Genomic DNA, 57,671 nt, shown 5'->3' with positions numbered 1-57,671 from the left:
TTCAACGGATTGTAGGCCTGATAAGACGCGTCAAGCGGCGCATCAGGCATTTGGGCACGGCTGCCGGATGCGGCGTGAACGCCTTATCCAGCCTACAAAACCAGCATTTTCAACGGACTTGTAGGCCTGATAAGACGCGTCATGAACTGAACCCCAAAACCTGGACAGTTTCAGTTAACCGGCTTTTTGATACTCAGTCCGGTATTCTACCGGGCTGAGTCCCCCAAGACTGAGTTTTATTCTTTTTTGATTCCAGTAAGTTATGTATTCGTTAACGGCATTTTCCAGCTCTTCTACACTTCTGTAGTCCCGGCGATAGTACATTTCTTCTTTCAGGTGACCAAAGAAATTCTCCATTACCGCATTATCAAGGCAGTTGCCCTTGCGCGACATGCTCTGCACTAACCCTTTGTCTGCCAGGGCAGACTGATAACTTTTTATCCGGTAATGCCACCCTTGATCACTGTGGAGCAGCGGTTTTTCTCCTTCTGCAAGGCTTTCCAGCCCCTTATTTAACATGCGCTTCACCAGCTCCTCTGTAGGCCTGCAGGCAGTTTCCCACGCCACGATTTCCCCGTTAAACAAATCAAGTATCGGGGACAGGTACAGTTTTTGTCCGCCAGCCCTGAATTCGGTGATATCTGTCACCCATTTCTCACAGGGAGCTTCCGCTTTGAACTGCCGCTGAAGGATATTTTCTGCAGCGAGTCCCATATTTCCCCGGTAAGACCGGTATTTCTTCAGGCGCACAGGAGACTTCAGGCCGAGCTGTTGCATCAGTTTTCGCACTGTTTTGCCACTGAACTTAAGACCTCTTTTCTGAAGCTCACAATGGATCCGCCGGTACCCATAACATCCCCGGTGTTCATGGAAGATGGAGGCTATGAGCTGTTTCACATCAGCATACTTGTCCTTAGCCTTCTGCAGTGACAGCTGGTAGTACAGCGTGCTTCTGGCCAGCCCTGCAGCCTTTAACAGGTCAGACTGGCAGTGTCCGCACCTCAGGCTCCGGATGACTTTCGTTTTTTCTCCAGCTCCTGGCGCTTTTTTTCCAGGAGATGCTCCTGCATGGCTTTCAGATATGCATTTTCTGCGCGAAGATAACGCAGCTCATTCTTCATCTCTTCCGGCGTCATGTTTGCCTCGTTTTCATGGGTATCATCAGAACGGGTCATGCTTTTCTCCTTCCTGCGCATGATAAAGGCCTCATTACCAGATTTGCGGTAGCCTTTTATCCAGTTTTTAACCGTGTTGTGGCTGGGAATGTTAAACCGGGCAGCTACCCGGGGTAGAGACTCAGAATGCCCGAGAGCATAAAGAACCACGCAAAGTTTATCTTCAGGAGAATAGCTACGCTTGTGTCTGCAATCCAGTGCCCGAGGACCGTGAAGAAGAAAAAGATTAATCCAGTGTGAGAGGCTGGTGTGAGAAAGTTGAAAGAGTTTTGCCGTAGAAATGATGCCTGCATGACCAGCCAGGTAATGATTTACAGCGGCAAGTTTTACTTCAAATGAATGTTTCATAAACTGCACCTTCAGATGTCAGATTATGTCCAACATTTGGGGTGCAGTTCAGTCAAGCGTCGCATCAGGCATTTTGGCTCAAAAGTATCAAGCCAGTGCTTTAGTTATCTTCTCGTACAGATCGCCAGAGAGATTTTCCAGCCCTTTCAACTGCTCCAGCGCCGCGCGCATTTTCTCCTGACGTTTAGCATCGTAACGTTTCAGGCGAATCAGCGGCTCAATCAGGCGTGAAGCCACCTGCGGGTTACGGCTGTTGAGGTCGGTAAGCATTTCCACCAGGAACTGGTAACCGCTGCCATCTTCGGCATGGAACGCTGCCGGGTTGCTGCCCGCAAACGCACCAATCAACGAACGAATACGGTTCGGGTTGCTCATGGTAAATGAGCGATGCTGCAACAGGCCACGCACCGTCTCCAGCACATTCGCCGCCGGGCTGGTGGCTTGCAGGATAAACCATTTATCCATCACCAGACCATCCTGATGCCACTTGTCGTCGTACTCCTGCATCAGCGCGTCACGGCAAGGCAGCTGTGCAGCAACCGCTGCAGAAAGCGCTGCCAGCGCATCGGTCATATTGTTTGCTTCATGGTATTGCTTGCTCACCAGCACGTCAGCCAGATGCGTTTCACCAAAAGCAAGGAAGCGCAGGCAGGCATTACGCAGAGTGCGTTTTGCAATATCTTCATGCTCAACACGGTACTCGCTCTGGTAATTCGCGTTGTAAATAGCCAGTAGCTCATCCGCCAGTTCAGTCGCCAGAGTACGAGTGAGTGCTTCGCGTACTTCAGCAATAGCAATCGGGTCGATGATATCGAACAGTTCTGCCATTTCATTGACGGAAGGCAGCGTCAGGATTTCTGCCGCCAGTGCCGGATCAATCTTCTCATCAAGCAGTACCGCGCGGAAAGCATCAGCCACATGCACCGGCAGAGACAGCGGCTGACCTTGCTGATGACGCGCGACGTTCAGCTTGATGTAGGTTGCCAGCAGGCTTTGCGCCGCATCCCAGCGGGAGAAATCATTACGCGCATGACGCATCAGGAAGGTCAGTTGCTGATCGCTCCACTTATATTCCAGTTTCACTGGCGCAGAGAATTCGCACAGCAGCGCAGGCACCGGCTGAAAGTAGACATTATCAAAGACAAAGGTCTGTTCCGCCTGGGTGACGTTCAGCACCGAATTCACCGGATGACCGCCTTTTTGCAACGGGATCACTTTGCCTTCGTTGTCATACAGTTCGATGGCAAACGGAATATGCAGCGGCTGTTTTTCTGCCTGATCCGGCGTAGCAGGCGTACGCTGGCTGATGGTCAGGGTGTACTGCTCAGTTTCCGGATTATAGTCGTCTTTGACGGTCACAACCGGCGTACCGGACTGGCTGTACCAACGGCGGAAATGAGAGAGATCGACATTCGACGCATCTTCCATCGCCTGCACAAAGTCGTCGCAGGTTGCCGCGCTGCCATCATGGCGCTCGAAATAGAGCTGCATCCCTTTCTGGAAGTTTTCTTCGCCCAGCAGGGTGTGGATCATGCGAATCACTTCCGCGCCCTTCTCGTAAACGGTCAGGGTGTAGAAGTTGTTCATCTCAATGACCATATCCGGGCGGATCGGGTGCGCCATCGGGCTGGCGTCTTCCGCAAACTGCAATCCGCGCATGGTGCGCACGTTGTTGATACGGTTTACCGCGCGGGAACCAAGGTCAGAGCTGAATTCCTGATCGCGGAACACGGTTAAACCTTCTTTCAGGCTGAGCTGGAACCAGTCGCGGCAGGTCACTCGGTTACCGGTCCAGTTATGGAAATATTCATGGCCGATAACACGCTCAATATCGAGGTAATCTTTATCGGTGGCGGTGTCGGTACGGGCCAGCACATATTTGGAGTTAAAGATATTCAGACCTTTATTCTCCATTGCGCCCATATTGAAGAAATCCACCGCGACGATCATATAGATGTCGAGGTCATACTCCAGGCCGAAGCGTTCTTCATCCCATTTCATGGAGTTTTTCAGCGAGGTCATCGCCCACGGCGCGCGGTCGAGGTTGCCGCGATCGACGTACAGCTCCAGCGCCACTTCGCGACCAGAACGCGTGGTGAAGGTGTCGCGCAGCACGTCGAAGTCGCCTGCAACCAGCGCAAACAGGTAGCACGGTTTCGGGAACGGGTCCTGCCACTGTACCCAGTGACGTCCGTTTTCCAGTTCGCCTTGCGCAACGCGGTTACCGTTGGAAAGCAGGAAGGGATATTTGGTTTTATCGGCAATAATTTTGGTGGTAAAACGCGCCAGTACGTCCGGGCGGTCAAGATAATACGTAATATGGCGGAAACCTTCGGCTTCACACTGAGTGCAAAGCGCATCGCCTGACTGATAAAGCCCTTCCAGCGCGGTATTCGTCGCCGGGCTAATTTCATTAACGATCTTAAGCGTAAAACGCTCCGGCAAATTACTGATGACCAGTGCGCCCTCTTCTTCTTTCCAGGCGGTCCACGGCTCATCATTAATATGAACAGAAACCAGTTTAAGATCTTCGCCATCAAGACGAAGCGGAGCATCTGATGCACCATGACGGACAGCCTGGCTGACCGCGGTAACGACCGTCTTTTGCGCGTCCAGGTCAAAGGTCAAGTCAATATCAGTAATCTGGTAATCCGGCGCACGATAATCGTGACGGTATTTGGCTTGTGGCTGTTGAGTCATAAATAACCTTTAGCATCTTTGATAGAGTCTGGTGTTCAGTCTATTCCTGTTGCGTAAATCGCGCTATGCAGAATCTTCATCTTTTCAGGTACAAACGCCTTTATTGCTACATTTTTATAACATACACCGCGTAATGCCATCGACCAGAAAGGTGGCATATGGTGTGATCGGGGTTCAATAAATTGCGAAACAAGGTATACTCCAGCAGTTCCTGAAGATGTTTATTGTACTAAACGCTCCTGTACGAGGACGCTACTGCGCACCTATGACACAATTCGCTTCTCCTGTTCTGCACTCGTTGCTGGATACAGATGCTTATAAGTTGCATATGCAGCAAGCCGTGTTTCATCACTATTACGATGTGCATGTCGCGGCGGAGTTTCGTTGCCGAGGTGACGATCTGCTGGGTATTTATGCCGATGCTATTCGTGAACAGGTTCAGGCGATGCAGCACCTGCGCCTGCAGGATGATGAATATCAATGGCTCTCAGCCCTGCCTTTCTTTAAGGCCGACTATCTTAACTGGCTACGCGAGTTCCGCTTTAACCCGGAACAAGTCACCGTGTCCAACGATAATGGCAAGCTGGATATTCGTTTAAGCGGCCCGTGGCGTGAAGTCATCCTCTGGGAAGTTCCTTTGCTGGCGGTTATCAGTGAAATGGTACATCGCTATCGCTCACCGCAGGCCGACGTTGCGCAAGCCCTCGACACGCTGGAAAGCAAATTAGCCGATTTCTCGGCATTAACCGCCGGTCTTGATATGTCGCGCTTCCATCTGATGGATTTTGGCACCCGCCGACGTTTTTCTCGTGAAGTACAAGAAACCATCGTGAAACGTCTGCAACAGGAATCCTGGTTCGTGGGCACCAGCAACTACGATCTGGCGCGTCGGCTTTCCCTCACGCCAATGGGAACACAAGCACACGAATGGTTCCAGGCGCATCAGCAAATCAGTCCGGATCTTGCCAACAGCCAGCGAGCTGCACTTGCTGCCTGGCTGGAAGAATATCCCGACCAACTTGGCATTGCATTAACCGACTGCATCACTATGGATGCTTTCCTGCGTGATTTCGGTGTCGAGTTCGCCAGTCGCTATCAGGGCCTGCGTCATGACTCCGGCGACCCGGTTGAATGGGGTGAAAAAGCCATTGCACATTATGAGAAGCTGGGAATTGATCCACAGAGTAAAACGCTGGTTTTCTCTGACAATCTGGATTTACGCAAAGCGGTTGAGCTATACCGCCACTTCTCTTCCCGCGTGCAATTAAGTTTTGGTATTGGGACTCGCCTGACCTGCGATATCCCCCAGGTAAAACCCCTGAATATTGTCATTAAGTTGGTAGAGTGTAACGGTAAACCGGTGGCGAAACTTTCTGACAGCCCTGGCAAAACTATCTGCCACGATAAAGCGTTTGTTCGGGCGCTGCGCAAAGCGTTCGACCTTCCGCATATTAAAAAAGCCAGTTAATATCATCAGGGAGCTAATCGGCTCCCTTTTTTTACCTTTAATTCCGAAATCTTTCGCTGCATTTGCGAATTCTGCTTGTCTGATTGCAGATGCCAGGTAACATAGGTATCCCCCCATTTACGGGTGGACAAGTGTTTATTTTTTCCGACTATTAACAGAGAGAATATTATGAGCGTTGTGCCTGTAGCCGACGTACTCCAGGGCCGCGTAGCCGTTGACAGCGAAGTCACCGTGCGCGGATGGGTACGTACCCGCCGAGATTCAAAAGCTGGCATCTCCTTCCTCGCCGTTTATGACGGTTCCTGCTTTGATCCTGTACAGGCTGTCATCAATAATTCTCTGCCCAATTACAATGAAGACGTCCTGCGTCTGACCACCGGTTGCTCGGTCATTGTGACGGGTAAAGTCGTGGCATCGCCGGGCCAGGGGCAACAATTTGAAATTCAGGCCAGCAAGGTTGAAGTTGCTGGTTGGGTTGAAGATCCAGACACTTACCCGATGGCGGCAAAACGCCACAGCATTGAGTATCTGCGTGAAGTCGCTCACCTGCGTCCGCGCACAAACCTGATTGGTGCCGTCGCGCGCGTTCGCCATACGCTGGCGCAGGCGCTGCATCGCTTCTTTAACGAGCAGGGATTCTTCTGGGTTTCAACGCCACTGATTACTGCGTCTGATACCGAAGGGGCTGGCGAAATGTTCCGCGTTTCTACGCTGGATCTGGAAAACCTGCCGCGTAACGATCAGGGCAAAGTGGATTTCGACAAAGACTTCTTTGGTAAAGAGTCTTTCCTGACCGTATCTGGCCAGTTGAACGGCGAAACCTACGCTTGCGCATTGTCCAAAATTTATACCTTCGGCCCGACTTTCCGTGCTGAAAACTCCAACACCAGCCGTCACCTGGCGGAATTCTGGATGCTGGAGCCGGAAGTGGCGTTTGCTAACCTGAACGATATCGCGGGTCTGGCTGAAGCCATGCTGAAATATGTCTTCAAAGCGGTTCTCGAAGAACGCGCTGACGACATGAAATTCTTCGCTGAACGCGTAGATAAAGATGCCGTTTCACGTCTGGAACGCTTCATTGAAGCCGATTTTGCGCAGGTGGATTACACCGACGCAGTGACTATTCTCGAAAACTGCGGCAGGAAGTTTGAAAACCCAGTTTACTGGGGCGTTGATCTCTCTTCTGAGCATGAGCGTTATCTGGCGGAAGAACACTTTAAAGCACCGGTAGTGGTTAAAAACTATCCGAAAGATATTAAAGCGTTCTATATGCGCCTTAACGAAGACGGTAAAACCGTTGCGGCTATGGACGTTCTGGCTCCGGGCATCGGTGAGATCATTGGTGGCTCCCAGCGTGAAGAACGTCTGGACGTGCTGGACGAGCGTATGCTGGAAATGGGCCTGAATAAAGAAGATTACTGGTGGTATCGCGATCTGCGTCGCTACGGTACTGTTCCGCATTCCGGTTTCGGTCTTGGTTTTGAACGCCTGATTGCTTACGTAACTGGTGTGCAAAACGTGCGTGATGTGATTCCGTTCCCACGTACTCCGCGTAACGCCAGCTTCTAATTTAGCGTCTTCAAGAGCCAGCACCCGCTGGCTCTTTTTTTATCCTTTCTGTCAAGTTATCTGTTTGTTAAGTCAAGCAATCTATTTGCAACCCCGCCATAACGATCATCCTGTTACGGAATATTACATTGCAACATTTACGCACAAAAAATAACCCGCATTCTTATTGCGGATTAGTTTTTTCTTAGCTGATAGCACAATTTTCATACTATTTTTTGGCATTCTGGATGTCTGAAAGAGGATTTTGTGCCAGGTCGATAAAGTTTCCATCAGAAACAAAATTTCCGTTTAGTTAATTTAAATATAAGGAAATCATATAAATAGATAAAAATTGCTGTAAATATCATCACGCCTCTATGGAAATATGACGGTGTTCACAAAGTTCCTTAATTTTTACTTTTAGTTACATATTTTTTCTTTTTGAAACCAAATCTTTATCTTTGTAGCACTTTCACGGTAGCGAAACGTTAGTTTGAATGGAAAGATGCCTGCAGACACATAAAGACACCAAACTCTCATCAATAGTTCCGTAAATTTTTATTGACAGAACTTATTGACGGCAGTGGCAGGTGTCATAAAAAAAACCATGAGGGTAATAAATAATGATGAAGCGCAATATTCTGGCAGTGATCGTCCCTGCTCTGTTAGTAGCAGGTACTGCAAACGCTGCAGAAATCTATAACAAAGATGGCAACAAAGTAGATCTGTACGGTAAAGCTGTCGGTCTGCATTATTTCTCCAAGGGTAACGGTGAAAACAGTTACGGTGGCAATGGCGACATGACCTATGCCCGTCTTGGTTTTAAAGGGGAAACTCAAATCAATTCCGATCTGACCGGTTATGGTCAGTGGGAATATAACTTCCAGGGTAACAACTCTGAAGGCGCTGACGCTCAAACTGGTAACAAAACGCGTCTGGCATTCGCGGGTCTTAAATACGCTGACGTTGGTTCTTTCGATTACGGCCGTAACTACGGTGTGGTTTATGACGCACTGGGTTACACCGATATGCTGCCAGAATTTGGTGGTGATACTGCATACAGCGATGACTTCTTCGTTGGTCGTGTTGGCGGCGTTGCTACCTATCGTAACTCCAACTTCTTTGGTCTGGTTGATGGCCTGAACTTCGCTGTTCAGTACCTGGGTAAAAACGAGCGTGACACTGCACGCCGCTCTAACGGCGACGGTGTTGGCGGTTCTATCAGCTACGAATACGAAGGCTTTGGTATCGTTGGTGCTTATGGCGCCGCTGACCGTACCAACCTGCAAGAAGCTCAACCTCTTGGCAACGGTAAAAAAGCTGAACAGTGGGCTACTGGTCTGAAGTATGACGCGAACAACATCTACCTGGCAGCGAACTACGGTGAAACCCGTAACGCTACGCCGATCACTAATAAATTTACAAACATCAGCGGCTTCGCCAACAAAACGCAAGACGTTCTGTTAGTTGCGCAATACCAGTTCGATTTCGGTCTGCGTCCGTCCATCGCTTACACCAAATCTAAAGCGAAAGACGTAGAAGGTATCGGTGATGTTGATCTGGTGAACTACTTTGAAGTGGGCGCAACCTACTACTTCAACAAAAACATGTCCACCTATGTTGACTACATCATCAACCAGATCGATTCTGACAACAAACTGGGCGTAGGTTCTGACGACACCGTAGCTGTGGGTATCGTTTACCAGTTCTAATAGCACACCTCTTTGTTAAATGCCGAAAAAACAGGACTTTGGTCCTGTTTTTTTTATGCCTTCCAGAGCAATCTCACGTCTTGCAAAAACAGCCTGCGTTTTCATCAGTAATAGTTGGAATTTTGTAAATCTCCCGTTACCCTGATAGCGGACTTCCCTTCTGTAACCATAATGGAACCTCGTCATGTTTGAGAACATTACCGCCGCTCCTGCCGACCCGATTCTGGGCCTGGCCGATCTGTTTCGTGCCGATGAACGTCCCGGCAAAATTAACCTCGGGATTGGTGTCTATAAAGATGAGACGGGCAAAACCCCGGTACTGACCAGCGTGAAAAAAGCTGAACAGTATCTGCTCGAAAATGAAACCACCAAAAATTACCTCGGCATTGACGGCATCCCTGAATTTGGTCGCTGCACTCAGGAACTGCTGTTTGGTAAAGGTAGCGCCCTGATCAATGACAAACGTGCTCGCACGGCACAGACTCCGGGTGGCACTGGCGCACTACGCGTGGCTGCCGATTTCCTGGCAAAAAATACCAGCGTTAAGCGTGTGTGGGTGAGCAACCCAAGCTGGCCGAACCATAAGAGCGTCTTTAACTCTGCAGGTCTGGAAGTTCGTGAATACGCTTATTATGATGCGGAAAATCACACCCTTGACTTCGATGCACTGATTAACAGCCTGAACGAAGCTCAGGCTGGCGACGTAGTGCTGTTCCATGGCTGCTGCCATAACCCAACCGGTATCGACCCTACGCTGGAACAATGGCAGACACTGGCACAACTTTCCGTTGAGAAAGGCTGGTTACCGCTGTTTGACTTCGCTTACCAGGGGTTTGCCCGTGGTCTGGAAGAAGATGCTGAAGGACTGCGCGCTTTCGCGGCTATGCATAAAGAGCTGATTGTTGCCAGTTCCTACTCTAAAAACTTTGGCCTGTACAACGAGCGTGTTGGCGCTTGTACTCTGGTTGCTGCTGACAGTGAAACCGTTGATCGCGCATTCAGCCAAATGAAAGCGGCGATTCGCGCTAACTACTCTAACCCACCAGCACACGGCGCTTCTGTTGTTGCCACCATCCTGAGCAACGATGCGTTACGTGCGATTTGGGAACAAGAGCTGACTGATATGCGCCAGCGTATTCAGCGTATGCGTCAGTTGTTCGTCAATACGCTGCAGGAAAAAGGCGCAAACCGCGACTTCAGCTTTATCATCAAACAGAACGGCATGTTCTCCTTCAGTGGTCTGACAAAAGAACAAGTGCTGCGTCTGCGCGAAGAGTTTGGCGTGTATGCTGTTGCTTCTGGTCGTGTGAACGTAGCCGGGATGACACCAGATAACATGGCTCCGCTGTGCGAAGCGATTGTGGCAGTGCTGTAAGCGTTAAAAACAATGAAGCCCGCTTAAAAAGCGGGCTTTTTTATGCGCCTTTACCAGACGGGCATTTCGTCTTGCAGGAAGGGATTATGCAGACGCTCATAACCAAGTGTGGATAATGGTCCGTGACCCGGAATAAATGTCACGTCATCCCCCAGTGGCAGCAACTTATCTTTGATTGAAGAAATCAGTTGATTATGATCGCCACGCGGGAAGTCACTGCGCCCTACTCCGCCTTTGAAAATAACGTCGCCAGAAATCAGCAGCTTTGCCCGATCATCAAAAAACACGACATGACCCGGCGTATGCCCAGGGCAATGTAACACCTGTAAAGCCACATTCCCTATGCTGATGGTATCGCCTTCGTTCAGCCAACGATCCGGCGTCAGCGGCTGGCACTCTTCCAGACCAAACATACGACTTTGCGCAGGCAAGCCTTGCAGCCAGAACTCATCTTCTTTTTCCGGGCCAAAAACCGGCACGCCGTAATGTTGCGCCAGTTCCGCCGCTGCACCAACGTGGTCCAGATGACCATGCGTCAGCAGGATCTGCATCAGTGTCAGGCCGCTGGCGTCAACTTCCTGTTTGATTTTTTCCGCATCGCCGCCAGGATCGACCAGTGCGGCCAAGCGGGTTTGTTCACACCAGATCAATGAACAGTTCTGGGAGAATGCGGTGACCGGAATAATACGATAGTTCATACTGCCCCTGTTTCGTTAAGCAATTGCTACCAGTGCCGTGCTGGCCCGGTATCAATATGCACAAAGTTACTACGTGGGTAATATCCTACACCACCTGCGCGCATAGATAACGCGGCTTTGCGAATATTGCTTAACGCGATACCTTCAATATGGAAATCCATCGCCTGCCCTTTCGTGTGATAGCTTTTCTTCGCTACTCCACGGCTGCGGGCGCGTAGTTCATTGTTGGTATCAATGGAACGATAACCGGAAATGAGTTGCACCGGTTTGCGGGTACCTAATAACCCTTGCAGGCGATACAACTGATCGAATAATCCTGGGTCGATGGACTTTATTTTGTTCGCGCGGTAATCGCGGAAAAAATGGTTAAGTTTTGCCAATTCTTCCTGAATATAGCCTCTGCCATCGAAAAACTCCGCTTTGATTGACTCTCCGGTATGAAGATTATTGAGTGTCAAAATGCGCGGGCGTGGGGTAGAGAGTGTTGCAAACGCAGGAGTCGGCAGGATGGCGGCACCGAGTGCAACGCCACCAAGCGCCAGCAGTTTGCGGCGATTAGCGTCGAATTTGTCCATGATAATCAAGTCTACAGGTCAATGTTATCGTTTATATGCACTTCTGGCGCACAAGAGGCACCTTAACCGCCCGTAAAGCAGACGTCAAGATGACTCAACCCCAGCAGTGACGGGGGCTGCAGAGAATCGCCCCCGATCATGCTAATTATTACGACAACTGATTTCCCCGAACTGCTTCATTTACCTGATTAATTGTTCCGCTTTCGATACGATTTGCGAGCTGGATCGCGCAGGTAGATCATAATTGTAAATATCTGTACGATACTGGGTACGACCATCTGCACCAACAAAGGCCGTCAGGTAGTAGAGATTCACCGGAATCGACTGCCGAATATTGACGTAACGCGTATCGCCTTGCTTCAGCGCATCAGAAATACGTTTGTCATTCCATCCTGCATCCTGCAACAGCATATTCGCCAGATCGGAAGCTTTATTCACTCGTACACAGCCTGAGCTCAATGCGCGTGTATCACGCTTGAACAGATTGTGGTTCGGCGTGTCATGCAAATAAATGGCCTCTGAACTCGGCATATTGAATTTATAGCGCCCCAGCGAGTTCCGTGGGCCTGGAGCCTGCTGGAAGCGGAACGGTAAATTCGAGGCCGTGATTGTAGACCAGTCAACCTGCCATGGGTCAATCGCTTCTCTGCTGTTCCAGCCGCGCATCACCGTATAGCCATGGCTTTCGAGGTATCCCGGATCGTTGCGCACTTTCGGCAGAATATCTTTGCGTGCCAGAGTTGGTGGTACGTTCCACGGCGGGTTTACCACTACGTTGTTAAGTGCACTGCTCATCATCGGCGTTTTGCGATCGGGGCGACCGACAATGACTCGCGAATCCAGTACCTGATTGCCGTTCTGATAGTAGACCAGCGAATAGGCTGGAATGTTAACCATGATCCCGGTAGAAAGCTCTGTTGGCAGCAAGCGCAATCGCTGGATGTTGAGTGCCAACACGCCAGCACGCTGGGCGGGCGTTACGTTTAACCAGTCACGCGTTGCCGGGCCAATAGCGCCATCTGCTCCCAATCCTTGCCATGCCTGAAAACGTTTAACGGCTTCCACCAGTTCATTATCGTAGGCGGCACGAACGGCAGGCGCAGGTTTACTACGAGACGTCGTTTGCTTGTCCATCGGCTTAGTTTCTGCTGTTTCAACAGTAACAGCGGATGGGCTGACTACCGTGTCAGTTGGCGTGTCATCGCCAGGTAGAGTAATTTTCGGCCCCCCGTCCAACATGCCTGTGCGTTGCAATATTTCGCGCAACGCCGCTACGTCGTTACTCCACTGCCCTGGGCGCAACGTTGCTTTACCGGTCAGTTGAGGCCACGGTTTGGTGTCACTGAGTAAGGCCAGTAACGATTCATGCATCGCCGCATATTGCGGATGCTGCGGTGCCAGTCCTGCAACAAACGTCGGCAATTGACCTTTATCCAGCGCCAGCTGCCATTGGTTAATCACCGAAAGCGGCGGCGTTGCAAGCGCATAAGGTTTACTGCTATATAGCCAGCGAGTGCCTTTGACCGGAATATTTGCAATGAAATGGAGATAGCCCATCATCGCATCAGAGAGCACGACGTCGCGTGCCATCCCGTTAACACCAGGATCGGTCAGTAACTCTACCCATTTATTAAACTGCGGCTGGAAACCGGCAATCGCCACCTCTGCCAGCTGTTGCTGGAAGGCTTTAACAGCATCACGGTTTTCCCACATGGGTTGCATATCGCGTGCGGCATACAACAGTTGAAGCTGGTTAAGATAAACCGGCTTGTAACCTGCGGGTAATTGAGATTCGATTTGCGTGCGGGCTTTTTCTGCCGCACCTTCAGGCAATGGCTGGATCCCCGCCATTATTGCCGTGGCTTGCGCCTGCGGCAGTGCCTCGCCCTGTTCACTGACAGCCACCGGGCTGTCGCCAGGGATTACTTCAGGCTCATCGGCCTGCGCATTGAACAGTGGAGCGAATGTTACGGCCAGGCACAAACTGATTGCCGACAGCCGACGACCACACATCATATTAAGCAACATCCCTTGCCCCCTGTTTTTATCATACTCTGAATAGCCAGGCTGTTATTTTACGACTTGCCTGTACAACGCCAATACTCACGAAAGTATGACGAGCAAGCCTGTTACTCATCAGGCTTATCTTCAGTATATAAACGCCGATACGTTTTTACATAACCTAATGTAAAGAAGTTTAAAGAAAAGCGCGCCGTAATGTGCCACTTTTTTAGTGCAGAAACGGAGTTTTCGGAAAAAGAAAAGGCGGCATTGCTGCCGCCTTCATTTTAACTCGCCTGGGAAGGCGCTTCGTCACTTCCTGGAAGCGTTTCAGGGAGTTGCGGCGCAAATCCTCGCAGGCCGACGACGTGAACGTGTTCGGTATTCTGGAAGACTTTACGTACCAGTTTATAGGTGGTGCCTTTTTCCGGACTGATATTTTCCGGCGCTGCGATGATGAGCTGCATTTGCAAACGTTCACACAATTCAAACAGCGTGGCGATAGAACGGGCGTCCAGTCGCGCGGCTTCATCGAGGAACAGCAGGCGGCAAGGAGAGATATCTTTACCGCGCAGGCGGCGAGATTCATCTTCCCAGCTTTGTACCACCATCACCAGAATCGACATACCGGTACCAATCGCCTCACCGGTCGACAATGCACCAGACTCTGCGCGCAGCCAACCATCAGAACCACGGTTAACCTCAACTTCCATTTCCAGATAGTTGCGGTAATCCAGCAGTTCTTCGCCAATGGTCTGCGGCGTGCGCTGCCCCATATCAATCTGCGGATTAAGACGTTGATACAATTTCGCCAGCGCTTCCGAGAAGGTCAGACGGTTGCTGTTAAACAGATCCTGATGCTGCTCGTGCTGTTCAGAGAGCACATCCAGCAGCATGGCGTGCGTTTCACGCACGTTCACGTTCAGACGTACGCTGTTCACCTGACCAAACGATACGTTCTGCAAACCCTGGTTGAGCATACGGATACGGTTCTGTTCGCGCTGAATGGTTTTGCGAATAATGTTCGCCACGCTGCGGGAACTGATCGCCAGTTTCTGTTCACGGGAGGTTAACTCTTCGGTCAGACGGCTAAGTTCGATCTCCATCTGTTCGATAGCTTCCACCGGATCATCGGTACGAATAATATCCTGACGAATACGTTCACGCAGATGCTGATAAACCGCCACGAAGAACTGAATTTTACGTTCCGGACGTTTTGGATCTTCCGACATGCGCAGCACATCGCGCAGATGTTCGTTATCTGCCACTGCCAGACGCAGCGCACCTAACGCCTTATCCGACATGGAACGCAAATCATCAGCGGAGAGATAAGCCAGCTCACGACGGTGTAAGCGGCGCTCAACGCCGTTATCTTTCACCATGCGCATGACTGCACACCAGCCCGCTTTCGCGGTCACTACCTGCTCGCGCATCTCAAAGTAATCCCGCTCCAGCTTGCGCAGTTTGCGGGTCAGGTTGTCCATCTCTGCTTCGCAGAAGGTAAGCGCTTTTTCCAGTTGATTGCGGCGTGAACGGTTATTGCTCAGTTGCGCGTGCAGCTCGTCACGGCGAATACGCGCCCGCTCTTCTGCCCCGCTATCAGCTCGCACGCCGATATCCTGCAATTCACGTTGCAGATCATTGAGTAGCTCTTTTTTGGTGTCGTAAGAACTTTTCAGCGAAGCCAGCACCTGGTTGTACTGACTCAACTGCGCTGCGTGTCCGCGCAACGCTTCACGCGCGCGGGTACGCTCCGCTTCCGCCTGTTCCAGACGTTCACGCAGTTTTTCGTTGAGATCGCTGTTACCGCTAAGCATTTCTGCAGAGTCAGAGTAGCTAAAGTGCGCACGACGCTGCACCACTTCCGTCAGGGCAAACGCCTGCTGACGGGCATCGCGCTGCATCTGCTGAGAGTACGCGTAATCTTCTTTTAACTGTTCGAACTGTTCCGGGTCACTCTGCAATACCGAAACGATCGGTTCCAGTTTCGCCAGTTGATTACCGAACTGCTGAACAAAACGCGCGGCTTCCTGGGCTTCATCCAGACGTTCGCGGATTTCATCGACGCGATCTGCCAGGCTGTCATCAGCCAACAGGTTGAGACGCGGCAGAATGCGGTTCAGCGCCGTAACGCCCTCTTTCGCCTGCTCAAATTGAATACGCTGCTGCTGGTTATCATTTTCATGATTACTCAGCGCCCGCTCCAGTTCGACGCGACGGCTGTTCAGTTGACGGATTTCTGCTTCCGGGTCAGACTCAAACGCCACCGCCAGATGACTACCGATAAAGCGGCTGAACGCCTGATGCAGACGCTGGGTTTTCTGTACATCAAAGGAGAGCGTGGCGAAGCGTTCGGAAAGCACTTCACGCTCGGCATGGAGGCTTTCGATGCGGCTTTCGCGCGCCGCGCGTCCAAACAGCGGCACTTCCGGGAAACGTGAATAACGCCACTGACGATCGGCGATTTTCACCACTACCGCTTTTTCCAGCTCATCAACGCTGAACACGCTGTCATCGAATGACTGCGGATCCCCTTCGATCAGATAGAGATCTTCCGGGCAATCGGTCAAGCCTTCCAGGTGTTCGGTTACCTGTGACAGATCTGGCACCACAATGGCGTGGCGTGACGGGCCATACAGCGCCGAGAAGTACGGCGCATCTTCCAGGCTAACGTCGTCATAAATTTCTGACAGCAGCACGCCGCCAAAACGCTCCGCCAGCGCATTCAAACGCTGGTCTTCAGAACCACCTGGCTGGCTTAAACGTTCGATCTCTTCATCGACGGCGTTTTTGCGCGCGCCTACTTCATCGCGTTCAACAATCGCCTCGCGCTCACGCTCCAGCAACTGTTGCAGATATTCGGTGACGTCCTGGCTGGAGGAGAACTCTTCGCCGCACTGTTCGCTCAACTGGTTGAGACTGTTTTGCGCAGCCAGCCAAACCGGCGCACGCTGCATCAAACTCTGAATGCGAGACTGCAGCTGTTCCTGCTCCTGACGCAGTGCCATACGCTCTTCGCGGGCGTTAGACACGCTATCGGAAAGAGAGGCAATGCGCGCTTCCAGCTCCTGATGCAGAGCTTCCAGTTCATCAATATCAAAATTCTTGCCCTGACGTTTGCAGAAATCTGCCAGCAGGCGTTCGGCTTCTTGCTGCTCGCGCAGACGCTGTTCCAGTTCGCTTAAGCGCATCCGCAACGGTTGAACCTGCTCTGCCAGGTGACGCTGATCGACCCCTTCGCGCAGCAGTTCGCGAGCGACATCCCACGCCTCGTTACGCGCCAGCGGGCCGTTGATTGCCACCACCAGCTGATAAGCCTGCTCAAACTGGCTGTGCGCGGTTTGCGCCATGCTCATTTTCTGCTCAAGAGAGAGCATTTTTTCAGTCGCTTCCAGCTCTTTCGCCTGGAAGGTTTCCAGCCATTCGGCGGCGCTGTCGGCGGTTAAGTCCGGCAGATGGCACAGTTCTTTGGCACGATTAAGCGCAGCAACCGCCTGGTTATACTGGATCGCGCGCGTTTGCTGGACGTCCAGCGCCTGCTGATAGTCAGCAAGCTGGCTTTTCAGCTCGTCCACTTCCAGTTCGGCAGCTTCCGCACGAGCCTCGTTCTCTTCCTGGCGTTCGATGGCTTCTGCCACCACTTCGTTTTGCTCTTCCAGACGGATCTGCAGCTCATCGAGATCCGCTTCGTAACGTTCGATCTTCTCCTGCTGACGCAGTGCGGTTTGCACCAGGTTCAGGTGATCGCTGGCCGCCTGATAATCTGCTTCCAGATCGCCTTCGGCACCGTTGTGCTCTGCCAGCTCACGCGCCATATCGACGTGTTTGTACTGCTCAGCCGCCAGTTGCTGACGCGAAGTGTGTAGCTCGCGACGAAATTCCAGGGCTTTGTCGAGATGGACACGGCGCTCGTTGGCGTGACGCATGTAGTCCGCCGCCACGTAGTTGGTGGCTTCGCTGATCAGATGCTTAAACAGGTCACGGTCCGACTGGGTGACACGAATCGCTTCCAGCGTCATGCGGTTTTCGCGCAGCGCCGCTTCCATGTCCTGGAACGCTTTCCGCACGCCGCTGTTTTCCGGCAACAGGTAGTCGCGCAGAGAGCGCGTAATGGCGCTGGAGATCCCGCCGTACAGCGAAGCTTCGATCAGACGATAGAATTTGCTACGGTCAGACGCTGAGCGCAGACGACGCGCGATGATGCCCAGATCGAACATCAGCGAGTGGTAATCGGTAATGGAGTTGAACTGCTTAAACTGCACGCCTTCCATCGCCTCGAGCTTGTCTTTCAGCTCGTTCAGCGGCAGTACACGCGCCTGGCGTTCGTTGAGGGTTTCGGTCACCAGCTGCGTCGGCAGCACCGACATCGGCAGGCCCTGAATGGCAAACGGTTTGATATCGACTTTACGATCGCGTCCGGCAACCTGTTGCAGACGCACACCGACCACCACACGCTGGTGGCGCGAGTTAATGGTGTCGAGCATCGAATAACAGACACCCGCTTTCAGCTTACCGTGCAGACCTTTATCGCGCGAACCGCTGGTGGCCCCGGCTTCCGTGGTGTTACGGAAATGCAGCAGGGTCAGGTCGGGGATCAGCGCCGTAACGAACGCCGCCATTGTGGTGGATTTACCCGCCCCGTTACCGCCGGAGAGCGTCGTAACCAGCTCATCGAGGTCAAAAGTTCGGGCAAAAAAGCCGTTCCAGTTAATCAGCGTCAGTGAGCGAAATTTACCGCGTTCAATCATTATTCTTCCTCTCCGCTATCTGGCTGACTCTCTTCGGTTTCATCGTTGAGTTGCAGATGATTTTCAATCGGCATTGCTTCGCCATCACGAATCAGGCGACGCTGTGCTTCACGGGGATCGTCGCCAGCACGCACATCGGCTCCGAAGCGGAACACCGATTCGGTAATGCGGAACTTGCTGCTGTCGTGGCCCATAAACCACACCATACCCAAACGACGCAGACGGTTGAGCGAAGAACGTACTTTTTCCTGCAACTTCTGGCGGTCAACGTCTGAACCGGTTGAACGGTTGTTCACCAGTTTCAGCAGTTTCGCTTCATCGGCCAGGGTGAGCAGTTCGTCGTACAGTTCCTGCTGGGTGAAAATCCCCTCGTTCGCCAGCCGTTCCGGGCTGAGATAGAGATAACAGAGGATTTTCCCGACCATCATATCCAGTTCCGACAAGACGGAACGCGGGATAAGAGTGGTGGAACGTGGGCGTAAATAGAAGAACCCTTCCGGTGCACGAATAAGCTCAACGTTATAACGCGCGTAAAACTCTTCCAGATATTCCTGAAAATCCATCAGGAATGCATGATTATCCAGTTCGTCGAGGCCAATATGGCGGCCTGAACGTAAGGCGCTGTCCAGCGCCGGAAATAACGGATTCGCCAGCGCCTGCGCCAGCTTAACCGGCATCACTTGTTCAATATTTGTCGATGACATGCGCCTGTACCTTGGCTCCGTAATCATTAATCGGCTGCCATTTCGCTGGCAGTCCGGTGAAATCTGCTTGCGCTACGCCAAGACGTACCGCCTGATCAATAACAATGCGCGCAACGTCAAAGTGACGTGCACGCGGATACTGTGACAGATATTCGCGTACCACCAGACCAAGATCCAGCGGCACTTGTCTGGTTTTGTACACGGCAAGTTGTTCTTCAATGATCGCCGCCAGCTGTTCGCGGATCTCGTTAAACTCTTCGTACTCCAGATCCTCAGGAAGTTCTCCTGTCACTTCTTCATCGCGCAGAGCCATCTCTTCGTCACGCATATCCAGCAGACGATCGGCATTGGCATAAGTTAGCGCCCACGGCTCATCAAAATAGGTTTGTACCGACTGACGTAACCGCTGAGCAAAGACGCGGTTTTTATCCATATCGATCGCAGTACGAATAAATTTGTGTACGTGGCGGTCGTAGCCAATCCACAAATCGATGGATTGCTGGCCCCAGCTGATAATACGGTCAAGTTTGCTCTGCAGATCGAATACCAGACGATCGACAAAATGCAGATCGTCATGGGTCATCGTCGCATCCTGAATGCGTAACAGGTTGGCCTGCAATTTATCGCCTGCCGCTTCCAGCGTATCCTGCAATTCACGCAGCGTGCCGGAAGTTTCTGAAAGCAACAATTCACAGCTGGAAATCGCCGCCCGCCAGTCTTTGTTCAACAACTGGGCGATATCATCCTTCACCTGCTGCTGCTGTTCATCCATCAGACGTTGCGTCAGGTCGATACTGTCGAAAATTTCTGCTACCGAATATTTCAGTGGCGCATAAACATTACGGTGCCAGTGAAATTCATCACCGCCCTCTTCGGCGGCATCTGCTGCGCGTTTGAGCTCACCCGCCACAATCGACAATTGCATAGAAAGGCGCAGCGTAGAAAACTCGCGCTGACGAATGTAATAGTCAGTGATGCCAATGCCGAGCGGCGTCAGACGGTAAATTGCGTTCCCTTCCGCCTGCTCGCTGGTAAAGCGGTTCAGCAGACGTTGACGCACCATGTCGTTGATCGCGTTGTTGGCGCGCACGCCGATGGTTTCGCTGGTTTGCTCAAACGCATCACTCACATGGCGGAATGCATCCACCAGCTCGCCTTCACTCATCTCACCATCCAGACGCTCGCCGTTCAGCGTGGCAACCGCCAGCAGAAAAGAGAGTCGGTCTACCGGCAGCGAGATGGAGAAGTCATTTTTTCTGGCCCAGGCAACCAGTTCGGGGACTGTCTGGGAAAATTCACTCATACTTTATCCTTGCTCTGCGGTTTGCGCGCGGTGACATGAATATAACGCCCCAGGGTAATATACGGTTCCTGACGGCAATAACGCGTTTCTAATTCAAGTAATGCTTCATAGCAGTCGCGCTGCTGGTGCTTCTCGCGCAGATAATCATGAAACACGCGAACGCCTGTCTTACCCATAATTTGCCAACCAGCTTCTTCCAGCCACAGATAAACCTGCGCCGGGTCGCGTGGATAATCTGGCGAAAGCGTCCGTTTTTTCTTTTTCGGCATTCCCGCCTGCACGTAATCAAAATTCCCGGCGACCATGTTATGCATCAGCAAGCCGTGCGCATTGTAGAACATTAACGACAACACACCGCCTGGACGCAACACTGACCACAGGGTCTGTAATACGCTGCGGGGATCGGCCACCCACTCGAGCACCGCATGGAACAATATCAGATCAACGGGCGTTTCCAAATGCGAAGCAACATCCTGAGCGGCGCAATGTATAAATTGCATGTTGTCGCTCACACCTTTTGCTTCTGCCGCCTGTTTTGCGCGGTCGATCATCTGCGCAGAAAGATCGCATAAAATGACCTGATGCCCGCGCTCAGCCATTTTGATTGCGGTCTGCCCTTCTCCACCGCCAGCATCCAGCACACGCAGTTTTTGCGGGCCCATTTCCGCCAGCACGCGATCGAGATCCTGCCACAGAATAGCCTGTCGAAGCTGCCCTTTGGTGGTGCCGTAAATGTTACGGGAAAACTTTTCCGCAATATCATCAAAATTGCGATCCTGCATTGCTTTCTCCACCGGTTGGCTAAGACGTTTTCTGATAAAGACGCTATTTTGTCACAGCCACGGCGAGAATGAACCCGTCTGGTGTAATATCGCTGGCGATCCCTTGCTATATGGTTAAAAAAGGAACCAGAAAGGATGCTTTTTACACTGAAAAAAGTGATTGGCAATATGTTGCTGCCACTTCCGCTGATGTTGTTGATTATTGGCGCTGGCCTGGCGCTGCTGTGGTTTAGCCGTTTTCAAAAAACCGGGAAGATTTTTATTAGCATTGGGTGGCTGGCGCTCTTGTTATTGAGTTTGCAACCGGTAGCCGACCGCCTGCTGCGTCCCATCGAAAGCACCTATCCGACATGGAATAATTCGCAAAAAGTGGACTATATCGTGGTGCTCGGAGGTGGTTATACCTGGAACCCGCAGTGGGCACCAAGCTCGAATTTAATCAATAACAGTCTGCCCCGCCTGAATGAAGGTATTCGCTTATGGCGCGAAAATCCGGGATCAAAACTGATCTTCACGGGAGGCGTAGCAAAAACCAATACGGTGAGTACAGCGGAAGTAGGTGCCCGAGTTGCGCAATCGCTGGGCGTGCCGCGCGAGCAAATTATCACCCTGGATTTGCCAAAAGATACCGAAGAAGAAGCTGCGGCAGTGAAACAGGCGATTGGTGACGCCCCTTTCCTGCTGGTGACCTCCGCATCACATCTGCCGCGGGCGATGATCTTTTTTCAGCAGGAAGGGCTAAATCCGCTGCCAGCCCCGGCGAATCAGTTGGCCATCGACTCGCCGCTTAATCCGTGGGAACGGGCAATCCCTTCTCCGGTTTGGTTGATGCATAGCGATCGTGTTGGCTATGAAACGCTTGGCCGCATCTGGCAGTGGCTAAAAGGTTCGTCAGGCGAGCCACGGCAAGAGTGATTTTGATGCCAGATCGAAGTTGCGCCGACTAAATCGTCCGGTATTAACCAGTTGCGCAACTTCATCCCATAACACATACAACCAACGCCGCCAGATGAACGACTCCGCCACTGGCGCGCGTTGCAGGTAACTCCAGAGCAAATCTTCCGCCAGAGAATTATCCATTAGTCGGAACAGTTCATATTCTCGCGGTGCCCAAAGCATTAGTCCCGGCCCGACCATCGCCAGTAACTGATCGCTGCGCGAATCTTTCAGCATGCTGCGTAAACAGAAGTTACCGTGAATCAGCACACAATTGTCGTTAAAGCCTTCAAATAATGCCGGGAGACATTCGCGAGTACGAAACAGGATCCGCTTATCCTGCATCGTTAGACCGGTGTTATTGAACTGATTGAGCGTGGTCCATAGCACTTCAACATGTTGCCGGTACCATGAGGGCCAGAAATTTTCCTGAGTATTGTCGACCGCGCCGACGCAACCGCGACTGTCCTGACGGTGCCAGGCCAGTAAGGCTTCAACGATTTGATCTTTAAGCTGTTCCCAGCGTTCTGGTGTTCGGGCTGGTGCCTCCACCGAAACACCACGCATCCGCTCCAGTAGCAGGACATCGGGGCCAGGGTGTTCTTCATGCGTCATCACACCATAAATAATCGGCATACGGACAGTCCCACTTCTTGCCAGCATGGTGGTTTTCCATGCCAGTTGTCGGGCTTTTCCGGGCGTACTAAAGCTTCTTGCCATTAACGGCATTGGGTTTCCCTGGCTGTCATACAAAGCCCACAACGCCGTATCCGCTTTTTCATTGACGCACTCAATACGACTGAGTTTTTCGCCCAGTAAATGGCTTAATTCGGCACGCAGCTGTTCCATTCAGATTACCCTCATAAAAGCTACTGCTTTCATAATGAGCGCCAATATAAAAGATGTCACCTGAATGAGATCAATTGTTGAAAAGAAAAATTGAGGAAAATCGTAACGGTACGACACTCCTCCCAAAATTGGCTGGAGTGTCGTGAAGTGAAATTAGCGCATTTCAGCGCGAACGCGCTCGAGATCTTCAGGGGTATCCACACCTGTGCCAGGAACTTCCTGGGCGACAGCAACATGGATTTTTTCGCCGTACCACAGAACACGAAGCTGCTCTAACATTTCGATGTGTTCTAACGGACTTGGCTGCCAGTTGACGTAACGACGGATAAAGCCTGCACGGTAGCCATAAATACCAAGATGACGCAGGAAGTTATCGCCAACGGTTTCAAGGCCTTTTGCAAAACGATCACGATCCCAAGGAATGGTGGCGCGAGAGAAGTACAGTGCATACCCTTCAGCGTCGAGGACCACTTTCACCGCATTCGGGTTAAACGCTTCCTCCGCATTGTGGATTGGCACCGCCAGAGTCGCCATACCCACCTGACGCTGGGCGAGATTATCAGCAACCTGACGAATGATTGTCGCAGGGATCATCGGTTCATCCCCCTGCACATTAACGATCACCGTGTCGTCGCTGAATGCGCATTTTTCGACAACTTCCGCCAGACGTTCTGTTCCTGACTGATGATCGGCGCGCGTCATACATACTTCACCGCCAGCGGCTTCAACAGCGCGAGCAACATCCTCATGATCGGTTGCCACGATGATGCGCTCGGCACCTGATTCGCGCGCGCGTTCAAGAACATGAACAATCATGGGTTTGCCGTTAATATCAACCAATGGTTTACCGGGCAGACGCGTGGACGCGTAGCGCGCGGGAATAATGACCACAAAACTCATGATTTACTCTCATCAGCAGTCAGCACGCGGGCTTCCGTTTCCAGCAACACTGGAATGCCATCGCGCAGCGGGAAAGCCAGGTTGTCCAGTTTGCAAATAAGTTCTTGTTTTTCCTGGTTATACCAAAGTTTTCCGTTGCAAACCGGGCAGGCAATGATTTCAAGCAGACGATGATCCATAGTTCCTCCAGATGGATCGGGTTATGAATGCATAAATCTTATCATAATCATTTATGCGACGGGGTCTATTTCCCAGCCGGTGCGGCAATCAGTAAAGAGGCCTTGCGGGCAGCGTCCTAATGTCACCCGCGTTGCCTGCTGCCAGTTAGCGAAATCAGTAATCGCCTGACGTAACCCTTTTTGCAGCGTTGTCGTTGGTTTAATGCCTTCCTGTAACCACAGAGAGATAACTTCAAGGATGCCTGTCTGGCGATGCATTTTGGCATCCATTCGCCCAACTAATTGCCCACGATGTAATAACGGCAGAACAAAATAGCCATACTGGCGTTTCGGCGCTGGGGTATAGCACTCCAGCCGGTAGCTAAAATCAAAAAGCTGCTCTGCGCGTTTGCGATCCCAGACAACAGGATCAAAAGGCGAAAGTACCGCGCTGTGCGTTGCAGTGAGCTTTCCGGCCAGCGCACGCTCGAGTAGCGGCAGCAAATCAGCATGCAGCCAAAGATTGCCCAATTTTTCAACATGCACAGCAATGATTTGCTGCTGTTCAGCCCTCGCTTCGCGCCACGCCGCCAGTGCCGGACGTTTCAGCCGATAGTAATCTGCCAGCCACTGTTCGCGGAATATTCCCAGGCTACGCGCACTGTTATCCAGCATGATGATTTCTGCTTCTGTTTGCGAAACGAGATCGCGCTCATCATCCCAGTCAGGCATGACTCGGTGGGTTAAATCATAAACGCGCTGGAAGTTGCGCCGTTCAATCACCATCACCTTTCCGGCAGTAAATAAACCTTCCAGATGCCGTTTATGCGGCTTCCATTCCCACCAGCCGCTTGCACCTTTACGAGGATGCTCAAAATCGGCTGAACGTACCGGCCCCTTATCATGAATATGCTGAATTAACTGTGCAATTTCCGCCTCATGTTCCTGCATCCAGGCGTCTTTGTATTTCCAGCCCATTTTTTCAGGTGCCAGCATGCGGTGGCGAATAAGACGAAAGTCGCTACGCGGCATAAAGCAGGCTTCATGCGCCCAGTATTCCATTAATTCGCCACGCGCCAGAGACTCATCCAGCCACTGGGCAGGATAATTTCCCAGACGACTGAAAAGCACCAGATATGGACTACGGGCAACAATATTAATGGTATCGATTTGCAGCAAGGACATTCGGGAGATCGTTGCCGGAATATCCTCCAACGACGCTCGACGGCGGGGTTTGTTTAACAGGCCTTGCGCGGCGAGGTGAAGATTACGCGCATCAGCAAGAGAGAGGTGCGGCAGCGACATTCATGACTCCATCAATCGAACGCTGCCGCGGCGTAACTAGTTGCCAGAAGCCAGCGAGGTTAGTTGCGCAAGCAGTTTCGCTGGTTCATCACCTGAAAGCTGTGCGTCTACAGGCAAATACCACCAATTTTCTTCTGCAAAGGCCCGGCATTTCACCGCATCTTTTTCAGTCATTACCAGCGTTTGCCCGGCGCTTACCAACGCGCTGACATCCGCATGATTCAAAGACTGATGATCGGCCAGCGGTACACATTTTTCCGGTTGTACGCCGCACATCTTCAGCGTGGCAAAAAAGCGCGGCGGATGTCCAATCCCCGCCATCGCCACTACATGTTCAAGCTGAGCAACGTCACAACGCATACCGGTACGTAAATTCACCGCCTGACCCGGCAGCAGATGCATGGGGATTTCACCGCTGCGTGGGACACCGCCGTTGACGATTACCGCATCAACCGACTTTAAGCGCCCCGCTCGCTCACGCATTGGCCCCGCCGGCAACCACCAGCCATTGCCAAAGCGACGCACACCATCAACAACGACAATTTCCACATCACGCGCCAGACGGTAATGCTGTAAACCGTCGTCGGTTACGATGATCTGCACATCAGGGTGTTGCGCCAGAATGGCTTTTACCGCATCAGAACGCACGGGAGAAACCGCAACGGGCGCGCCAGTGCGTTGATAAATCAACACAGGTTCATCACCCGCCTGTGCTGTGGTGGTATCTGCCGACAATAACAGCGGATAAGATTCAGCCTTACCACCATATCCCCGCGATACTACCCCCACGCGAATACCGCGCTGTTGCAGCTGTTCCACCAGCCAGACAACGACCGGGGTTTTTCCATTGCCGCCTGCGGTGAGATTACCAACCACGACAACCGGTACGGGGGCACGCCAGGCGCGCTTCAGTTTTAGTTTATAGCAAAGACGGATCGCGCCACTCACCAGGCCATACAACCAGGAGAGTGGCAGCAATAGCCGCCACAAAGGGGATTCACCAGACCAGATTTTTTCGATCATTGGCCAAACTGCATTTTGTGAAGTTGCGCGTAAACGCCACGGTGCTCAAGCAAATCGTTATGCGTACCGCGTTCCACAATGACACCATCCTCGACGACCACGATTTCGTCTGCCTTTTCAATGGTAGACAAGCGGTGGGCAATCACCAGAGAGGTACGGTTTTTCTGCAACTCATCCAATGCCGCCTGAATCGCACGTTCAGATTCGGTATCCAGCGCCGAGGTAGCTTCGTCCAGAATCAGAATCGGGCTATCACGCAACAAGGCTCGAGCGATGGCAATACGCTGACGCTGACCGCCAGAGAGCAGCACGCCGTTTTCACCAATCACTGTATCGAGACCGTTATCCATCTTATTGATGAAGTCCATGGCGTAGGCCATACGCGCCGCTTCTTCAATTTGCTCACGGCTGTACTGTTCAGTCCGTGCGTAAGCAATGTTGTTAGCAACAGTATCGTTAAACAAATGGACATTCTGCGACACCAGAGCAACCTGGTTACGTAACGACGCCAGGGTATACTCGCGCAGATCGTGACCATCCATCAGGATTTCGCCTTCATCAATATCGTAAAAACGCGTGATCAGGCTGGCGATGGTTGATTTACCCGAACCAGAGCGTCCAACCAGAGCAACCGTCTTCCCTGCCGGAATTTTCAGGTTGATGTTACGCAATGCGGGTACGTCACGTCCCGGATAAGTAAAGGTGACATTGCGGAATTCCACGTCGCCAGTCGCACGCTCGATCACGCGCTTACCTTCGTCTTTCTCCTGCTCACTGTCCAGAATGGTAAACAGCGTCTGACAAGCCGCCATACCGCGCTGGAACTGGGCGTTAACGTTGGTCAGCGATTTCAGTGGACGCATCAGTGCAATCATTGAAGAGAAAACAACGGTAATCGTACCGGCAGTCAGGTTATCCATAACACTTGGGAAGCTCGCCGCATACAGAACAAACGCCAGCGCCAAAGAGGCGATCAGCTGAATGATCGGATCAGAGATGGAAGAGGCTGAAACCATTTTCATCCCCTGAAGACGCATTCGGTTACTGACTTTATCGAAGCGTTTCGTTTCCACTTCCTGACCACCGAAAATCAATACTTCTTTGTGGCCCTTCAGCATTTGTTCTGCGCTGGTGGTCACCTGCCCCATGGTGTTCTGCATGTTTTTACTGATGTTACGAAAACGCTTCGATACAACGCGAATCGCAATCGAAACAATCGGTGCCAGCACAATCAAAATGATCGACAGTTGCCAGCTGTAATAGAACATCATGATGAACAGGCCGATGATCGACGCACCTTCACGCACAACAGTAATCAGTGCGCCGGAAGAAGAAGAAGCAACCTGTTCGGAATCGTAGGTGATACGTGACAACAGCGTACCCGTTGACTGTTTGTCAAAAAATGAAACAGGCATTCCCATCATGTGACCAAACAGGCGGCGACGCATAGTCATTACCACCTTTCCTGATACCCAGGAGATACAGTAGCTGGAGACATAGCTGGTGATACCACGTAAAATCATCAGCCCGATCACCACCAGCGGCATCCACACCAGCACGGAGCGATCTGTTTTACCAAAGCCATCATCAAGAAGTGGCTTAAGGAGCGATAACATGAAGGTATCGCTGGCTGCGTTGAGGATTAACGCTACGCCCGCCACGATCAGACCCGCTTTAAAAGGCGCAATGGTTGGCCACAGTCGGCGGAATGTCTGCCACGTAGAGAGATCTTTGTCGTTATGCATTCAAAAAACCAGCATTTGTTGAAATAGCCGCATATTCTACCCGTTATCCACTGGCACGCCAAACCACTGATGATACCAACGAGGTAAAATTTGCTCTCTGAGGCTGCTAATCCGCCAGCCTTGCGCTGAAAAATTGACCGTCACTTGACCCTGATGTGGAGTATCAAGCCACTTATAACCTTGTTGTTGATAGCGATGCTTAACTTTGTTGGAGGGCAATCGCCATGCGTTATAGCGCGATGCCGATGCGAGTGCCACTTTTCCATTCACTCGCTGAATTAATGGCAACGATGATGAGGTATTACTGCCATGGTGAGGTACCTGAAGCAATGTTGCCTGCACTTGCTGCCAGTAACGGCTTAGCATCTTTTGTTCAGCGGGGGCTTCAATATCACCGGTTAGAAGAATGCTATTCGTCCCGTCATCAACCTTAACCACACAGGAATGGTTATTTCCTTTATCGTTGCTAGCTTGTAAAGGCCAGTGCGCGCTGAAACGCAATCCTTGCCATTGCCACGCTTCGCCACGCACACAGGGCTGATGATGTTCCCAGTTTAACGGACTTCTGATCCATAACATCGGCCATGTGTGCAATATTGAGTCCAGCCCTCCCCGGTGATCCAGATGTTCATGACTCAGAATAACGCCTTCCGGTTCAAGATTATGCCAGTGGAGCCAGGGGATAATCAGTTGTTGCCCACTATCCCCTTCGGGCCAGGCCAGTCCCGTGTCATAGAGAATCGCTTTGCCGTTTCTGGCTATCACCATTGCCAGCCCTTGCCCGACATCAAGCATGTACACTTGCCACTCGTCAGGTCGAGGTTTTTGCCACAGCGGCCAGCACATCAGCAAGCCTCCAGCCACACACATTGCTGGCAACGTTCGCCAGGCGTTTAATCGCCATACCACCAGTAAGAACCATGGGGAAAATGTTAGCCATTGCCAACGTTCAGCAATGTTGATCCACCCTTCCGGCAAACTCTTTAACCCCCAGAAAAGTAAAGCCAAAGACCGGTCGGCAAGAAACCATAACCCCTGTTCCAGGATTAACGGCCCGCTTAAATGCACAACCATCGCGGCGAGGATCAATGGAACCGTGATAAATGTCACCAGGGGAATTGCAAATAGATTTGCAATAAACGAGGTCAGACTAATGCCATGAAATATGACGATTTGCACGGGCATAAGCAGGAGGGTGATTCCCAGCTGCAGATGGATGAGGGAAACAACCGCGCGCAATACCGGCGGCAGTTGCCACTCCGGACAGGGAAACCACTGATACCAAAAAATCAGTGCCGCGACCGCAGCGGCAGAGAGCCATAAACTTTGCGAGAGAATGGCAACAGGATCCATCAACAAAATTGCCGCCAGACAACATATCCATACATCCCAGCCACTCCATTGTCGCCCACTTAACTTAAGCATTCCCCACATGGCAAGCGCCACCACGGTACGCAATGCAGGAGGTTGCATCCCAGTCAGCCAGGCATAAAAAGCAGCACAGCAGATTCCGCCAATTAATGGCATTTGCCATTGGATCCAGCGCCCGGGCAGAAAAACTTGCCCACCGCGAATGAGTCCGGCAGCCAGCAACGCCGCAAAAGCGATATGCAATCCCGATATCGCCATTAAATGCGCCGTTCCAGTATCGCGCATGATATTTTTGATTTCTTTGGGAACGGATAACCGTTCCCCCATACCTAAACCAAGAATAACCGCATTCCACATATAGGGTTGCAGCGTTGTTTGTAATGACGCCAGATACTGTGCACGCAGGCTACAATTCGGTTCAATGACACTTGCCTGCAGAAATCGGCCGGTGAGCGGCTGATGCTGGGCAATGGCATAACGCTGGCTATCAAAGCCGCCATCATTAAGTTGACCATGAACTGCACGAACTTTGAGTTTCATTGACCACAGTTGTCCAGCACAAACCGCTTGCGGAAGATATTCGCCATACAGCACGAGGCCTGGCGCAGGGAATATACGTCGACCTTGTAGATGAGTAATTTGACCGTAATGAGTGGTCATACCGTCAGTAGCAGTGATCTCAACAATTGCATCCTGCGTCGCGCCAGTTAAGGTTTCTCCTGCCCACAAAATTTGCTTTGCTGCTAATATGCCCCAAACGAAAAACAGCAACGTCAGCGCGATATAACGGACAGTTTTAAAAGGGATAAATACCAGTACGCAGGCGAAGACGGTCAGAGACGCAAGGGTTAATGTCCCAGGCAATTGGGGCAAAATCAGCAACGGAAAAATTCCGCAAATTATGCATACGCCGACTGTCGTTATTTTCATGCACCCCTCCCTGTTTATGGAAAGTGTGCAACTTTGTTGAGCGGTTGTCTGGTGGGAATTTTGCGTTCCCCGAGGCACGTTCAGAAGAATTTAACGAGAGGGTGAAAACTGCTCAAAACTCTGCGAGGCAGCTTCCAGTTCCAGATTAGAGAAATGAAAAAAGCACCCGACAGGTGCTTTTCTCGCGTTCAAGTTTGAGTAAAAACTTAACCGTAAATATTGGCGCGATCGCGCAGTTCTTTACCTGGTTTAAAGTGAGGAACGTATTTTCCTTCCAGTTCTACTTTATCGCCAGTCTTCGGATTACGTCCGGTACGTGGTGCGCGGTAGTGCAAAGAGAAACTGCCGAAACCGCGGATTTCAATACGCTCGCCCTGCGCAAGAGTCGAGGCCATATGCTCCAGCATCTCTTTTACTGCATCTTCAACCGTCTTGGCGGGAATGTGCGATTGCTGGGTGGCAAGTCTTTCTATCAATTCTGACTTGGTCATGATTCCTCCGGTTCCTTAAAGGCAAATTAAGCGGCTGCTGTTGCTGCATTGATTAAGGGCGGCCGTAGCCGCCCTTAGTGCTTGATTACAGGACGAAACCTGCAATCTGTCAAGTAAACTCAACAAACTTCGGAATAAAAATCCCGAAGAGTCAGAGAATTACTCGCCTTTAGCTGCTTTGAAAGCTTCAGCCATTGCGTTGTTGGAGAAGTTTGCATCTTCCTGTTTGTTAACAGTTGCGATTGCATCTTTCTCGTCAGCTTCGTCTTTCGCACGAACAGACAGGCTGATTGCGCGGTTTTTACGATCAACGCCGGTGAATTTAGCTTCAACTTCGTCGCCAACGCTCAGAACCAGGGTAGCGTCTTCAACGCGGTCACGGGATGCTTCAGAAGCACGCAGGTAACCTTCAACGCCGTCAGCCAGTTCTACGGTTGCGCCTTTAGCGTCAACTGCAGTTACTTTACCGGTTACGATAGCGCCTTTCTTGTTCAGAGCAACCCAGTTGTTGAACGGATCTTCTGCGAGCTGTTTAACGCCCAGGGAGATACGTTCACGTTCTGCGTCAACCTGCAGAACAACTGCAGCGATTTCGTCGCCTTTTTTGTATTCACGAACTGCTTCTTCGCCTGCAACGTTCCAGGAGATGTCAGACAGGTGAACCAGGCCGTCGATGCCGCCGTCCAGGCCGATGAAGATACCGAAGTCAGTGATAGACTTGATTTTACCTTCAACACGGTCACCCTTGTTGTGGGTTTCCGCGAACTGCTGCCACGGGTTAGCTTTGCACTGTTTCAGACCCAGGGAGATACGACGACGTTCTTCGTCGATATCCAGAACCATAACTTCCACTACATCGCCAACGTTAACAACTTTGGACGGGTGGATGTTTTTGTTGGTCCAATCCATTTCGGAAACGTGTACCAGGCCTTCAACGCCTTCTTCGATTTCAACGAAGCAGCCGTAGTCGGTCAGGTTGGTCACGCGACCAGTCAGTTTGGTACCTTCCGGATAACGTTTAGCGATAGCTACCCACGGATCTTCGCCCAGCTGTTTCAGGCCCAGGGATACACGGGTACGTTCGCGGTCGAACTTCAGCACTTTAACAGTGATTTCATCGCCAACGTTGACGATTTCGCTCGGATGCTTAACGCGTTTCCAGGCCATGTCAGTGATGTGCAGCAGGCCGTCAACGCCGCCCAGATCAACGAATGCACCGTAGTCAGTGAGGTTCTTAACGATACCTTTAACTTCCATGCCTTCCTGCAGGTTTTCCAGCAGCTGATCGCGCTCTGCGCTGTTTTCGGATTCGATAACGGCACGACGAGAAACAACAACGTTGTTGCGCTTCTGATCCAGCTTGATTACTTTGAATTCAAGCTCTTTGCCTTCCAGGTGCAGAGTGTCACGCACCGGACGAACGTCTACCAGAGAACCTGGCAGGAACGCACGAATACCGTTCAGCTCAACAGTGAAGCCGCCCTTAACTTTGCCGTTGATAACACCGGTAACAGTTTCAGCATCTTCGTAAGCTTTTTCCAGCGTGATCCAGGCTTCGTGACGTTTAGCTTTTTCACGGGACAGCAGAGTTTCACCGAAGCCGTCTTCTACTGCGTCCAGAGCAACGTCAACTTCGTCACCTACCTGGATTTCCAGCTCGCCCTGGGCGTTTTTGAACTGCTCAGCCGGGATGGCGGACTCAGATTTCAGACCAGCGTCAACCAGTACTACGTCTTTGTCGATAGCAACAACAACGCCACGAACGATAGAACCCGGGCGGGTTTCGATTTCTTTTAAGGACTCTTCAAAGAGTTGAGCAAAAGATTCAGTCATGTTTAATCTTCAGGTTTATATTTAACGTCCACCTGGCTCCATGCCGGATGGGGTTGTTTAACATACCCGCTGTCATTCCATTGCAACGGGGGTACTGCAAATTCGGTCGCTTATGCGAGAGCCAATTTCTGGCGCGCGTATTGTAGCGCTTTTTCAATCACTTGCTCAATGCTTAAGGTGGTGGAATCCAACACTAAAGCATCGGCTGCCGGAACCAGTGGCGCTACCGCTCGGTTACGATCGCGGTCGTCGCGTTCTTTGATCTCGGCCAAAAGGCGCTCAAAGTTAACACTAAAGCCCTTCTCCTGCAACTGTAGCATGCGGCGATGCGCACGTTCTTCCGAGGAGGCGTCAAGGAAAATTTTCACTGGCGCATCAGGGAATACCACCGTTCCCATATCGCGGCCATCGGCAATCAAGCCTGGTAATTCGCGAAACGCGCGTTGGCGACGCAATAATGCTTCACGAACGCGTGGGAATGCCGCGACTTGTGAAGCAGCATTCGCCACTTCCTGAGTACGAATTTCGCCGCTGACATCTTCCCCTTCGAGGATCACTTCCAGATTGCCATTGGTCGACACAAAACGTACATCCAGATGGGATGCCAGCGGCACCAGCGCATCTTCCGATGCAACATCAACATGGTGATGTAATGCCGCCAGTGCCAGTACGCGATAAATTGCACCCGAGTCCAGCAGATGCCATTGCAACGCTTCCGCCATAGCCTTACACAAGGTGCCTTTCCCTGCACCGCTTGGGCCATCAATGGTAATAACCGGGGCAATTGCCGTCATCTTTATCTCCTTAAAACAGGCGTACCGTTAACATAACCGCGCGCATTATACGCGCCGACGCCACAAATCGTTAACGTTGTGTGCAAAAACCAGTTTTGTCTGTATTCAGATGGGGATTTATTGCGCAATTATAGCGGGCTGGCAGAAGACCAGCCCGAAAGATGACAATGATTTACTTACCAGAGGCGATACGATCACGGATGTGTTGCGCACGCTCTGTTGATGGTGGGTGAGAGTCAAACATGGACTGGGTACGACCGCCATCCAGGCTGGCCAATTTTTCAAAGCTGCCAACCAGCCCCTGGGTGCTGATGCCACGTTTCTTCAACAGATCAAAGGAGAAATCATCTGCTTCGGACTCTTTATCGCGGGAGTATTTAGCATTGATCGCGCCTTCTGCGATATCACCTAATTGTGAGCGAGAAAGCTGGGAAGCCACACCGCTGGTAGCGGAAATCGCATCACGTGCGGCAACGATCGCATAAGAAGCTTTCATTTCAGCCAGCGAGTGACCCAACGCGACGTGGCCCAGTTCATGACCCAGAACGCCTTCAATTTCGTTGTCGTTCATCATGTCCATCAGGCCACTGTAGACACGAACACAGCCGTTCGCCATCGCCCATGCGTTGACGTCGCTGGTCATATAAACCTTATAGTTGACCGGCGTGCCATTAATATTGTTACCCAATGCTTTGGCGATTTTTGCCAGACGTTTACCGTACTTGCTGGATTTACTTGCGACTTGATTGCCGCTGTCCATTTCGGCACAGCCCTGATTGGCGATTGCTTTAGCATCAGCATCGCTTAATGTTGCGGCTTTATAAGCATTCAGACCTGAGCTGATAGCCAAATCGGTATTAATACCGTGCGTATTCTGACATCCTGTCAGTAAGGCTGCAGAGGTCGCAATCGCCAGCAATAATTTAGTATTCTTCATGTGAATCATCCGTTGATTAATTATATATAAACATTATGTATCAACAAGTTACATTGATAATTAACGCTACCATTAATAAAAATACCCCACAAGGTCCGAAAAAAAACGCCGGCAATGTGCCGACGTCTTTGAAAAGAAAGGATTGTCTATGTTATCGCCCGTTATTCATTCAGCCGGGTTGACTTATCCGCGCCAATTGCTCGAAATAGTCTGGAAAAGTTTTAGCGGTACATTTTGGATCAAGAATCGTCACAGCCGTATCTGATAATGCGACCAGCGAGAAACACATCGCCATCCGGTGATCATTGTATGTTGCGATCTCGGCAAAGTTCAGTTTTTCCGGTGGAGTGATACGAATGTAATCGTGCCCCTCTTCTACTTCCGCACCAACTTTACGCAGTTCTGTTGCCATCGCAAACAGGCGATCGGTCTCTTTAACACGCCAGTTATAGATATTGCGCAGCGTGGTGGTGCCTTTTGCAAATAACGCCGCCGTGGCAATGGTCATCGCCGCATCAGGAATATGGTTCATATCCATATCAATAGCGTTCAGTTCACCCCGCGTGCAGGAAATATAATCATCGCCCCAGCAAATGGTCGCGCCCATTTTTTCCAGCACATCAGCAAAGCGAATATCACCCTGCATACTGTTGCGTCCAATGCCGGTCACTTTTACAGTACCGCCTTTGATTGCTGCTGCTGCCAGGAAGTAAGAAGCGGAAGATGCATCGCCTTCGACCAAATAAGTACCCGGAGACTGATAAGACTGCCCGCCTTTAACGACAAATTGTTGATAGTGCTGATTTTCAATTTCAACACCAAACGTCTTCATCAGATTGAGTGTGATGTCGATGTAAGGTTTAGAAACCAGATCGCCTTTAATACGAATCACCGTATCTTCCGGCGCAAGAGGCGCAGTCATTAACAGTGCGGTGAGGAACTGGCTGGAAACGGAGCCATCAACTTCAACGTTGCCGCCAGTAAAGCCGCCCTGTAAACGCAATGGTGGATAATTTTCTTGTTCCAGGTAAGTGATCTTCGCCCCGCCCAGGCGCAGCGCATCCACCAGATGACCAATGGGGCGTTCTTTCATACGCGGTTCACCGGTCAGCACAATATCATTGCTACCCAGACAAAGAGCTGCCGCCAGCGGACGCATTGCCGTTCCGGCGTTACCGAGGAACAACTCCAGGGCACCTTCTGCGTGTAATGGACCGCCGTTACCGATGATTTCGCAACGCGTACGATCAGCTGAAAGCGTATAGCTTACCCCTAACGCTGCTAATGCATTCAGCATATGGCGCACGTCATCGCTATCCAGCAGATTGGTTAATACTGTTTTGCCGTGTGCTAATGCCGCCAGCAATAAAGCGCGGTTAGAAACGCTCTTGGAACCGGGCAGATTAATAGTGCCATCGACACGAGCGATGGGTTGTAACGTCAGGGATTCCATGAACTCAACTCTCTACAACAGAAATAAAAACCCCACAGGCTGGCTGTGGGGATTAAGCAAAATTTCGGCATTAGCCGTGACGGCGTTCGAACTCAATCATGAAGTCTGTCAGCGCTTTAACGCCTTCCAGCGGCATGGCGTTATAAATAGACGCGCGCATTCCGCCGACCACACGGTGACCTTTCAGCGCATGAAGGCCAGCAGCAAAAGACTCTTCAAGGAACAATTTGTCAAGCGCACTGTCCGCCAACTGGAACGGCACGTTCATCCGCGAACGGTTAGCTTTCGCCACGTCATTGCGGTAGAAATCGCTGTTATCAATCACCCCATACAGCAGTTCTGCTTTTTGCTGATTGATTTTATCCATTTCAGCTACACCGCCGTTCGCTTTCAGCCATTTAAAGACCAGACCAGACAGATACCAGGCAAATGTCGGCGGCGTGTTAAACATGGAGCCGTTATCGTTGAGGATGGAATAATCCAGAATCGACGGACACGCGATATTCGCTTTGCCCAGCAAATCTTCACGAACGATGACGATTGTCAGGCCTGCCGGGCCGATATTTTTCTGCGCGCCAGCGTAAATCACGCCATAACGGCTGACGTCAATCGGACGGGAAAGAATGGTTGAAGAGAAGTCGGCGGCGACCACCACATCTTTGCCGAAGTCTGGCGTTTCGTCGATAGCGATACCGTCGATGGTTTCATTCGGGCAGTAATGCATATAAGCAGCATTATCAGAGAGTTGCCATTCGCGCATTGGCTTAACCGCGCGCAGACCATCAACAGTCACTTTGGCGTCGAAGACATTAGGCGTGCAATATTTTTTCGCTTCTTTAATGGCACTTGCCGCCCAGTAACCGGCATCAACATAATCTGCGGTGGTTTTATCACCGAGAATATTCAGCGGAACAGCAGCAAACTGACCGCGACCGCCGCCATGGCAGAACAATACCTTGTAGTTGGAGGGGACATTAAGAAGATCGCGAAAATCCTTCTCGGCTTCCTCTGCAACCTGAATGAACTCTTTGCCACGGTGACTCACTTCCATCACCGACGTACCAAGACCGTTCCAGTCGCGCAGTTCCTGTTGAGCCTGTTTAAGCACCTCTGCCGGTAGCATTGCCGGACCAGAACTAAAATTGAAGATTTGAGCCATTTCCCCTCACCACGTTGCGTTGCTATTAACCTGCGGTCAATCGATTGCGACCACAGGTAATACATTATTCCTGTGGCTATCGGTTTTATCATTCAGTGACACACATCGCAATGAGTAAAACCGTTGAGGGCAAAAATGTGGCTTGCATCACACAAAAGAATCTCTCGGATTATTAGCAAAAAGCCGATGTTTTTACTGTCACGTCACCCGTTTTGCCCGACTTGCCTTCGTCCATTCTGGATTTGCACAGCGCGGACATAATTGTTTTTCCCCCGCGTTCATATGAATGATTTCACTGCAACGAATGCAGGCATAGTCCGCCGACTCGGGTACCACTTTGTAACGCTGAGTACAGTCACTGGGTAAAATAAGTAAGCCCGGTTTCACCTTGTCATCTTCAAAGAAATAGACACTGATTTGCCCGTTGGTTTCGAGAATCGCCAGACGTACTTGCCCCAACTGCTCTACACCGCGCAATCGTAGCTCCATAAAGAACTCAAATTCCGTCATGTTGGAGTTATTGAGTTTCGACCAGGCCAGCTCGCCATCTTCAATAATGACAACCGGCTTACCTTCCAGAAGATCTTCCAGTTTTTCACTGTGTGCCATCAACCACATTACCAGGCGGTATAACAACGCCAGAGTAATAAAGACGATAAGTACCGGGACCATCGGCACATCATCATAAAACGCCACATCTCCCGCCGCTGATCCCAGCGTCAGAATGATTAACACTTCAAAAAGCGACATCTGCCGCACACCGCGTCTTCCGGTCATTTTGAGGAACAAAAAAACCAGTACAAAGGTATAAAGACTACGTAGTGCCACTTCGCCAAGGAAATCAAAAGGCACTTTATCAAATGCCATACGGTGGAGATCAAACGCCTTCATTTTTATGCTCTTATCGTGGTTTATCCACTAAAAGCATAGTCAACAGTTCATCGGCATGGCGGCGGTGATAGCGCCTTTGAGATAAAACCCGTATTATTGCGCGCTTTCCGTACGACTAAAGTGATTTTCATGACGCAAACATTTATCCCCGGCAAAGATGCCGCACTGGAAGATTCCATCGCTCGCTTCCAGCAAAAACTTTCAGACCTCGGCTTTCAGATTGAAGAGGCCTCCTGGCTGAATCCGGTGCCTAACGTCTGGTCTGTACATATTCGCGACAAAGAGTGCGCACTGTGTTTTACCAACGGTAAAGGCGCAACCAAAAAAGCGGCGCTGGCTTCTGCACTCGGTGAATATTTCGAGCGTCTCTCAACCAACTACTTTTTTGCTGATTTCTGGCTGGGCGAAACCATCGCCAACGGTCCGTTCGTGCATTATCCCAACGAAAAATGGTTCCCACTGAGCGAAAATGACGATGTGCCAGAAGGGCTGCTCGATGACCGTCTGCGCGCATTTTACGATCCGGAGAATGAACTGGCCGGCAGTATGCTGATTGACCTGCAATCCGGTAACGAAGATCGTGGTATTTGCGGTCTGCCGTTTACGCGCCAGTCCGACAATCAGACCGTTTATATTCCGATGAATATCATTGGTAACCTGTACGTTTCTAACGGTATGTCCGCTGGCAATACCCGCAACGAAGCACGCGTTCAGGGGTTGTCCGAAGTTTTCGAACGCTACGTGAAAAACCGCATTATTGCTGAAAGCATCAGCTTGCCGGAAATCCCGGCAGACGTGCTGGCGCGTTACCCAGCGGTGGTTGAAGCCATCGAAACGCTGGAAGCAGAAGGTTTCCCAATCTTTGCTTATGATGGTTCGCTTGGCGGCCAGTATCCGGTGATTTGCGTGGTACTGTTCAATCCTGCTAACGGCACCTGCTTTGCCTCTTTCGGTGCACATCCTGATTTTGGCGTAGCACTGGAACGTACCGTGACCGAGCTGCTGCAAGGTCGTGGCCTGAAAGATTTGGATGTGTTTACTCCGCCAACCTTCGATGATGAAGAAGTTGCTGAACATACCAACCTCGAAACGCACTTTATCGATTCCAGCGGTTTAATCTCCTGGGATCTGTTCAAGCAGGATGCCGATTATCCGTTTGTGGACTGGAATTTCTCCGGCACTACGGAAGAAGAGTTTGCTACGCTGATGGCTATCTTCAACAAAGAAGATAAAGAAGTTTATATTGCCGATTACGAGCATCTGGGCGTTTATGCATGCAGAATTATCGTACCTGGCATGTCCGATATTTATCCGGCTGAAGATCTGTGGCTGGCGAATAACAGTATGGGCAGCCATTTACGTGAAACGATTCTTTCGTTACCAGGCAGCGAGTGGGAAAAAGAAGATTACCTGAACCTCATCGAGCAACTGGATGAAGAAGGTTTTGATGACTTTACCCGCGTGCGTGAGCTGTTGGGTCTGGCGACCGGGTCGGATAACGGTTGGTACACCCTGCGTATCGGTGAATTAAAAGCCATGCTGGCGCTGGCTGGTGGCGATCTGGAACAGGCTCTGGTCTGGACCGAATGGACGATGGAGTTTAACTCATCGGTATTCAGCCCGGAACGCGCCAACTATTATCGCTGCCTGCAAACGTTGTTATTACTGGCGCAGGAAGAAGATCGCCAGCCGCTGCAATATCTGAATGCGTTTGTTCGCATGTACGGCGCAGATGCCGTGGAAGCCGCCAGTGCGGCAATGAGCGGCGAAGCGGCGTTTTATGGTTTGCAACCAGTAGATAGCGATCTGCACGCGTTTGCTGCACATCAGTCGTTGTTGAAGGCCTACGAAAAGCTGCAGCGCGCCAAAGCAGCATTCTGGGCAAAATAAAATCAAATAGCCTACGCAATGTAGGCTTAATGATTCGTCTGAGTTATATTACGGGGCGTTTTTTTAATGCCCCGCTTTACATATATTTGCATTAATAAAATAATTGTAATTATAAAGTTAAATATCGGTAATTTGTATTTAATAAATACGATCGATATTGTTACTTTATTCGCCTGATGCTCCCTTTTAATTAACTGTTTTAGCGGAGGATGCGGAAAAAATTCAACTCATTTGTTAATTTTTAAAATTTATTTTTATTTGGATAATCAAATATTTACTCCGTATTTGCATAAAAACCATGCGAGTTACGGGCCTATAAGCCAGGCGAGATATGATCTATATCAATTTCTCATCTATAATGCTTTGTTAGTATCTCGTCGCCGACTTAATAAAGAGAGAGTTAGTGTGAAAGCTGACAACCCTTTTGATCTTTTACTTCCTGCAGCAATGGCCAAAGTGGCCGAAGAGGCAGGTGTCTATAAAGCAACGAAACATCCGCTTAAGACTTTCTATCTGGCGATTACCGCCGGTGTTTTCATCTCAATCGCATTCGTCTTCTATATCACAGCAACCACTGGCACAGGAACAATGCCCTTCGGCATGGCAAAACTGGTTGGCGGTATTTGCTTCTCTCTGGGGCTGATTCTTTGTGTTGTCTGCGGAGCCGATCTCTTTACTTCCACAGTGTTGATTGTTGTTGCTAAGGCGAGTGGGCGCATCACCTGGGGTCAGTTGGCGAAAAACTGGCTAAATGTCTATTTTGGCAACCTGGTCGGCGCACTGCTGTTTGTACTTTTAATGTGGCTTTCCGGCGAGTATATGACCGCGAATGGTCAATGGGGACTCAACGTCCTACAAACCGCCGACCACAAAGTGCACCATACTTTTATTGAGGCCGTCTGTCTTGGTATCCTGGCAAACCTGATGGTATGTCTGGCAGTATGGATGAGTTATTCTGGCCGCAGCCTGATGGACAAAGCGTTCATTATGGTGCTGCCGGTCGCGATGTTTGTTGCCAGCGGTTTTGAGCACAGTATCGCAAACATGTTTATGATCCCGATGGGTATTGTAATCCGCGACTTCGCATCTCCGGAATTCTGGACCGCTGTCGGTTCTGCACCGGAAAATTTTTCTCACCTGACCGTAATGAACTTCATCACTGATAACCTGATTCCGGTTACGATCGGTAATATTATCGGCGGTGGTTTGTTGGTTGGGTTGACATACTGGGTCATTTACCTGCGTGAAAACGATCACCATTAATGGTTGTCGAAGTACGCAGTAAATAAAAAATCCACTTAAGAAGGTAGGTGTTACATGTCCGAGCTTAATGAAAAGTTAGCCACAGCCTGGGAAGGTTTTACCAAAGGTGACTGGCAGAATGAAGTAAACGTCCGTGACTTCATTCAGAAAAACTACACTCCGTACGAGGGTGACGAGTCCTTCCTGGCTGGCGCTACTGAAGCGACCACCACCCTGTGGGACAAAGTAATGGAAGGCGTTAAACTGGAAAACCGCACTCACGCGCCAGTTGACTTTGACACCGCTGTTGCTTCCACCATCACCTCTCACGACGCTGGCTACATCAACAAAGCGTTGGAAAAAGTTGTTGGTCTGCAGACTGAAGCTCCGCTGAAACGTGCTCTTATCCCGTTCGGTGGTATCAAAATGATCGAAGGTTCCTGCAAAGCGTACAACCGCGAACTGGACCCGATGATCAAAAAAATCTTCACTGAATACCGTAAAACTCACAACCAGGGCGTGTTCGACGTTTACACTCCGGACATCCTGCGTTGCCGTAAATCCGGTGTTCTGACCGGTCTGCCAGATGCTTATGGCCGTGGTCGTATCATCGGTGACTACCGTCGCGTTGCGCTGTACGGTATCGACTACCTGATGAAAGACAAACTTGCACAGTTCACCTCTCTGCAGGCTGATCTGGAAAACGGCGTAAACCTGGAACAGACTATCCGTCTGCGCGAAGAAATCGCTGAACAGCACCGCGCTCTGGGTCAGATGAAAGAAATGGCTGCGAAATACGGCTACGACATCTCTGGTCCGGCTACCAACGCTCAGGAAGCTATCCAGTGGACTTACTTCGGCTACCTGGCTGCTGTTAAGTCTCAGAACGGTGCTGCAATGTCCTTCGGTCGTACCTCCACCTTCCTGGATGTGTACATCGAACGTGACCTGAAAGCTGGCAAGATCACCGAACAAGAAGCGCAGGAAATGGTTGACCACCTGGTCATGAAACTGCGTATGGTTCGCTTCCTGCGTACTCCGGAATACGATGAACTGTTCTCTGGCGACCCGATCTGGGCAACCGAATCTATCGGTGGTATGGGCCTCGACGGTCGTACCCTGGTTACCAAAAACAGCTTCCGTTTCCTGAACACCCTGTACACCATGGGTCCGTCTCCGGAACCGAACATGACCATTCTGTGGTCCGAAAAACTGCCGCTGAACTTCAAGAAATTCGCTGCTAAAGTGTCCATCGACACCTCTTCTCTGCAGTATGAGAACGATGACCTGATGCGTCCGGACTTCAACAACGATGACTACGCTATCGCTTGCTGCGTAAGCCCGATGATCGTTGGTAAACAAATGCAGTTCTTCGGTGCGCGTGCAAACCTGGCGAAAACCATGCTGTACGCAATCAACGGCGGCGTTGACGAAAAACTGAAAATGCAGGTTGGTCCGAAGTCTGAACCGATCAAAGGCGATCTCCTGAACTACGATGAAGTGATGGAGCGCATGGATCACTTCATGGACTGGCTGGCTAAACAGTACATCACTGCACTGAACATCATCCACTACATGCACGACAAGTACAGCTACGAAGCCTCTCTGATGGCGCTGCACGACCGTGACGTTATCCGCACCATGGCGTGTGGTATCGCTGGTCTGTCCGTTGCTGCTGACTCCCTGTCTGCAATCAAATATGCGAAAGTTAAACCGATTCGTGACGAAGACGGTCTGGCTATCGACTTCGAAATCGAAGGCGAATACCCGCAGTTTGGTAACAACGATCCGCGTGTAGATGACCTGGCTGTTGACCTGGTAGAACGTTTCATGAAGAAAATTCAGAAACTGCACACCTACCGTGACGCTATCCCGACTCAGTCTGTTCTGACCATCACTTCTAACGTTGTGTATGGTAAGAAAACTGGTAACACCCCAGACGGTCGTCGTGCTGGCGCGCCGTTCGGACCGGGTGCTAACCCGATGCACGGTCGTGACCAGAAAGGTGCAGTAGCCTCTCTGACTTCCGTTGCTAAACTGCCGTTTGCTTACGCTAAAGATGGTATCTCCTACACCTTCTCTATCGTTCCGAACGCACTGGGTAAAGACGACGAAGTTCGTAAGACCAACCTGGCTGGTCTGATGGATGGTTACTTCCACCACGAAGCATCCATCGAAGGTGGTCAGCACCTGAACGTTAACGTGATGAACCGTGAAATGCTGCTCGACGCGATGGAAAACCCGGAAAAATATCCGCAGCTGACCATCCGTGTATCTGGCTACGCAGTACGTTTCAACTCGCTGACTAAAGAACAGCAGCAGGACGTTATTACTCGTACCTTCACTCAATCTATGTAATTAGATTTGACTGAAATCGTACAGTAAAAAGCGTACAATAAAGGCTCCACGAAAGTGGGGCCTTTTTTAGCACGAGAGCCTTTTTTGTCAGCTATCTATACTTTAAGGTGACTGCCAAAACAGACTCGACGTAGCCTTCGAGCTGCGCACCAACACGGCCTCAGATGGGCCACATCTGGAGAAACACCGCAATGTCAGTTATTGGTCGCATTCACTCCTTTGAATCCTGTGGAACCGTAGACGGCCCGGGTATTCGCTTTATCACCTTTTTCCAGGGCTGCCTGATGCGCTGCCTGTATTGTCATAACCGCGACACCTGGGACACGCATGGCGGTAAAGAAGTTACCGTTGAAGATTTGATGAAGGAAGTGGTGACCTATCGCCACTTTATGAACGCTTCCGGCGGCGGCGTTACCGCATCCGGCGGTGAAGCAATCCTGCAAGCTGAGTTTGTTCGTGACTGGTTCCGCGCCTGCAAAAAAGAAGGCATTCATACCTGTCTGGATACCAACGGTTTTGTTCGTCGTTACGATCCGGTGATTGATGAACTGCTGGAAGTAACCGACCTGGTAATGCTCGATCTCAAACAGATGAACGACGAGATCCACCAAAATCTGGTTGGAGTTTCCAACCACCGCACGCTGGAGTTCGCCAAATATCTGGCGAACAAAAATGTGAAGGTGTGGATCCGCTACGTTGTTGTCCCAGGCTGGTCTGACGATGACGATTCAGCGCATCGCCTCGGTGAATTTACCCGTGATATGGGCAACGTTGAGAAAATCGAGCTTCTCCCCTACCACGAACTTGGCAAACACAAATGGGTGGCGATGGGTGAAGAATACAAACTTGATGGTGTTAAACCACCGAAGAAAGAGACCATGGAACGCGTGAAAGGCATTCTTGAGCAGTACGGTCATAAGGTAATGTTCTAATTTCCCCGTAAAGCGGCAACTTTTTTGAGTTGCCGCTTTTTTATTCCGCTCTGCATAAATAATTCAGAGCTCTATTTCTAACGCCCTTACAGCACAGCTTCCAAATGTATTACCCAAACCGCCAGTATATGTCCTGCGGCTTACGCGCATTTCTCGATTATGTAAAAACGGGTCAGATCTGCCAGAGTCAGCGTCACCGACCACAATAATTATTTATCATTCGCTTTACGCGCCAGCAGCGGGAATATCAGTCCTAATCCTACCAACACAAACGGCGTTGCAACATTCAGCGCCAACTGGAAGGTCCACTCTGCAGTGAAGGCTTCCATTTTCGGGAAGATCCCCGTCAAACAGGCAAAGGCGGTAAAGGCAAAACACCAAATCCCGACGGTCATTGCCAGAGGCTTATTACGAATAAAGACATATTCTGGTTTATATTTCTGCGCCAGGCGAACGACTGCAATAAATGCAACAAATACCCATAAATAACGCAGCGGCATCACTACCGAGTTAAGATTCAACAGCCATTTATAGAGATTGTTCATATCACCAATGCCGAGAGTCGGTAGCATTATCAGGATCGCCACCAGCACCAGGGTCAGAAAATAGCCATTAACGGGCGTACCAGAAGCGTTGGTACGACATAAACTGGCTGGAATATATTTGCTGTCAGCATCGCCTAATAACACTTTAAGCGGCGCATCAATCGAGAATACCAGCGCAGCTACTTGTCCCAGGGTATTCGCAATGGCATAAATCACCATTAAAGTATTACCCATGTTGTAATACTCGCCCAGCTTCTGAAAGGCGTAATACTGACCGTTAGTCATTAAGTCATCCGGGATATTACGCGAGTCAAACATCATCCCCATCGCCAGTGAGCCCAGAATGGCACAAACCGCAACCATCACCGCCAGGCATAACATCCCTTTTGGAAATTCTTTTCCTGGGTTGCGCGTTTGATTAACGTAAGGAGAAATCTTCTCTGCTCCGCCAACCGCGAAAACCAGCATTGAAATAGTGGTAATGTAGGTAAAGTCGATATGAGGAATGAACGTTTCCCAGGTAATGTTTGTGGTCGCAATATGCACTTCAGTAATTGCAGGCGCGGTTACCGCCATCGCCACATACAGGAGCGACATAACAAACATCGCAATCCCTGCCACAGAACCGACGATTTTCAGCGATTTCATACCGCGTGAAGCAACCCACATAAAGAAGATAAACAGCACCAGCGTTAACCCCTGTAACGCTACGACTGAATATTCTTTGATTAACGAACCGTCGCCTTTCATCGCCCAACCGAGCGCAATCAGTATTGCCTGGGGTTTTTGTGCCAGATAGGGAATATGCACTACCCAGTAGGTCCACGCGGCGAGGTAAGCCAGTCCGGGTCCCATCGTGTGTTTAATCCAGGTACTGACCCCGCCCTTCCCATCTTTGAAGGTCGAGCCTAACTGACCAACAATTAGCGCATAAGGTGTGAAATAGAGCGCAAAGATAAACACCCATGAAAAAACAACCACCAGCCCCTGGTTGGCGTAGTTATTAACAACGTTGCCAAAACCCCAGACAGTGATAAAAGACATCAGCGCAATGTTGTACCATCGCAGCTGTTTTTCCTGAACATTCCCAGCCATAGACAAATCCTTCGCCAAAATTAAAGGGGCATCTGTAAAACGAGGGATTATGCGCGGCAAATAAGAAGTGCGGAAATAGCGAAATGCAAAATTATAACCTGCTGCACATTTTATTTTTAAACGAATAAAATTTGGAATAAAGCAAGTCAGATAGAAGAAACAAAAAAGCAGAGTGTGAAACAGTAAGTTCACACTCTGCTTGAATTCATTTACACGTGAGCAACGGGTTTCGGCGTATGACCGGCGTTGCGAAGCAGCATCAGCAAATAGATAAACGATACGCTGGCGATCATGATAAACAATAAATTATCGGAGAAATTCTGCATTAGCATAGCGGTAAATGACGGGCCAAGCAGACTTCCCACGGTATAGCTCAACAGTAAGGCCTGGTTCATCGCCACCAGTTGATGATGTTCAACTTTCTCGCAAGCCCAGGCCATCGCCACCGGATATAGCGTAAAGCCAGCGGCACCGAGGATGAATAACGCTGGGGCCATCGCCGCCTGGCTAAGCATCGCGATACTGCCGAGAATGACGACAAAGACCTGAACACGCAACACCAGCAGTCGACCAAACTTATCCGCCAGACGTCCAATCGGCCATTGTCCAAGGATACCCGCACTGACCAGTACCGCCATCCAGAAACCAATGCTGGCATTGCTCACCCCTTTGTGATTGAGGAACAGCGGCATCAGGCCATATAGAGATCCCAGAACGATTCCTGAGATAATGCAGCCATTCACGCCAAGCCGCGCCTGACGGAGTTTTAGCATTGACGTAATTGACGTCGAATCATGGTTTTCAGCCTGCTGATTCAGCACACGCGTAAACAACAGCGGTAAGATCCCTGCCAACGTCAAACCTGTAACCCACGGCAATACGGACATCAGCTCGGTTGAAACTTTGCTGACCAGTAACTGGCCTAAAAACGTTCCCACGTAATAAACCATCATATACGCAGCAAGCAAACGCCCACGGTTACGTGACGTCCCACTGCACATCAGCGCGCTCTCAACAACCACCCAAATCATGGCACAGCCGACGCCGGCGACAAAACGCCAAGTCAACCAGCTCCAGAATCCAATCATCAGGCCAAGGCCGGCACAGCCAGCGGCAAAAATGAAGGAGGCCAGATAATAGCTGCGGTTAAAGCCAATGCGCTTAATGACATACCCTGTCAGCAATGTACCGACCAGGTTGCCGGTAAAATAGGATGAGCTGACAACGCCTACCTGCCATGTGGACATATGTTCCTGGGCGAGCCAAAGCGGCACGAGTGTATTTAACACTGCGATCGCCAGAGTCAACAAAAGCAGGCCAGACAGCAAAAGCATGACAGGCCGGGTATACGTGGACATGAATTAAAACCGTGAGGAAGTTCAAATTTCATGCGCATCATGCCACCGCCAAAAACATTGTCAATGGGTGAAAATACGCGCATATCGCAGCTGAGGTATTATCGATTTATATTACTCATTCATAACGCTAATGCTGGAGAGACGATTAATCTCATCTGATTGTTTTTATTGATCTAACACAAATTTCATACGCTTCGTTCAGTCGAAAAATTTCATGGTCACAGCAAACTCATATTTCCCGTCTATGCTTTCAGAGCAATGCATCGCGTCTGACCGATTTCAGACGTACCACTGACTCTCGAAAGGAGAAGAGGATGACCAAACCGTATGTTCGTCTTGATAAAAATGATGCTGCCGTTTTGCTTGTTGATCACCAGGCTGGTTTACTTTCCCTTGTACGGGATATCGAACCCGATAAGTTTAAAAATAACGTGCTGGCGCTGGGCGACCTGGCTAAGTATTTCAACTTACCTACTATTCTTACCACCAGTTTTGAAACCGGTCCTAACGGCCCATTAGTTCCAGAACTGAAAGCACAGTTCCCCGATGCACCTTACATTGCTCGCCCGGGCAATATTAACGCCTGGGATAACGAAGATTTTGTAAAAGCTGTCAAAGCGACAGGTAAAAAACAGTTAATTATTGCCGGTGTGGTAACCGAAGTTTGCGTGGCATTCCCGGCGCTTTCAGCCATTGAAGAGGGGTTTGATGTATTTGTCGTGACTGATGCATCAGGGACCTTTAATGAAATTACCCGGCATTCGGCGTGGGATCGCATGTCGCAAGCTGGTGCGCAATTGATGACATGGTTCGGCGTGGCTTGCGAGCTGCACCGTGACTGGCGTAATGATATTGAAGGACTGGCGACGTTGTTCTCTAACCACATTCCTGATTATCGTAATTTGATGACCAGTTATGACACATTAACGAAGCAGAAATAAAAGAGAACCGGGGTCGAAACCCCGGTTGTTACTGATTAGCTTGCGACGGCCATCCCCACGGTCATATGCAAACCATAGAATACGCCGCGGCCGATTAATTCTCCTGCCAGAAGCAGAATGAATGAGACGGATAGTAGCGGAACCGCAGGCTGATAACCTTTTAGCTGTGGTGCAATCCACAAACACAGGGCAACAGCCAAAAGCACGATCCGCCAGGACATCAGCGCACCATAGTCCGGCACCAGCGCTGCGGCCTGCTGCACAGAACTATGAATAGTCGCCAGCTCTGCGCCCTGCATCACTGACATCACACCACTCACTACCAGTGCCAGTACAGAAATGGCTGGCAGCAGACGCATCGCCCAGCCATCGACGCCAGCCAGACTCAGCAACAGGTAACCCAGTAACGGGCCGCCCATAAACATCGTCAGGAAGAAGCCCATCGGCGTCCAGATGCTGTACCAGGTCGGAACGGTATGAATGCTGTTATACACACGCACCATCATCCAGACAAAGATGACGCCAAGAACCATCGTCACTATCAGCCACAGCGTACGCAATGCCGGTGACAGCTTTTTCAGCATTGCCAGCAACCAGCCGATGCCACCAACAGCAAAAAAGATCGAACCGCTGGCGATTTCGTTACTGAGTGCTGAAGCCCCTACCCGGTTGAGCGAGTTAAAGGCGCGCATCGGTGAACCAAGATGAAGCATAGAGGCGATAAAGCCAATGCCCATCAGCACCCATAAACCAAACATGCAGGCAATAACACGCTGCTGGGCTTCTGCTCGCAGGTCGCCTTTGAGCAGCGCCAAAGCCAGAACGATAAAACCACCCGCTACACATTGCCCGAAGACCGTGAAGATCATCAGCGGCCATTCATGCCATCCACTTCCCATCTCACACCTCCTTCGGGTTTGCCAGATAGCCAGTGGTATCCCCGGTCGGGCGGCTGTTGGCATTGGGTTTGATCACAATATTCGGTTTGGTAAAGTGAGCTCGCGGCAACGGCGCAACGGCCGCCAGATCGCCATGTTTTTTACGCAGCTCGTCGATAGGGCCGAAATCCAGCGCCCGCAGCGGGCAAGATTCAACACAGATCGGCTTTTTCCCCTCCGCAACACGGTCATAACAACCATCGCATTTGGTCATATGGCCTTTCGTTTCGTTATATTGCGGTGCGCCATACGGGCAAGCCATATGGCAGTAGCGGCAGCCAATGCACACATCTTCATCGACTACAACAAAACCATCTTCACGTTTATGCATCGCACCACTCGGGCAGACTTTAGTACAAGCCGGATCTTCGCAGTGGTTACATGAAATCGACAGATAGTAGGCAAACACGTTCTGATGCCAGACACCGTTATCTTCCTGCCAGTCACCGCCAGCATATTCATAAATGCGGCGGAAGCTGACTTCCGGCGTCAGATCTTTATAGTCTTTACAGGCCAGCTCGCAGGTTTTGCAACCGGTGCAACGGCTGGAATCAATAAAAAATCCATACTGGGTTGTCATCGGTTACTCCTTACACCTTTTCAACCTGAACAAGGTTTGTATGTGACGGATTCCCCTTAGCGAGAGGAGACGGACGTTGAGTGGTCAGTACGTTGATACAACCGCCCTTATCGACACGTTTTGCATCCGGGTCATACCAGGCACCTTCACCCAGTGCGACCACACCCGGCATCATTCGTGGCGTCACTTTCGCCTCAATATGAACCTCACCACGATCGTTAAAGATCCTGACTTTATCGCCGTTGTTGATACCGCGTTTTTGGGCATCAAGCGGGTTGATCCACATTTCCTGACGGCAAGCCGCTTTCAGCACATCAACGTTGCCGTAAGTTGAGTGAACGCGAGATTTATAGTGGAAACCCGTAAGCTGCAGCGGATACTGTTTGTTCAGCGGATCCTGATAACTTTCAAAGCCCGGCGTGTAGATCGGCAGTGGATCGATCACATCGCCTTCTGGCAATTCCCAGGTAGCGGCAATGTCAGCCAGCGCCTGCGAATAAATCTCAATTTTACCCGATGGCGTGGTCAGTGGATTTGCCTGCGGATCTTCACGGAAGGCTTTATAAGCAACGTGATGCCCTTGTGGGTCGCGCTTTTTAAAGATCCCCTGCTTGCGGAACTCTTCAAACGTTGGCAGTTCAGGAATCGCTTCCCGCGACTGGGCATACAGATGCTGCATCCACTCTTCCTGGGTACGGCCTTCAGTAAACTGTTGCTCAACGCCAAGACGTTTTGCCAGTTCGCTGGTCATTTCATAGATGGTCTTACATTCAAAGCGCGGTTTAATCACCTGATCGTTGAAAATCACGTAAGACATATTCCCGCAGGATGCATCCAGTGCAAAGTCCATCTGTTCGGAAGCGGTGCAGTCAGGCAGCAGGATGTCAGCATATTTCGCCGATGAGGTCATGTGGCAGTCGATAACCACAATCAGCTCGCACTTCTTATCATCCTGAAGGATTTCATGGGTACGGTTGATTTCAGAATGCTGGTTAATCAGGCAGTTACCAGCATAGTTCCAGATCATTTTGATCGGCACATCCAGCTTATCTTTCCCGCGCACACCATCACGCAGCGCCGTCATTTCCGGGCCACGTTCAATGGCATCGGTCCACATAAACATCGAAATGCTGGTCTGGATCGGGTTTTCGAGGGTCGGCATACGGACAAACGGTAAGCTGTATGAACCTTCACGCGCGCCGCTGTTCCCCCCGTTAATACCAACGTTACCGGTCAGAATCGCCAGCATCGAGATAGCACGGGTTGCGATTTCACCGTTAGCGTGACGCTGCGGGCCCCATCCCTGGCTGATAAACGCCGGTTTGGTACTACCGATTTCACGAGCCAGTTTGATGATTTTGTCTGCCGGAACACCGGTGATTTGCGAGGCCCATTCCGGCGTTTTAGCCACGCCATCTGGCCCTTCACCCAGAATATAAGCTTTATAGTGACCATTTTTCGGCGCACTGGCTGGCAGTGTTTTCTCGTCGTAGCCAACGCAATATTTATCGAGGAATGCCTGATCCACCAGGTTTTCGGTGATCATGACATACGCCAGACCGTTAACCAGTGCGGCATCTGTTCCCGGACGAATAGGGATCCACTCATCTTCGCGCCCGGCTCCGGTGTCGGTATAGCGCGGATCGATGATGATCATGCGAGCATTAGATTTCTGACGCGCCTGTTCAAGATAGTAAGTCACCCCACCGCCACTCATTCGCGTTTCGCCAGGGTTATTACCAAACAGCACTACCAGTTTACTGTTTTCGATATCCGACGGGCTGTTACCATCTGCCCAGCCGCCGTAGGTATAGTTCAAACCTTCCGCAATTTGCGCGGAAGAGTAGTCACCGTAATGGTTCAGATAACCGCCGCAGCAGTTCATCAGGCGAGCGACCAGGGTATTTCCCGGCGGCCAGGAGCGGGTCATGGTGCCACCCAGCGTACCGGTGCCATAGTTCAGATAGATGGATTCGTTGCCGTACTCTTTGATCAGGCGCTGCATATTGGTCGCGATGATGTCGTAGGCTTCTTCCCAGCTAATGCGCTCGAATTTGCCTTCACCGCGCGCCCCGACTCGTTTCATCGGATATTTCAGGCGGTCCGGATTGTAGACACGGCGACGCATGGAACGACCACGCAGACAGGCGCGCACCTGGTGCAGGCCGTCATAGTTGTCATCGCCAGTATTATCCGTTTCAACATATTTGATTTCACCGTCCACGACGTGCATACGTAGCGGGCAGCGACTACCACAGTTAACTGTACAGGCGCTCCAGATAACCTTTTCGTCTGATTTTGTTGGAATGGCGCTATCGACAGCGTGCGCAATCCGACTAAAAGGTAATGTTAATGCGCTGCTGGCCATTGCCAGGCCGCCGATCGCTGTCGTTTTTACCAAACCACGGCGACTCACCTCAGCAGCCAATACCGCATCAGGGATTTTCGTTTTCATAATGGCTCACTCAAGCTTGCTCACGATTGATTCCAGTAACAAACCGTATTGTGTAATTATTTCTATAGCAGGTCGCTATATAGGCTTGTATACATCGAATAATTTGAAAATCAAAGAGATAGGTAGATTTTCACTCGAAAGTAGTATTACGTGTAAGTGAGGAGTAATTATTGTTCGGTATCAAAGGGAGACAAAAAAAGCGCCCGCAGGCGCTTTTTAGATTCAGAAAAATTGGGTATTAGCCAATATATTCCAGTCCGTTCATATACGGACGCAGAACTTCTGGTACTTCAATACGACCATCAGCCTGCTGATAGTTTTCCATAACCGCAACCAGCGTACGACCAACAGCCAGACCAGAACCGTTCAGGGTATGAACCAGACGGGTTTTCTTGTCCGACTTGCTACGGCAACGTGCCTGCATACGACGCGCCTGGAAATCCCAGACGTTGGAGCAGGAAGAGATCTCGCGGTAGGTGTTCTGTGCCGGGATCCATACTTCCAGGTCGTAAGTTTTGCAAGCACCAAAACCCATGTCGCCAGTGCAAAGGATGATTTTACGGTACGGCAGGCCCAGCAACTGCAGGACTTTTTCTGCATGACCAGTCATCTCTTCCAGCGCCGCCATTGAGTCTTCCGGTCGCACGATCTGCACCATTTCAACTTTGTCGAACTGGTGCATACGGATCAGACCACGGGTGTCACGACCATATGAACCGGCTTCAGAACGGAAGCATGGGGTGTGGGCGGTCATCTTAATTGGCAGATCATCTTCATCGATGATTTCACCGCGCACCAGGTTGGTCAGCGGAACTTCTGCCGTTGGGATCAGCGCATAGTTACTGGTGTCTGCTTCTTCTTCCAGCGGACGAGTATGGAACAGATCGCCAGCAAATTTCGGCAGCTGACCCGTACCGTACAGCGTGTCCTGGTTAACCAGGTACGGAACATAGTTCTCACTGTAGCCATGCTGTTCGGTATGCAGATCCAGCATAAACTGCGACAGTGCGCGGTGCATGCGAGCAATCTGCCCTTTCATTACCACAAAGCGGGAACCGGTCAACTTAACTGCGGCTGCAAAGTCGAGGCCAGAGTGCATTTCACCCAGCGTCACATGGTCACGAACTTCAAAGTCAAACTCACGCGGGGTGCCCCAGCGGCTGACTTCAACGTTGTCATTTTCGTCTTTACCTACTGGCACTTCATCTGCAGGCAGGTTAGGGATGGTTAGCGCGATATCGCGAATTTCAGCCTGTAAAGCATCCAGCTCGGCTTTTGCTGCATCCAGCTCTTCGCCCAGTTTGTTCACTTCCAGACGTAAAGGCTCGATATCTTCCCCGCGCGCTTTCGCCTGGCCAATGGATTTCGATCGGGAGTTACGCTCCGCTTGCAGGTTTTCCGTTTTGACCTGCAATACTTTACGACGCTCTTCAAGAGCGCCCAGCTTATCTACATCCAGCTTAAAGCCCCGGCGTGCCAGTTTTTCAGCGACTGCGTCTGGCTCATTACGCAGCAGATTGGGATCGAGCATGCTTATCCTGTGCTTATCGAATTAAATGGGAGATGTGGCCACAGCCTGCGACCACAGGGATACAGTAACAACATTACCGCAACGATAACATTAACGGTAGCGTTTTATGGGGCTATTTTGATCCTGTTCAGCCAGCCAGGCGAGCTTTTCGCCAATCTTGCCTTCAAGGCCCCTGTTTGTCGGGAAATAATAGCGTGTTTGTGCTATTTCCGGCGGGAAATAAACCTCACCGGCAGCATAAGCGTTTGCTTCATCATGAGCGTAACGATATTCCTGCCCGTAGCCCATTTCCTTCATTAATTTCGTCGGCGCATTACGCAAATGAACCGGCACGTCATAATCCGGACGTTCGCGAGCATCCGCCAGCGCGGCTTTAAACGCAGTGTAGACAGCGTTGCTTTTTGGCGCGCAGGCCAGGTAAACAATCGCCTGAGCAATGGCGCGTTCACCTTCCGCCGGGCCAACTCGGGTAAAGCAATCCCAGGCCGCAATTGCCACCTGCATCGCTCGTGGATCAGCATTACCCACATCTTCCGACGCTATCGCCAGACAGCGACGCGCGACATATAACGGATCGCCACCGGCAGTAATAATTCGTGCATACCAGTACAGCGCCGCATCGGGTGCGCTACCACGTACCGACTTATGCAGTGCGGAAATGAGATCGTAAAAGCGATCGCCTTTGTTATCAAAGCGGGCGCTACGTTCACCGGCGATTTCGGTCAGTAATTCAGGCTTCAGGACCCGCTTACCGCTATCATCGACTTCGGCCATATCCGCCATCATTTCCAGCGTATTTAACGCCCGGCGCGCGTCGCCATTCACCAGTTCAGCAATGGCGCGTCGTGTTTCATCTGGCAGAACAATATCCTGACCACCATAGCCACGGGTTTTGTCTTCCATCGCCTGAGTCAGTACTTGCTCAATATCCTCTGTACTCAGGGATTTCAGCAGATAGACACGGGCACGGGAAAGCAGTGCCGAATTAAGCTCAAATGACGGGTTTTCAGTGGTTGCACCAATAAAAGTGATGGTGCCGTCTTCAATATGTGGCAGAAACGCATCCTGCTGGCTTTTGTTGAAACGGTGAACTTCGTCAACAAAAAGAATAGTGCGGCGACCAGCATTGCGGTTTTGCCGAGCGCGCTCGATCGCCTCGCGAATCTCTTTCACGCCAGAAGTAACGGCAGAAATACGTTCCACATCAGCGTTCGCATAGCGGGCAATCACTTCAGCGAGGGTTGTTTTGCCGGTACCCGGTGGCCCCCAGAGGATCATCGAATGCAAATGCCCGGCTTCGATTGCACGCGGCAACGGCTTCCCCGCAGCCAGCAAATGTTGCTGACCGATATACTGTGCTAAATTTTCTGGCCGCATACGCGCGGCCAGAGGTTGAAAAGTGTTATCCGAAAAATCGAGCGACAGATTGCTCACTCAGGTGCCTCTACTTACGTTGATCATCTACCGTGACGCCTTGCGGCGGGGTGAAGGTAAATTTCGCTGCATCCACAGCCCCATTTTGCTGGGATTTCAGCTGATAACTGCTGCGCTGATCGTCCTGCTCCACCGCGCTAAACTGATGGATCGTGCCATCACGTCCCACGTTAATGGTGAACTGCTTCAGATTGCCATTGCTGGCTTTCGGCGTCAGGACAAAGTCATCGCCATTCTGTTTGATATTGTACTGCTGCCAGTCGCTGGACTGGTTGCGGGCAATCAGCATAAACGGCGTATTACCGGTGGCATCTTTCAGCCAGGTTGCCGTAGCTTGCTCAACGAACGGGTTATAGAACCACAGTGTTTTACCGTCAGAAACCAGAATGCTTTCATCAGGTTGAGTCATATGCCAGTTGAATAAGTTTGGACGTTTCACCCACAGATCGCCCTGGCCTTCCTGCACCGCCGCGCCGCTACCGTCAGTCACTTTTTGTGTGAAGCTGGCGTGGAAGCTGCTGACTTTATCCAGGCGGCTTTTCAGATCGCTTGCGGCATCAGCCCAAACGCTGCTTGCTACTAAGCTTGAGAGTAATGCACAGGTGATGGCAATTTTTTTCATCATTATTCCTCAAATTACGTCACTCCCGACCGGGAGTTCCCTCTACTCTCTATTCCAGGCTAATAATCAGCTTGAGGAAAGAAGAAAATACTGAATTTTCAGTTGATAGAGTGCCGGATGCAACGCTACCGCGCCTTATCCGGCCTACGATGCATTAATTAGTCAAACGGCGGTGGGGCCAGCACTTCACGATTACCGTTGTGCCCCTGTTCGCTGACAATCCCCTGCGCTTCCATCTGTTCGATAATACGCGCTGCACGGTTATAACCAATGCGGAACTGACGCTGTACGCCAGAAATTGATGCTTTGCGTTTTTCAGTGACAAACTGCACCGCCTGATCGAACAACGGATCCAGTTCTTCAGCGCCATCGAAACCGCCCGCGCCACCTTCGCTTTCACTGTCGGAGGTGATGCCATCAACATACTGTGGGCGACCACGCGCTTTCCAGTCCTGCACCACGGCATGAACTTCCTGATCGCGAACAAAAGCACCATGAACACGTACCGGCAACGTGGAGTTCGGCCCAGAGTAAAGCATATCCCCCATACCCAGCAGTGATTCCGCGCCAGCCTGATCAAGAATGGTACGTGAGTCAATCTTACTGGATACGGTAAAGGCGATACGGGTCGGAATATTCGCTTTAATCAGACCAGTAATAACATCAACCGATGGACGCTGCGTTGCCAGTACGAGGTGGATACCCGCGGCACGGGCTTTTTGCGCCAGACGTGCTATAAGCTCTTCCACTTTTTTACCTACCGTCATCATCAGGTCGGCAAATTCGTCCACCAACACCACAATGTACGGTTCTTTTTTCAGCACCGGATGCTGGGCATCCATACTGTCACCCGGCTTCCAGTACGGGTCTGGAATCGGACGCATCATGCGATCGGCTTCAGCAATTTTTTCGTTATAACCCGCCAGATTACGCACACCTAGGGCGGACATCAGCTTATAACGACGTTCCATTTCATTTACGCACCAGCGCAAAGCGTTGGCAGCATCTTTCATGTCGGTAACGACTTCCGTTAACAGATGCGGAATGCCTTCATAAACCGAAAGCTCCAGCATTTTCGGGTCGATCATGATGAAACGCACATCTTCTGGCTGTGCTTTATAAAGCATGCTCAGGATCATCGCGTTCACCCCGACAGACTTACCGGAACCGGTAGTCCCCGCAACCAACAAGTGCGGCATTTTCGCCAGATCGGCAACCACCGGCTCACCGGCGATATCTTTACCCAGCACCACGGTTAATGGCGACGGATTATCGCGGAATTTGGCGTTATCCAATACTTCGCGCAGATAAACGGTTTGTCGTTTTTTATTCGGTAACTCCAGACCTACATAGGGTTTGCCAGGAATAACTTCAACGACACGCACCGCCACCGTCGAAAGTGAACGGGCAAGGTCCCGTGACAAGTTAGAAATGCGCGCCGCTTTTACGCCCGGTGCCAGGTTAAGTTCAAAGCGAGTGATAACCGGCCCCGGAGAGTAATTGACGACATCGGCTTTAATACGGAAATCAGCCAGACGCGCTTCCACCAGGCGCGCCATTTGTTCAAGCGCAAAGGTATCTACCGGCTCCACTTCGCTCGGCGGCGGCGTCAGCAAATCCAGAGAAGGCAGCGGCGTCGTCGGTTTATGCAACGGACGGCTGTCACCATTGCGCATCAACAGCGGATGAAGCAGGGTATCCTGCGGCTGTGGCGCAACTGGCTGTTGTGGCTGCTGATACTGCGGCTGCGGTGCAACCGGTTGTTGCAGCTGTTGATACTGCTGCTGCGGCGCAACCGGCTGTTGCGGCTGCTGATATTGCTGCTGTGGCGCAACCGG

The 57,671-nt window shown here is 50.9% G+C and carries 41 protein-coding genes and 2 pseudogenes; 11 read left to right on the top strand and 32 right to left on the bottom strand.

Annotation, left to right across the window (positions count from 1 at the left end):
* Nucleotides 1–174: 174 nt before the first annotated feature.
* Nucleotides 175–1,523, bottom strand: a protein-coding gene (locus tag G434_RS30125) for an IS3-like element IS1397 family transposase (protein WP_113705701.1) whose coding sequence is annotated in 2 segments (ribosomal slippage) — nt 175–1,043 and nt 1,043–1,523 — 1,350 coding nt in all. Because the reading frame shifts where the segments join, the coding sequence is not laid out codon by codon here.
* Nucleotides 1,524–1,610: 87 nt separating this feature from the next.
* Nucleotides 1,611–4,223 (bottom strand): aminopeptidase N, encoded by a 2,613-nt coding sequence (pepN, locus tag G434_RS01160; RefSeq protein ID WP_000193813.1) that lies wholly within the window; start codon nt 4,221–4,223, stop codon nt 1,611–1,613.
* A gap of 265 nt (nt 4,224–4,488) precedes the next feature.
* Here pepN and pncB point away from each other — a divergent pair, with 265 nt between their 5' ends.
* The 4 genes from pncB (at nt 4,489) to aspC (ending at nt 10,326) form a co-directional block, all read left to right on the top strand.
* Nucleotides 4,489–5,691 (top strand): nicotinate phosphoribosyltransferase, encoded by a 1,203-nt coding sequence (pncB, locus tag G434_RS01165; protein ID WP_001305916.1) that lies wholly within the window; start codon nt 4,489–4,491, stop codon nt 5,689–5,691.
* A gap of 168 nt (nt 5,692–5,859) precedes the next feature.
* Nucleotides 5,860–7,260: an asparagine--tRNA ligase gene (gene asnS, locus G434_RS01170; RefSeq protein WP_000117881.1), complete on the top strand. Its 1,401-nt coding sequence runs from the start codon at nt 5,860–5,862 to the stop codon at nt 7,258–7,260.
* A 602-nt stretch (nt 7,261–7,862) separates the two neighbouring features.
* Nucleotides 7,863–8,951: a porin OmpF gene (gene ompF / locus G434_RS01175; RefSeq protein WP_000977917.1), complete on the top strand. Its 1,089-nt coding sequence runs from the start codon at nt 7,863–7,865 to the stop codon at nt 8,949–8,951.
* Between the two features lie 184 nt (nt 8,952–9,135).
* Nucleotides 9,136–10,326, top strand: coding sequence for an aspartate transaminase (gene aspC / locus G434_RS01180; RefSeq protein WP_000462687.1), 1,191 nt, complete (start codon nt 9,136–9,138; stop codon nt 10,324–10,326).
* 50 nt (nt 10,327–10,376) lie between these two features.
* On the opposite strand, the gene gloC is transcribed toward aspC, so the two are convergent.
* From gloC to cmoM, 7 genes are all read right to left on the bottom strand, one after another.
* Nucleotides 10,377–11,024, bottom strand: coding sequence for a hydroxyacylglutathione hydrolase GloC (gloC, locus tag G434_RS01185; RefSeq protein WP_001109449.1), 648 nt, complete (start codon nt 11,022–11,024; stop codon nt 10,377–10,379).
* Between the two features lie 26 nt (nt 11,025–11,050).
* A complete protein-coding gene (locus tag G434_RS01190) occupies nt 11,051–11,599 on the bottom strand; it encodes a peptidoglycan L,D-endopeptidase MepK (RefSeq protein ID WP_001295932.1) in 549 nt (182 codons plus the stop codon).
* Between the two features lie 180 nt (nt 11,600–11,779).
* Nucleotides 11,780–13,627 carry a L,D-transpeptidase gene (ldtD, locus tag G434_RS01195; RefSeq protein ID WP_000925988.1) on the bottom strand — a complete coding sequence of 616 codons (1,848 nt, stop codon included), beginning with the start codon at nt 13,625–13,627 and terminating at the stop codon, nt 11,780–11,782.
* Nucleotides 13,628–13,887: 260 nt separating this feature from the next.
* Nucleotides 13,888–18,348: a chromosome partition protein MukB gene (mukB, locus tag G434_RS01200; protein ID WP_000572624.1), complete on the bottom strand. Its 4,461-nt coding sequence runs from the start codon at nt 18,346–18,348 to the stop codon at nt 13,888–13,890.
* On the bottom strand, nt 18,348–19,052 hold the full coding sequence (mukE, locus tag G434_RS01205; protein ID WP_001295931.1) for a chromosome partition protein MukE: 705 nt from the start codon (nt 19,050–19,052) through the stop codon (nt 18,348–18,350). Before mukE ends, mukB begins: the two co-directional genes overlap by 1 nt.
* Nucleotides 19,033–20,355 (bottom strand): chromosome partition protein MukF, encoded by a 1,323-nt coding sequence (mukF, locus tag G434_RS01210; protein WP_001288850.1) that lies wholly within the window; start codon nt 20,353–20,355, stop codon nt 19,033–19,035. Before mukF ends, mukE begins: the two co-directional genes overlap by 20 nt.
* Entirely contained in the window at nt 20,352–21,137 is a 786-nt protein-coding gene (gene cmoM / locus G434_RS01215; protein WP_001298300.1) for a tRNA uridine 5-oxyacetic acid(34) methyltransferase CmoM, read from the bottom strand. The genes mukF and cmoM overlap by 4 nt, the downstream gene beginning before the upstream one ends.
* Nucleotides 21,138–21,272: 135 nt before the next feature.
* Here cmoM and elyC point away from each other — a divergent pair, with 135 nt between their 5' ends.
* Nucleotides 21,273–22,052 carry an envelope biogenesis factor ElyC gene (gene elyC / locus G434_RS01220; protein ID WP_000899600.1) on the top strand — a complete coding sequence of 260 codons (780 nt, stop codon included), beginning with the start codon at nt 21,273–21,275 and terminating at the stop codon, nt 22,050–22,052.
* Here elyC and G434_RS01225 read toward each other — a convergent pair.
* The 14 genes from G434_RS01225 to G434_RS01290 all read right to left on the bottom strand — a co-directional run bounded on the left by G434_RS01225 (nt 22,029) and on the right by G434_RS01290 (nt 37,912).
* Entirely contained in the window at nt 22,029–22,922 is an 894-nt protein-coding gene (locus G434_RS01225) for a YcbJ family phosphotransferase (protein WP_000436907.1), read from the bottom strand. The genes elyC and G434_RS01225 overlap by 24 nt on opposite strands.
* 153 nt (nt 22,923–23,075) lie before the next feature.
* A complete protein-coding gene (kdsB, locus tag G434_RS01230) occupies nt 23,076–23,822 on the bottom strand; it encodes a 3-deoxy-manno-octulosonate cytidylyltransferase (RefSeq protein ID WP_000011612.1) in 747 nt (248 codons plus the stop codon).
* Nucleotides 23,819–24,001 (bottom strand): protein YcaR, encoded by a 183-nt coding sequence (gene ycaR, locus G434_RS01235; RefSeq protein ID WP_000350058.1) that lies wholly within the window; start codon nt 23,999–24,001, stop codon nt 23,819–23,821. The genes kdsB and ycaR overlap by 4 nt, the downstream gene beginning before the upstream one ends.
* Nucleotides 24,002–24,052: 51 nt before the next feature.
* Complete coding sequence (ycaQ, locus tag G434_RS01240; RefSeq protein ID WP_000056536.1) at nt 24,053–25,285, bottom strand: crosslink repair DNA glycosylase YcaQ; 1,233 nt, start codon at nt 25,283–25,285, stop codon at nt 24,053–24,055.
* Nucleotides 25,286–25,321: 36 nt separating this feature from the next.
* The gene (gene lpxK / locus G434_RS01245; RefSeq protein WP_000570555.1) at nt 25,322–26,308 is read right to left on the bottom strand and encodes a tetraacyldisaccharide 4'-kinase; all 987 of its coding nucleotides are present in this window, start codon (nt 26,306–26,308) and stop codon (nt 25,322–25,324) included.
* Entirely contained in the window at nt 26,305–28,053 is a 1,749-nt protein-coding gene (gene msbA, locus G434_RS01250) for a lipid A ABC transporter ATP-binding protein/permease MsbA (protein WP_000551266.1), read from the bottom strand. The genes lpxK and msbA overlap by 4 nt, the downstream gene beginning before the upstream one ends.
* A 36-nt stretch (nt 28,054–28,089) precedes the next feature.
* Complete coding sequence (locus tag G434_RS01255; protein ID WP_000705724.1) at nt 28,090–30,354, bottom strand: ComEC family protein; 2,265 nt, start codon at nt 30,352–30,354, stop codon at nt 28,090–28,092.
* Between the two features lie 206 nt (nt 30,355–30,560).
* Complete coding sequence (ihfB, locus tag G434_RS01260) at nt 30,561–30,845, bottom strand: integration host factor subunit beta (RefSeq protein ID WP_000167336.1); 285 nt, start codon at nt 30,843–30,845, stop codon at nt 30,561–30,563.
* 159 nt (nt 30,846–31,004) lie between these two features.
* Nucleotides 31,005–32,678: a 30S ribosomal protein S1 gene (gene rpsA, locus G434_RS01265; protein ID WP_000140327.1), complete on the bottom strand. Its 1,674-nt coding sequence runs from the start codon at nt 32,676–32,678 to the stop codon at nt 31,005–31,007.
* A gap of 110 nt (nt 32,679–32,788) precedes the next feature.
* Nucleotides 32,789–33,472: a (d)CMP kinase gene (cmk, locus tag G434_RS01270; protein ID WP_000125016.1), complete on the bottom strand. Its 684-nt coding sequence runs from the start codon at nt 33,470–33,472 to the stop codon at nt 32,789–32,791.
* A 172-nt stretch (nt 33,473–33,644) separates the two neighbouring features.
* On the bottom strand, nt 33,645–34,409 hold the full coding sequence (ycaL, locus tag G434_RS01275) for a metallopeptidase YcaL (protein ID WP_001305926.1): 765 nt from the start codon (nt 34,407–34,409) through the stop codon (nt 33,645–33,647).
* Between the two features lie 169 nt (nt 34,410–34,578).
* Nucleotides 34,579–35,862: a 3-phosphoshikimate 1-carboxyvinyltransferase gene (gene aroA, locus G434_RS01280; RefSeq protein ID WP_000445212.1), complete on the bottom strand. Its 1,284-nt coding sequence runs from the start codon at nt 35,860–35,862 to the stop codon at nt 34,579–34,581.
* 70 nt (nt 35,863–35,932) lie between these two features.
* Complete coding sequence (gene serC / locus G434_RS01285; RefSeq protein WP_000057148.1) at nt 35,933–37,021, bottom strand: 3-phosphoserine/phosphohydroxythreonine transaminase; 1,089 nt, start codon at nt 37,019–37,021, stop codon at nt 35,933–35,935.
* A 198-nt stretch (nt 37,022–37,219) separates the two neighbouring features.
* Nucleotides 37,220–37,912 (bottom strand): DUF421 domain-containing protein, encoded by a 693-nt coding sequence (locus G434_RS01290; protein ID WP_000642852.1) that lies wholly within the window; start codon nt 37,910–37,912, stop codon nt 37,220–37,222.
* A gap of 129 nt (nt 37,913–38,041) precedes the next feature.
* Here G434_RS01290 and ycaO point away from each other — a divergent pair, with 129 nt between their 5' ends.
* The 5 genes and pseudogenes from ycaO to G434_RS29435 form a co-directional block, all read left to right on the top strand.
* Nucleotides 38,042–39,802: a 30S ribosomal protein S12 methylthiotransferase accessory factor YcaO gene (ycaO, locus tag G434_RS01295; protein WP_001305927.1), complete on the top strand. Its 1,761-nt coding sequence runs from the start codon at nt 38,042–38,044 to the stop codon at nt 39,800–39,802.
* A gap of 405 nt (nt 39,803–40,207) precedes the next feature.
* On the top strand, nt 40,208–41,065 hold the full coding sequence (gene focA, locus G434_RS30120) for a formate transporter FocA (RefSeq protein WP_000642546.1): 858 nt from the start codon (nt 40,208–40,210) through the stop codon (nt 41,063–41,065).
* 54 nt (nt 41,066–41,119) lie between these two features.
* On the top strand, nt 41,120–43,402 hold the full coding sequence (pflB, locus tag G434_RS01305) for a formate C-acetyltransferase (protein WP_001292809.1): 2,283 nt from the start codon (nt 41,120–41,122) through the stop codon (nt 43,400–43,402).
* 191 nt (nt 43,403–43,593) lie between these two features.
* On the top strand, nt 43,594–44,334 hold the full coding sequence (gene pflA / locus G434_RS01310) for a pyruvate formate lyase 1-activating protein (RefSeq protein ID WP_000111043.1): 741 nt from the start codon (nt 43,594–43,596) through the stop codon (nt 44,332–44,334).
* A gap of 98 nt (nt 44,335–44,432) precedes the next feature.
* Nucleotides 44,433–44,543: pseudogene (locus tag G434_RS29435) on the top strand (LysR family transcriptional regulator); the annotation flags it as partial.
* On the opposite strand, the gene G434_RS01315 reads toward G434_RS29435, so the two are convergent.
* Both G434_RS01315 and G434_RS01320 read right to left on the bottom strand, forming a co-directional pair.
* A complete protein-coding gene (locus G434_RS01315; RefSeq protein ID WP_000918504.1) occupies nt 44,544–45,974 on the bottom strand; it encodes an APC family permease in 1,431 nt (476 codons plus the stop codon).
* Nucleotides 45,975–46,183: 209 nt separating this feature from the next.
* A complete protein-coding gene (locus tag G434_RS01320; RefSeq protein WP_000109299.1) occupies nt 46,184–47,332 on the bottom strand; it encodes an MFS transporter in 1,149 nt (382 codons plus the stop codon).
* A 314-nt stretch (nt 47,333–47,646) separates the two neighbouring features.
* On the opposite strand from G434_RS01320, the gene ycaC reads away from it, so the two are divergent.
* A complete protein-coding gene (gene ycaC / locus G434_RS01325) occupies nt 47,647–48,273 on the top strand; it encodes an isochorismate family cysteine hydrolase YcaC (protein ID WP_000165876.1) in 627 nt (208 codons plus the stop codon).
* 35 nt (nt 48,274–48,308) lie between these two features.
* Here the strand turns inward: ycaC and dmsC are convergent, their stop codons facing one another.
* The 7 genes and pseudogenes from dmsC to ftsK form a co-directional block, all read right to left on the bottom strand.
* On the bottom strand, nt 48,309–49,172 hold the full coding sequence (gene dmsC / locus G434_RS01330) for a dimethyl sulfoxide reductase anchor subunit DmsC (RefSeq protein ID WP_000534641.1): 864 nt from the start codon (nt 49,170–49,172) through the stop codon (nt 48,309–48,311).
* A gap of 1 nt (nt 49,173) precedes the next feature.
* Nucleotides 49,174–49,791: a dimethylsulfoxide reductase iron-sulfur subunit DmsB gene (dmsB, locus tag G434_RS01335; protein ID WP_000213098.1), complete on the bottom strand. Its 618-nt coding sequence runs from the start codon at nt 49,789–49,791 to the stop codon at nt 49,174–49,176.
* A 10-nt stretch (nt 49,792–49,801) separates the two neighbouring features.
* Nucleotides 49,802–52,246: a dimethylsulfoxide reductase subunit A gene (gene dmsA / locus G434_RS01340; protein WP_000850300.1), complete on the bottom strand. Its 2,445-nt coding sequence runs from the start codon at nt 52,244–52,246 to the stop codon at nt 49,802–49,804.
* 238 nt (nt 52,247–52,484) lie between these two features.
* Nucleotides 52,485–53,777 (bottom strand): serine--tRNA ligase, encoded by a 1,293-nt coding sequence (gene serS / locus G434_RS01345; protein WP_000886683.1) that lies wholly within the window; start codon nt 53,775–53,777, stop codon nt 52,485–52,487.
* A gap of 90 nt (nt 53,778–53,867) precedes the next feature.
* Entirely contained in the window at nt 53,868–55,211 is a 1,344-nt protein-coding gene (rarA, locus tag G434_RS01350) for a replication-associated recombination protein RarA (protein WP_000067755.1), read from the bottom strand.
* 10 nt (nt 55,212–55,221) lie between these two features.
* Entirely contained in the window at nt 55,222–55,833 is a 612-nt protein-coding gene (lolA, locus tag G434_RS01355; protein ID WP_001295343.1) for an outer membrane lipoprotein periplasmic chaperone LolA, read from the bottom strand.
* A 158-nt stretch (nt 55,834–55,991) separates the two neighbouring features.
* Nucleotides 55,992–57,671: pseudogene (gene ftsK / locus G434_RS30870) on the bottom strand (DNA translocase FtsK); the annotation flags it as partial.

The organism is Escherichia sp. KTE172, assembly GCF_000408845.1.
GTDB classification, from domain to species: domain Bacteria; phylum Pseudomonadota; class Gammaproteobacteria; order Enterobacterales; family Enterobacteriaceae; genus Escherichia; species Escherichia coli.
This window is presented reverse-complemented; position numbering and strand designations above follow the sequence as displayed.

Bases quoted from the DNA above. Each gene is read 5' to 3' on its own strand.
- serS (WP_000886683.1), bottom strand. From the start codon at position 53,777: ATGCTCGATCCCAATCTGCTGCGTAATGAGCCAGACGCAGTCGCTGAA.
- G434_RS01320 (WP_000109299.1), bottom strand. From the start codon at position 47,332: ATGTCCACGTATACCCGGCCTGTCATGCTTTTGCTGTCTGGCCTGCTT.
- ycaL (WP_001305926.1), bottom strand. From the start codon at position 34,409: ATGAAGAATACTAAATTATTGCTGGCGATTGCGACCTCTGCAGCCTTA.
- ycaC (WP_000165876.1), top strand. From the start codon at position 47,647: ATGACCAAACCGTATGTTCGTCTTGATAAAAATGATGCTGCCGTTTTG.
- G434_RS01225 (WP_000436907.1), bottom strand. From the start codon at position 22,922: ATGGAACAGCTGCGTGCCGAATTAAGCCATTTACTGGGCGAAAAACTC.
- dmsC (WP_000534641.1), bottom strand. From the start codon at position 49,172: ATGGGAAGTGGATGGCATGAATGGCCGCTGATGATCTTCACGGTCTTC.
- ycaO (WP_001305927.1), top strand. From the start codon at position 38,042: ATGACGCAAACATTTATCCCCGGCAAAGATGCCGCACTGGAAGATTCC.
- G434_RS01290 (WP_000642852.1), bottom strand. From the start codon at position 37,912: ATGAAGGCGTTTGATCTCCACCGTATGGCATTTGATAAAGTGCCTTTT.
- aspC (WP_000462687.1), top strand. From the start codon at position 9,136: ATGTTTGAGAACATTACCGCCGCTCCTGCCGACCCGATTCTGGGCCTG.
- mukF (WP_001288850.1), bottom strand. From the start codon at position 20,355: ATGAGTGAATTTTCCCAGACAGTCCCCGAACTGGTTGCCTGGGCCAGA.
- serC (WP_000057148.1), bottom strand. From the start codon at position 37,021: ATGGCTCAAATCTTCAATTTTAGTTCTGGTCCGGCAATGCTACCGGCA.
- G434_RS01190 (WP_001295932.1), bottom strand. From the start codon at position 11,599: ATGGACAAATTCGACGCTAATCGCCGCAAACTGCTGGCGCTTGGTGGC.
- ycaR (WP_000350058.1), bottom strand. From the start codon at position 24,001: ATGGATCATCGTCTGCTTGAAATCATTGCCTGCCCGGTTTGCAACGGA.
- cmoM (WP_001298300.1), bottom strand. From the start codon at position 21,137: ATGCAGGATCGCAATTTTGATGATATTGCGGAAAAGTTTTCCCGTAAC.
- kdsB (WP_000011612.1), bottom strand. From the start codon at position 23,822: ATGAGTTTTGTGGTCATTATTCCCGCGCGCTACGCGTCCACGCGTCTG.
- mukB (WP_000572624.1), bottom strand. From the start codon at position 18,348: ATGATTGAACGCGGTAAATTTCGCTCACTGACGCTGATTAACTGGAAC.
- asnS (WP_000117881.1), top strand. From the start codon at position 5,860: ATGAGCGTTGTGCCTGTAGCCGACGTACTCCAGGGCCGCGTAGCCGTT.
- aroA (WP_000445212.1), bottom strand. From the start codon at position 35,862: ATGGAATCCCTGACGTTACAACCCATCGCTCGTGTCGATGGCACTATT.
- elyC (WP_000899600.1), top strand. From the start codon at position 21,273: ATGCTTTTTACACTGAAAAAAGTGATTGGCAATATGTTGCTGCCACTT.
- lpxK (WP_000570555.1), bottom strand. From the start codon at position 26,308: ATGATCGAAAAAATCTGGTCTGGTGAATCCCCTTTGTGGCGGCTATTG.
- pepN (WP_000193813.1), bottom strand. From the start codon at position 4,223: ATGACTCAACAGCCACAAGCCAAATACCGTCACGATTATCGTGCGCCG.
- lolA (WP_001295343.1), bottom strand. From the start codon at position 55,833: ATGAAAAAAATTGCCATCACCTGTGCATTACTCTCAAGCTTAGTAGCA.
- ihfB (WP_000167336.1), bottom strand. From the start codon at position 30,845: ATGACCAAGTCAGAATTGATAGAAAGACTTGCCACCCAGCAATCGCAC.
- ldtD (WP_000925988.1), bottom strand. From the start codon at position 13,627: ATGTTGCTTAATATGATGTGTGGTCGTCGGCTGTCGGCAATCAGTTTG.
- dmsA (WP_000850300.1), bottom strand. From the start codon at position 52,246: ATGAAAACGAAAATCCCTGATGCGGTATTGGCTGCTGAGGTGAGTCGC.
- pncB (WP_001305916.1), top strand. From the start codon at position 4,489: ATGACACAATTCGCTTCTCCTGTTCTGCACTCGTTGCTGGATACAGAT.
- mukE (WP_001295931.1), bottom strand. From the start codon at position 19,052: ATGTCATCGACAAATATTGAACAAGTGATGCCGGTTAAGCTGGCGCAG.
- cmk (WP_000125016.1), bottom strand. From the start codon at position 33,472: ATGACGGCAATTGCCCCGGTTATTACCATTGATGGCCCAAGCGGTGCA.
- rpsA (WP_000140327.1), bottom strand. From the start codon at position 32,678: ATGACTGAATCTTTTGCTCAACTCTTTGAAGAGTCCTTAAAAGAAATC.
- G434_RS01315 (WP_000918504.1), bottom strand. From the start codon at position 45,974: ATGGCTGGGAATGTTCAGGAAAAACAGCTGCGATGGTACAACATTGCG.
- G434_RS01255 (WP_000705724.1), bottom strand. From the start codon at position 30,354: ATGAAAATAACGACAGTCGGCGTATGCATAATTTGCGGAATTTTTCCG.
- ycaQ (WP_000056536.1), bottom strand. From the start codon at position 25,285: ATGTCGCTGCCGCACCTCTCTCTTGCTGATGCGCGTAATCTTCACCTC.
- ompF (WP_000977917.1), top strand. From the start codon at position 7,863: ATGATGAAGCGCAATATTCTGGCAGTGATCGTCCCTGCTCTGTTAGTA.
- msbA (WP_000551266.1), bottom strand. From the start codon at position 28,053: ATGCATAACGACAAAGATCTCTCTACGTGGCAGACATTCCGCCGACTG.
- pflA (WP_000111043.1), top strand. From the start codon at position 43,594: ATGTCAGTTATTGGTCGCATTCACTCCTTTGAATCCTGTGGAACCGTA.
- gloC (WP_001109449.1), bottom strand. From the start codon at position 11,024: ATGAACTATCGTATTATTCCGGTCACCGCATTCTCCCAGAACTGTTCA.
- pflB (WP_001292809.1), top strand. From the start codon at position 41,120: ATGTCCGAGCTTAATGAAAAGTTAGCCACAGCCTGGGAAGGTTTTACC.
- dmsB (WP_000213098.1), bottom strand. From the start codon at position 49,791: ATGACAACCCAGTATGGATTTTTTATTGATTCCAGCCGTTGCACCGGT.